The sequence below is a fragment of the Paludisphaera rhizosphaerae genome (assembly GCF_011065895.1).
Taxonomy (GTDB): Bacteria; Planctomycetota; Planctomycetia; order Isosphaerales; family Isosphaeraceae; genus Paludisphaera; species Paludisphaera rhizosphaerae.
In genome coordinates, this window is the sequence record NZ_JAALCR010000019.1 from 1 (window position 1) to 57,533 (window position 57,533).

The 57,533-nt window shown below is 67.0% G+C and carries 47 protein-coding genes and 1 pseudogene (1 of these 48 running past the window's edge); 24 read left to right on the top strand and 24 right to left on the bottom strand.

Annotation, left to right across the window (positions count from 1 at the left end; genetic code table 11):
• Positions 1 to 42: 42 nt before the first annotated feature.
• The 6 genes from G5C50_RS22120 to G5C50_RS22145 form a co-directional block, all read right to left on the bottom strand.
• Positions 43 to 2,889: a hybrid sensor histidine kinase/response regulator gene (locus G5C50_RS22120; protein ID WP_165073050.1), complete on the bottom strand. Its 2,847-nt coding sequence runs from the start codon at positions 2,887 to 2,889 to the stop codon at positions 43 to 45.
• Positions 2,886 to 3,635 (bottom strand): chemotaxis protein CheW, encoded by a 750-nt coding sequence (locus G5C50_RS22125; RefSeq protein WP_165073052.1) that lies wholly within the window; start codon positions 3,633 to 3,635, stop codon positions 2,886 to 2,888. Before G5C50_RS22125 ends, G5C50_RS22120 begins: the two co-directional genes overlap by 4 nt.
• Complete coding sequence (locus G5C50_RS22130; protein ID WP_165073054.1) at positions 3,632 to 4,960, bottom strand: CheR family methyltransferase; 1,329 nt, start codon at positions 4,958 to 4,960, stop codon at positions 3,632 to 3,634. The genes G5C50_RS22125 and G5C50_RS22130 overlap by 4 nt, the downstream gene beginning before the upstream one ends.
• A 467-nt stretch (positions 4,961 to 5,427) precedes the next feature.
• Complete coding sequence (locus G5C50_RS22135) at positions 5,428 to 5,883, bottom strand: chemotaxis protein CheW (protein ID WP_165073056.1); 456 nt, start codon at positions 5,881 to 5,883, stop codon at positions 5,428 to 5,430.
• A 28-nt stretch (positions 5,884 to 5,911) separates the two neighbouring features.
• On the bottom strand, positions 5,912 to 7,963 hold the full coding sequence (locus tag G5C50_RS22140) for a methyl-accepting chemotaxis protein (RefSeq protein ID WP_240907311.1): 2,052 nt from the start codon (positions 7,961 to 7,963) through the stop codon (positions 5,912 to 5,914).
• Between the two features lie 69 nt (positions 7,964 to 8,032).
• Positions 8,033 to 9,397: a transporter substrate-binding protein gene (locus G5C50_RS22145; RefSeq protein WP_165073057.1), complete on the bottom strand. Its 1,365-nt coding sequence runs from the start codon at positions 9,395 to 9,397 to the stop codon at positions 8,033 to 8,035.
• Positions 9,398 to 9,658: 261 nt separating this feature from the next.
• Here G5C50_RS22145 and G5C50_RS22150 point away from each other — a divergent pair, with 261 nt between their 5' ends.
• Together G5C50_RS22150 and G5C50_RS22155 are read left to right on the top strand one after the other, a co-directional pair.
• Positions 9,659 to 9,904, top strand: coding sequence for a hypothetical protein (locus tag G5C50_RS22150; RefSeq protein ID WP_165073059.1), 246 nt, complete (start codon positions 9,659 to 9,661; stop codon positions 9,902 to 9,904).
• On the top strand, positions 9,901 to 10,305 hold the full coding sequence (locus G5C50_RS22155) for a type II toxin-antitoxin system death-on-curing family toxin (protein WP_165073061.1): 405 nt from the start codon (positions 9,901 to 9,903) through the stop codon (positions 10,303 to 10,305). The genes G5C50_RS22150 and G5C50_RS22155 overlap by 4 nt, the downstream gene beginning before the upstream one ends.
• Before the next feature lie 14 nt (positions 10,306 to 10,319).
• On the opposite strand, the gene G5C50_RS22160 is transcribed toward G5C50_RS22155, so the two are convergent.
• Together G5C50_RS22160 and G5C50_RS22165 are read right to left on the bottom strand one after the other, a co-directional pair.
• Complete coding sequence (locus G5C50_RS22160) at positions 10,320 to 11,744, bottom strand: DUF2252 domain-containing protein (RefSeq protein ID WP_165073063.1); 1,425 nt, start codon at positions 11,742 to 11,744, stop codon at positions 10,320 to 10,322.
• 189 nt (positions 11,745 to 11,933) lie between these two features.
• Positions 11,934 to 12,857 (bottom strand): hypothetical protein, encoded by a 924-nt coding sequence (locus G5C50_RS22165; RefSeq protein WP_165073065.1) that lies wholly within the window; start codon positions 12,855 to 12,857, stop codon positions 11,934 to 11,936.
• A 520-nt stretch (positions 12,858 to 13,377) separates the two neighbouring features.
• On the opposite strand from G5C50_RS22165, the gene G5C50_RS22170 reads away from it, so the two are divergent.
• Complete coding sequence (locus G5C50_RS22170) at positions 13,378 to 14,328, top strand: choline/ethanolamine kinase family protein (RefSeq protein ID WP_165073067.1); 951 nt, start codon at positions 13,378 to 13,380, stop codon at positions 14,326 to 14,328.
• A 68-nt stretch (positions 14,329 to 14,396) separates the two neighbouring features.
• On the opposite strand, the gene mscL is transcribed toward G5C50_RS22170, so the two are convergent.
• From mscL to G5C50_RS22190, 4 genes are all read right to left on the bottom strand, one after another.
• A complete protein-coding gene (gene mscL, locus G5C50_RS22175) occupies positions 14,397 to 14,843 on the bottom strand; it encodes a large conductance mechanosensitive channel protein MscL (protein ID WP_165073069.1) in 447 nt (148 codons plus the stop codon).
• A 232-nt stretch (positions 14,844 to 15,075) separates the two neighbouring features.
• Positions 15,076 to 15,750 carry a hypothetical protein gene (locus G5C50_RS22180; RefSeq protein ID WP_165073071.1) on the bottom strand — a complete coding sequence of 225 codons (675 nt, stop codon included), beginning with the start codon at positions 15,748 to 15,750 and terminating at the stop codon, positions 15,076 to 15,078.
• 95 nt (positions 15,751 to 15,845) lie between these two features.
• Entirely contained in the window at positions 15,846 to 16,250 is a 405-nt protein-coding gene (locus G5C50_RS22185; RefSeq protein ID WP_165073073.1) for a hypothetical protein, read from the bottom strand.
• A gap of 237 nt (positions 16,251 to 16,487) precedes the next feature.
• A complete protein-coding gene (locus tag G5C50_RS22190) occupies positions 16,488 to 16,877 on the bottom strand; it encodes a DUF1801 domain-containing protein (protein ID WP_407673581.1) in 390 nt (129 codons plus the stop codon).
• 148 nt (positions 16,878 to 17,025) lie between these two features.
• Here G5C50_RS22190 and G5C50_RS22195 point away from each other — a divergent pair, with 148 nt between their 5' ends.
• Both G5C50_RS22195 and G5C50_RS22200 read left to right on the top strand, forming a co-directional pair.
• Positions 17,026 to 17,277 carry an RNA polymerase sigma factor gene (locus tag G5C50_RS22195; protein WP_165073075.1) on the top strand — a complete coding sequence of 84 codons (252 nt, stop codon included), beginning with the start codon at positions 17,026 to 17,028 and terminating at the stop codon, positions 17,275 to 17,277.
• 248 nt (positions 17,278 to 17,525) lie between these two features.
• Entirely contained in the window at positions 17,526 to 19,406 is a 1,881-nt protein-coding gene (locus G5C50_RS22200; protein ID WP_240907313.1) for an RNA polymerase sigma factor, read from the top strand.
• A 210-nt stretch (positions 19,407 to 19,616) separates the two neighbouring features.
• Here the strand turns inward: G5C50_RS22200 and G5C50_RS22205 are convergent, their stop codons facing one another.
• Positions 19,617 to 20,120 carry a DUF1801 domain-containing protein gene (locus G5C50_RS22205; protein ID WP_240907314.1) on the bottom strand — a complete coding sequence of 168 codons (504 nt, stop codon included), beginning with the start codon at positions 20,118 to 20,120 and terminating at the stop codon, positions 19,617 to 19,619.
• Positions 20,121 to 21,079: 959 nt separating this feature from the next.
• Here G5C50_RS22205 and G5C50_RS22210 point away from each other — a divergent pair.
• Entirely contained in the window at positions 21,080 to 23,365 is a 2,286-nt protein-coding gene (locus G5C50_RS22210) for a DEAD/DEAH box helicase (protein WP_165073079.1), read from the top strand.
• 171 nt (positions 23,366 to 23,536) lie between these two features.
• Positions 23,537 to 24,019: a hypothetical protein gene (locus G5C50_RS22215; protein ID WP_165073081.1), complete on the top strand. Its 483-nt coding sequence runs from the start codon at positions 23,537 to 23,539 to the stop codon at positions 24,017 to 24,019.
• 93 nt (positions 24,020 to 24,112) lie between these two features.
• Here the strand turns inward: G5C50_RS22215 and G5C50_RS22220 are convergent, their stop codons facing one another.
• The gene (locus G5C50_RS22220; RefSeq protein WP_165073083.1) at positions 24,113 to 24,325 is read right to left on the bottom strand and encodes a hypothetical protein; all 213 of its coding nucleotides are present in this window, start codon (positions 24,323 to 24,325) and stop codon (positions 24,113 to 24,115) included.
• Positions 24,326 to 24,484: 159 nt separating this feature from the next.
• On the opposite strand from G5C50_RS22220, the gene G5C50_RS22225 reads away from it, so the two are divergent.
• Together G5C50_RS22225 and G5C50_RS22230 are read left to right on the top strand one after the other, a co-directional pair.
• Entirely contained in the window at positions 24,485 to 25,078 is a 594-nt protein-coding gene (locus G5C50_RS22225) for a class I SAM-dependent methyltransferase (protein WP_165073085.1), read from the top strand.
• Positions 25,079 to 25,296: 218 nt separating this feature from the next.
• Positions 25,297 to 27,144, top strand: a complete 1,848-nt coding sequence (locus tag G5C50_RS22230; RefSeq protein ID WP_165073087.1) for an efflux RND transporter periplasmic adaptor subunit — start codon at positions 25,297 to 25,299, stop codon at positions 27,142 to 27,144.
• A gap of 732 nt (positions 27,145 to 27,876) precedes the next feature.
• Here G5C50_RS22230 and G5C50_RS22235 read toward each other — a convergent pair.
• Together G5C50_RS22235 and G5C50_RS33300 are read right to left on the bottom strand one after the other, a co-directional pair.
• Positions 27,877 to 28,584, bottom strand: a complete 708-nt coding sequence (locus G5C50_RS22235) for a hypothetical protein (protein ID WP_165073089.1) — start codon at positions 28,582 to 28,584, stop codon at positions 27,877 to 27,879.
• Between the two features lie 9 nt (positions 28,585 to 28,593).
• Positions 28,594 to 28,935, bottom strand: a pseudogene (locus G5C50_RS33300) (HNH endonuclease); the annotation flags it as partial.
• 97 nt (positions 28,936 to 29,032) lie between these two features.
• On the opposite strand from G5C50_RS33300, the gene G5C50_RS22240 reads away from it, so the two are divergent.
• The 3 genes from G5C50_RS22240 to cheB all read left to right on the top strand — a co-directional run bounded on the left by G5C50_RS22240 (position 29,033) and on the right by cheB (position 36,278).
• A complete protein-coding gene (locus tag G5C50_RS22240) occupies positions 29,033 to 29,617 on the top strand; it encodes a YdeI/OmpD-associated family protein (protein WP_165073091.1) in 585 nt (194 codons plus the stop codon).
• A gap of 682 nt (positions 29,618 to 30,299) precedes the next feature.
• Entirely contained in the window at positions 30,300 to 34,013 is a 3,714-nt protein-coding gene (locus tag G5C50_RS22245) for a beta strand repeat-containing protein (RefSeq protein ID WP_165073093.1), read from the top strand.
• Positions 34,014 to 35,234: 1,221 nt separating this feature from the next.
• A complete protein-coding gene (gene cheB / locus G5C50_RS22250) occupies positions 35,235 to 36,278 on the top strand; it encodes a chemotaxis-specific protein-glutamate methyltransferase CheB (protein WP_165073095.1) in 1,044 nt (347 codons plus the stop codon).
• A 95-nt stretch (positions 36,279 to 36,373) separates the two neighbouring features.
• Here the strand turns inward: cheB and G5C50_RS22255 are convergent, their stop codons facing one another.
• A complete protein-coding gene (locus tag G5C50_RS22255; RefSeq protein ID WP_165073097.1) occupies positions 36,374 to 37,036 on the bottom strand; it encodes a PEP-CTERM sorting domain-containing protein in 663 nt (220 codons plus the stop codon).
• 591 nt (positions 37,037 to 37,627) lie between these two features.
• Here G5C50_RS22255 and G5C50_RS33110 point away from each other — a divergent pair.
• Together G5C50_RS33110 and G5C50_RS22265 are read left to right on the top strand one after the other, a co-directional pair.
• Positions 37,628 to 38,830 carry a fused response regulator/phosphatase gene (locus G5C50_RS33110; RefSeq protein ID WP_165073099.1) on the top strand — a complete coding sequence of 401 codons (1,203 nt, stop codon included), beginning with the start codon at positions 37,628 to 37,630 and terminating at the stop codon, positions 38,828 to 38,830.
• A 142-nt stretch (positions 38,831 to 38,972) separates the two neighbouring features.
• Complete coding sequence (locus tag G5C50_RS22265; RefSeq protein WP_206107803.1) at positions 38,973 to 39,575, top strand: transposase; 603 nt, start codon at positions 38,973 to 38,975, stop codon at positions 39,573 to 39,575.
• A gap of 15 nt (positions 39,576 to 39,590) precedes the next feature.
• Here the strand turns inward: G5C50_RS22265 and G5C50_RS22270 are convergent, their stop codons facing one another.
• Positions 39,591 to 40,595: an apolipoprotein A1/A4/E family protein gene (locus G5C50_RS22270; RefSeq protein ID WP_165073102.1), complete on the bottom strand. Its 1,005-nt coding sequence runs from the start codon at positions 40,593 to 40,595 to the stop codon at positions 39,591 to 39,593.
• 148 nt (positions 40,596 to 40,743) lie between these two features.
• Positions 40,744 to 41,571 (bottom strand): indole-3-glycerol phosphate synthase TrpC, encoded by an 828-nt coding sequence (gene trpC / locus G5C50_RS22275; RefSeq protein ID WP_165073104.1) that lies wholly within the window; start codon positions 41,569 to 41,571, stop codon positions 40,744 to 40,746.
• 349 nt (positions 41,572 to 41,920) lie between these two features.
• Between trpC and G5C50_RS22280 the strand changes: the two genes are divergently transcribed.
• Together G5C50_RS22280 and G5C50_RS22285 are read left to right on the top strand one after the other, a co-directional pair.
• Complete coding sequence (locus G5C50_RS22280; RefSeq protein WP_165073106.1) at positions 41,921 to 43,264, top strand: protein kinase domain-containing protein; 1,344 nt, start codon at positions 41,921 to 41,923, stop codon at positions 43,262 to 43,264.
• A 225-nt stretch (positions 43,265 to 43,489) separates the two neighbouring features.
• Complete coding sequence (locus tag G5C50_RS22285) at positions 43,490 to 44,416, top strand: response regulator (protein WP_165073108.1); 927 nt, start codon at positions 43,490 to 43,492, stop codon at positions 44,414 to 44,416.
• Between the two features lie 292 nt (positions 44,417 to 44,708).
• On the opposite strand, the gene G5C50_RS22290 is transcribed toward G5C50_RS22285, so the two are convergent.
• Positions 44,709 to 45,221 (bottom strand): hypothetical protein, encoded by a 513-nt coding sequence (locus tag G5C50_RS22290; protein WP_165073110.1) that lies wholly within the window; start codon positions 45,219 to 45,221, stop codon positions 44,709 to 44,711.
• Positions 45,222 to 45,461: 240 nt separating this feature from the next.
• On the opposite strand from G5C50_RS22290, the gene fdhD reads away from it, so the two are divergent.
• From fdhD to G5C50_RS22320, 6 genes are all read left to right on the top strand, one after another.
• The gene (fdhD, locus tag G5C50_RS22295) at positions 45,462 to 46,325 is read left to right on the top strand and encodes a formate dehydrogenase accessory sulfurtransferase FdhD (RefSeq protein ID WP_165073112.1); all 864 of its coding nucleotides are present in this window, start codon (positions 45,462 to 45,464) and stop codon (positions 46,323 to 46,325) included.
• 40 nt (positions 46,326 to 46,365) lie between these two features.
• Positions 46,366 to 48,750: an FdhF/YdeP family oxidoreductase gene (locus G5C50_RS22300; RefSeq protein ID WP_165073114.1), complete on the top strand. Its 2,385-nt coding sequence runs from the start codon at positions 46,366 to 46,368 to the stop codon at positions 48,748 to 48,750.
• 138 nt (positions 48,751 to 48,888) lie between these two features.
• Positions 48,889 to 49,248, top strand: coding sequence for a hypothetical protein (locus G5C50_RS22305; RefSeq protein ID WP_165073116.1), 360 nt, complete (start codon positions 48,889 to 48,891; stop codon positions 49,246 to 49,248).
• 34 nt (positions 49,249 to 49,282) lie between these two features.
• Entirely contained in the window at positions 49,283 to 49,714 is a 432-nt protein-coding gene (locus tag G5C50_RS22310) for a type II TA system antitoxin MqsA family protein (protein WP_255487509.1), read from the top strand.
• A 31-nt stretch (positions 49,715 to 49,745) separates the two neighbouring features.
• Complete coding sequence (locus G5C50_RS22315; protein WP_165073119.1) at positions 49,746 to 50,210, top strand: hypothetical protein; 465 nt, start codon at positions 49,746 to 49,748, stop codon at positions 50,208 to 50,210.
• 142 nt (positions 50,211 to 50,352) lie between these two features.
• Positions 50,353 to 50,562: a hypothetical protein gene (locus G5C50_RS22320; protein ID WP_165073121.1), complete on the top strand. Its 210-nt coding sequence runs from the start codon at positions 50,353 to 50,355 to the stop codon at positions 50,560 to 50,562.
• 52 nt (positions 50,563 to 50,614) lie between these two features.
• On the opposite strand, the gene G5C50_RS33050 is transcribed toward G5C50_RS22320, so the two are convergent.
• Entirely contained in the window at positions 50,615 to 51,976 is a 1,362-nt protein-coding gene (locus G5C50_RS33050) for a PepSY domain-containing protein (RefSeq protein ID WP_165073122.1), read from the bottom strand.
• Between the two features lie 128 nt (positions 51,977 to 52,104).
• Positions 52,105 to 53,445, bottom strand: coding sequence for a DUF1501 domain-containing protein (locus tag G5C50_RS22330; protein WP_165073124.1), 1,341 nt, complete (start codon positions 53,443 to 53,445; stop codon positions 52,105 to 52,107).
• Positions 53,446 to 53,923: 478 nt separating this feature from the next.
• On the opposite strand from G5C50_RS22330, the gene G5C50_RS22335 reads away from it, so the two are divergent.
• Positions 53,924 to 54,949 (top strand): metallophosphoesterase family protein, encoded by a 1,026-nt coding sequence (locus G5C50_RS22335; RefSeq protein ID WP_165073126.1) that lies wholly within the window; start codon positions 53,924 to 53,926, stop codon positions 54,947 to 54,949.
• Between the two features lie 186 nt (positions 54,950 to 55,135).
• Here the strand turns inward: G5C50_RS22335 and mug are convergent, their stop codons facing one another.
• Positions 55,136 to 55,744 carry a G/U mismatch-specific DNA glycosylase gene (mug, locus tag G5C50_RS22340; RefSeq protein ID WP_165073128.1) on the bottom strand — a complete coding sequence of 203 codons (609 nt, stop codon included), beginning with the start codon at positions 55,742 to 55,744 and terminating at the stop codon, positions 55,136 to 55,138.
• A gap of 170 nt (positions 55,745 to 55,914) precedes the next feature.
• Between mug and G5C50_RS22345 the strand changes: the two genes are divergently transcribed.
• The gene (locus G5C50_RS22345) at positions 55,915 to 56,688 is read left to right on the top strand and encodes a class I SAM-dependent methyltransferase (RefSeq protein WP_165073129.1); all 774 of its coding nucleotides are present in this window, start codon (positions 55,915 to 55,917) and stop codon (positions 56,686 to 56,688) included.
• A 38-nt stretch (positions 56,689 to 56,726) separates the two neighbouring features.
• Here G5C50_RS22345 and G5C50_RS22350 read toward each other — a convergent pair whose 3' ends face one another.
• Positions 56,727 to 57,533 carry the 3' portion of a bestrophin-like domain gene (locus tag G5C50_RS22350; protein ID WP_165073131.1) on the bottom strand. Its footprint extends 6 nt past the window's final position, so 807 of the gene's 813 nt are visible here — the last part of the coding sequence; the start codon falls outside the window, past its right edge; the stop codon is at positions 56,727 to 56,729.

Sequence of the window (57,533 nt, forward strand, 5' to 3'; positions counted from 1 at the left end):
CCCCCGCGAGGGGGGAAGGCCGTTGGGGTTCAGATCTCGACATCAACCCCGCGCCTCACCGATGAGATCCACGACCGTGGCCAGGAACGTCTGGTCGTGGAAGCTGCTCTTGGTCAGATAAAAATTCGCGCCGGCGTCGAGGCCGCGGATGCGGTCTTCTTCGCGGTCCTTGTAGCTGACGACGACGACGGGGATCGACCGCAGGCGGGGGTCTTTCTTGATGAGGGAGACCAGCTCGATTCCGTCCATGCGGGGCATGTCGATGTCGCTGACGACGAGGTCGTATCGGCCGGAGCGCACCGCGTTCCAGCCGTCGACGCCGTCGACGGCGACGTCCACCTGATAGCCCTGGTTTTCCAGGAGCTGGCGTTCCAGCTCGCGGACGGTGATCGAGTCGTCCACCACCAGCACGCGGCGGGCTCGCTTCGATTCGCCGTCAGCGGCCGACGCGGCGGAATCGCCCCCCAGTCGACCCACGCGACGGCCCGTGAGCAGGTTGTCGACCGATCGGATCAGGTCCTCGACGTCGATGATCAGGACCGGCCAGCCGTTCTCCAGGACGGAAGAGCTGTTGAGGTTGGGGACGCGTCCCAGCCGGCCGTCCAGCGGCGCGACGCGGAGGTCGCGCTCGCCCAGGAACTTGTCGACGACCACGCCGAAGCGGTGGCTGCGGTCGCTGGCGATCACCACCGGCAGCCTTCCCGCCGGCCTTGGGGTGGATTCCAACTCCAGGATCCGCGAGGCCTCCACCAGCCCCACCGGCTGGCCGTCGACCTTCATGTGCGGCTTCCCCTCCAGGTCGACCAACTCCTCCGGGGCGACGGTCGCAATCCGGTCGATCCGATTCAGCGGGAACGCGAAGGGCTCGCCGGAGATCTCCACCAGCAGCGCCCGGATGATCGACATCGTCAACGGGAGCTGGAGCGTGAATTTGGTCCCCTTCCCCAGCCGCGTCGAGACGCGGACCGTCCCACGAACGGCTTGCACCATCGTCTGCACGACGTCCAGGCCGACACCCCGGCCTGAGATCTCCGTCACCTTGTCCTTGGTGGAGAAGCCCGGCAGGAAGAGGAAGTCCAGCAGCTCCGCCTCGGTCATCCGCGCGGCCATCGGCTGCGTGGTGAGCCCCTTCTCCACGACCTTCTCCCGCAGCCGTTCCACGTCGATGCCGCGGCCGTCGTCTTCCAGGACGATCTGGAGCATGCCGGCCATGTGGCGGGCCTCCAGGCGGATCGAGCCGGTTGGGTCCTTGCCGGCGGCCTGACGCTCGTCGGGGGGCTCGATCCCGTGGTCGAGCGAGTTGCGGATCAGGTGGTTGAGCGGGGCGTCCAGGCCGTCGAGGATGTCGCGGTCCACGCCCACAGCCTCGCCGACGACCTCGAATTTTGCCTGCTTGCCCATCTGGCGGGAGACGTCGCGGACCAGCCGGGGGAATCCGCGGACGCCGTCCGCCAGGGGCCGCATCCGGCTGGCCAGCACCTCGTGATGCAGCCGGCCGGAGATGTCCTCGCCGTTGCGCGCGAACTCCTCGATCGCCTCCAGCGAGCCCGTCAGCCCCTCCTGGCAACGCATGGCCTCGTCGCGGGCCCGCGAGAGCATGGCGCGCTCGACGCCCAGATCGCCGTCCGTCCCGGCGTCGGCGGTGAGACGGTTCTCCAGGGCCTGGAGCGTCTCCAGCAGGCCGGCCTGCCGCCGCTTGAGCGCCAGCAGGTCGTCGAGGAACGGCCGGAACCGCCTCGTCTGCACGAGCGACTCGCCCGCCAGCCCCATCAACCTCGTGAGGCTCTCGGCCGTGACTCGCACGACCCGATCCGCCCCCTCGGCCGACGCGGGGACTGGTGCGGCCGGCTTCGAAGGTCGCGCGGGCTCGCGCTCGACCGGCTTCGCGGGGGCCTTCGCCGCCGGCGCGGGGGCGGCCTCGGCGGGAGCCGGTTCCGGAGGCTTCTCGGCCGCCGGCTGTGGTTCGACGACCGGGGTGGCGGCGGGCGTCTTGCCGGCCTCGATCTCCGCCAGGGCGGCGGTCAGCGCCTCGACCTCGCCGGCCTTCGCCTCCTGCCACGCGGGCAGGTCGGGCTCGCGGACCTGCGAGACTTCGGTGAGGAAGTCGACCCCGCGCAGGAGGGCGTCGACGGCCCCCGTCGGCAGCGTGATCTTCCCCTTCTGCGCGGCGACGAGGACGTCCTCCATCGCGTGGGCGACCTTCACCCCGGCGTCCAGGTTGACGACCCGCGCGGCCCCCTTGATGGAGTGCGCGGCGCGCATGAGGGGCTCGATGGCGCTGGGAGAAGAATCCTGCTCCAGGCCCACCAGGCCCTGCGAGAGCACCGCCAGCCGTTCTTCCGCCTCCATGCGGAAGAGGTCCATCAGCGAGAACCCGCTGAGATCTTCGGGAGGCGGCGCGGGCTTCGCGGCGGGGGGCGGTGGAGGCGGCGGCGTGGGCTCTGGTTCTGGTTCAGCAGCGGGCGGCGGCGCAACCGCCGGGGCCTTGCCGGCCTCGACGTCGGCCAGCTCGGCGCACAGGGCGTCGACGTCGCCGGCGCGTTCGGCCTGCCAGGTTTCGAGGTCCGCGTCCTTCACCTTGGAGACGTCGGTGAGGAAGTCGACCCCGCGCAGGAGGACGTCGACGCCGGCCGACGAGAGCGTGAGCTTCTCCTTCTGGGCGGCGACGAGGACGTCCTCCATCGCGTGCGCGACGCGGACGGCGGCGTCCAGGTTGACGACCCGCGCGGCCCCCTTGATGGAGTGCGCGGCGCGCATGAGGGGCTCGATCGCCGTGGGCGAGGCGTCCTGCTCCAGACCCACCAGGCCTTGCGAGAGCACCGCCAGCCGTTCCTCCGCCTCCATGCGGAAGAGGTCCATCATCGAGAACCCGCTGAGGTCTTCGCTCATTGGCCGATACTCCGGAGCGCGGCGAAGACGCGGGTCTCGTCGAGGAAGCCCACTGTGCGGTCTTCCCAGGGGATGACGGCCTGGCTGAAGCTGACGGTCGGGTTGGCGAGCGTCGAGGGGACGGCCTGGAGCGAGCCTCGGGCGAAGTGCTCGACCCCAAGGACCTCGTCGGCCCCGAAGGCCCAGACCTCGGCCCGCTCTCGGTCGCGCAGGACGATCAGCCGCTCGCGCGACGAGGCGCCGTCGCCGCTGGGTTTCGGCTCGGGGAGGCCGAGCAGACCTTGCATGGAGAAGCAGAGCTGGAGCTGTCCCCGGAGGTTGACCAGTCCGCGGAGCACGGCGTTGGTCCGGTGCGGGACGCGGTGGATGGGCCGGGGGAGTGCGGCCTCGACGACCGTCGAGGTGCGAAAGGCCAGCCACTCGGAGCCCAGGCGGAAGATGAGGGCGCCCACGTCGTCGCGCCGGCCCTGCTCGTCGCGCGAGGCGGCCAGCTCCTTCTCATCGTTGCACTCGCTGTCCTCGCTCAGCCAGCGGGTCCACTCGTCGAGGTACCCGGAGGGCGCTGGACGGTCGAAGAAGGCCCGCGCGGCGGAGGCGAAGACGGGGCAGTTGCGGCAGTGGACGTGGGCCTTCAACTCCGGACAAGTCTGGTCGCCGCCGACGCCGATGGTGTTCCAGCAGTCGTCGAGCCCGGGAGCCCTGAAAATCGGCAGAGCTTCATCGTCGAGGCCGAGAGTGTGGTTCATGCGTCGGGCCTCCGGTCGGGATCCGTCTTGTTATCGGCATGCGCGGCCCGGTTCCTCAAGGCTCGTTCGGCGCGTCGACGGAAACCGGCCGCGGCGGCGGAGTCTCCCCGACGCTCGGCCAGCAGGGCCAGCGCCAGCAGCGCCTCGTCGTGGTTGGGGTCCAGGTAGATCGCCTTGCCGAAGCACGTCTCGGCCTCCGACCGTCTCCCCGCCGCCTGATGAATCCCCCCCATCAAGGCGAAGACGACGGCCGACGGCCCCGCCCGCCGAAGTTCGCGCTCGCAACAGGCCAGGGCCTGGCCGTGCCGGCCTGCGTTGGCGTGCTCGATCGCCTGCTCCGTCAGCGGCCGCGCGTCCTCGGCCGGCGGACAAGGAGCGGGAGGCGGCGGGGGCTTCGGCGCGATTGGGATGGAGGGCTTCGGCCTCGGGGGCGGACTCAGCGACAGCGGCGGAGGTTTCGGCGGCGCGGGGAGGGCCAGCTCGATCGGGGCGTCGAACGACCGAGCGAGCGCCTCGCCGGGTCGACGACGGCGGTAGGCGAACGCGCCCCGCCCGGCGGCGGCGACGAGGCTCCGGGCCTCGGCCGAGGCCCCCAGCGAATCGGCGTGGCCGACGATCAGGACGCCGTCGGGCGCCAGCATCCGCAGCAGGTTCAGCTCGGCCCGGGCGCGGGCCTCGCGGTCCAGGTAGATCAGCAGGTTGCGACAGAAGACGACGTCATACGGAGACCCCTCGTTCGCGATCGCCGGGTCCAGGACGTTCCCCAGGCGGAAGTGGACGCTCGGGCGAAGTCCCGGGACGATCTCGAAGGCCTCGCCGATGCAGCGGAACCAGCGGGCGACTCGTTCCGGCGACACGCCCCGCACGGCGTTCCTCGAATAAATTCCGCGACGCGCGAACTCCAATCGCGCCGCGCTGACGTCGACGGCGTCGATATGCTTTCGCGACGCCGGCAGCCCCGCCTCGTCGAGCGTCGCGGCGATCGAGTACGGTTCCTCGCCCCCCGCGCAGGGGAGGCTCAAGACTCGCATCGGCTCGCGCGAGGGCCGGGACGTCCAGCCGGCGCGCGCCAGGTCGCGGAGGAAATCGAACGGGGCTCCGTCGCGGAAGAACCAGCTTTCCGGGACGACCACCTCGTCGATCAGGGCCTGCAACTCGGCCTCCGACGAGGCGGCCAGCCGTGCGTACTCGTCGACGTTATGCACTCCCGTCGCCTTCATCCGCGTATTCGTCGCGCGCGGCACCACCCCCGAGCCGATCGAGGCTCGGTCCAGCCCCAGCCGCTCGTGCAGGATGGCGTCGAGGACGTGGTGGGGGGAGGACATGGGATGGGCCTAGAGATCTTCTGCCATAAGGAGAGTTGATTGCTCCGTAGATCTGGTGAGGACAGGCCGCGGCATGTCGGAACTCTCACCTTACGGACCATAAATGGAATCGCTGTCGATAAGTTGTTTGGGACAGACGACGAATCGAGTCTCACCGCCGGTCGCCTCGACCCCCCAGGGCTGGGCGGTGTCGATCTCGACAATTTCTCGTCCGTCGGCATCTAACCGATGGCCGACGACTAGGCAGGCGACAGCCCCCCAACAGGGGTAACGACTTCGGGCGTCAAGATCCTCGACCGTGACGACAGGTACCTTCTCCACGAACGACCAATCAACCCCGGCGGCGTCGGTCAAGCAGCACTCAACCCATCCCGGGTTCGACTCGTCTGTGAACCGGCGAATCTCAACTCTAACAGCGACCATGAGACTCCCCCGGAACCTCGGAGTAGATTCCCTTCCTTCGGCCTTCATTGTACCTCGCGGCGGTCGGAAGTCGTCGGGGCGTCGAGGACCTTGTCGACCAAGAGCAACTGGATCATCCCCGAGTTGGTTTCGGCGATGCCCCCCAGGTAGGGGGCGTTGGGGATCGTCGTGGGGATGGGGGCGAGGGCGGCGGGGTCGACGGGGGTCAGGTCGTCGACGTGCTCGGCGACCAGGCCGAGAAGTTCGCGGCGATCGGGGGCTGCGCCGCCGCGGTCGATCAGGATGATCCGCGTGCTGAGGCGGTCGGGGGCGGCCGTGGAGCCGAGCAGCATCCCCAGATCGACGACGGTGACGACCTCGCCGCGGTACTCGAACACCCCCGTCAGATGCGCCGGGGCGTGCGGCAAGGGGCGGGCCCGAACCCGGGGGACGACTTCCACCACCCTCTTTGCGTCGACCGCATAGCGCTGGCCGGCGGCCTGGAACGTCAGGAGCAGCACGCGGGCCTCCAGGGTCGTTCGAATGGGATCAGGCGCCGGTCGTGTGAGCGGGCGGTTCCAGAGCGCCGACGGAGAACCGCGAGACCTCCTCCTTCAGGCCGCCGACGGCCTCGCGGAGATGCGCGGTGGCGCTGTTGAACTCGCGGATCGAGCTGCTCGTCTGGCCGGCGACCTCGCTCAGCCGATGCATGGCCTCGCGGATCTGGTCGGCCCCCTGAGACTGCACCCGCATCCCCTCGGTCACCTGTTCGAACCGTTCGTCGAGGCCCTGGACGCCGGCGATGACCTCGCCGAGCCGGCCGCCGATCTGCTGGACCTCGGTCACCACGGCGCGGACGTGCTCGCTGAATTTGTCCATCTCCATCACGCCGGCCGAGACGCTGTACTGCATCTCCTTGACCATCCGCTCGATGTCGAGCGTGGCCACGGCCGTCTGGTCGGCCAGGCGGCGGATCTCACGGGCGACGACCAGGAAGCCCAGGCCGTACTCGCCGGCCTTCTCGGCCTCGATCGCCGCGTTGATCGACAGCAGGTTCGTCTGGTCGGCGACCTTCGTGATGGTGGTGACCACCATGTTGATGTTGGCGGCGCGCTCGCTGATGACCGACAGCTTGGAGCTGATCGACCCGGTGCTCTCCGCGAGCTGCCGCATGGTGCCGTCCATGCCGGCCAGGCCGTCGCGACTCCCCGCCGCCTGCTGGGCCGTCTGGCGGGCGACCGAGTTGACCTCGGTCATCGTCTTGAGCAGTTCCTGGCTCGTGGCCGAGATCTCGTTGACCGCCGCGGCGGCCTCATTGGTGCTGGCCCCGTACTCGTAGACGGACTGCTCCTGCTGCTTGGAAGTCGCCGCGATCTCCGTGGCCGTCGACAGCAGCGCGATGCTCGATTTCTGGATCTTGCCGATCAGCGATCGCAGGTCGCCGTTCATCTTGCGGATGGCCGTCAGCAGCAGGCCGACCTCGCCGGCGGCTTGCTCCTGGCAAGAGGCCGTCAGGTCGCCGGCCGCGACCCGCTCGGCCAGCGCGGCGGCCCCCCGGATCGGCCGGGTGATCGACCGGGCCATCCGCCAGGCGGCCAGGACGACCAGGGCCGTCGTCGCGGCCATCAGCGCGCCCACCGCCCAGCGCTGGCGGTGAATCATGGCGAAGGCCTCGCCGTGGTCCTGTTTGACGATGAGCCCCCATCGGAAGGCTGGGATGTACGACCAGGAGGCGACGACCGGCTGGTCGCGGTAGTCCATCACCTCGCCGTAGCCGTGGACCCCCCGAACGGCGTACTGGAGCGCCGTGCCGGCCATTCCTCCCATCGGCAGCCGATGACGGAAGGCGGCGTCGGGCATGTGCCGCAGGGGTGAGACGTAGATGATCTCGTTCCCCTTGCGCATGCCGACGATCGCCTCGCCGGTTTCGCCGAGGCCGCTGTAGTCCAGGAAGCCGCGATACATCTCGCGGTTGCCGATGCGGAGGGCGACCATCCCCACCAGCAGACCGTCCTTGAGGACCGGCTGAGCCAGGAACAGCGCGGGGTCGGCCAACCCGGGATAGGCCTGGAAGTCGGCCGTCTCACCTTGCAGGAGCGTCCGCGAGCGGCGGAAGACCTCGGCCAGCTCGGAGTCCCGCAGCGGGCCGGTCAGGAGGTTCTCGCCGAAGTCGAGGTCCTTCTTCCACTCCAGGAGCGGCCGGCCGGCGACGTCGAACAGGTAGAGGTTCTCATATCCGTAGGTGTCGCAGAAGAGCCGCATCGAGGGCTCGGACCGCCGCCGGACTGCCTCGGCCGCGGCCTCGTCGTTCGCCGCGAGCGCCTTCGACATGTCCTGCGCGGCCGTCTGGGTGGCGACGAGTTGGCCCAGGACTGTCAGGTTCCCCTGCCGCTCGCGGATGAAATTGTTCAGGTCCTGGGCCCGCGACGCGGCCACCGTCTGGAGCTGGTTCCGCAGGCCCTTCTCCAGCGATTCGGTCGCCAGCCCGTTGGCGATGTACGTCAGCAGGGCGCAGGGGATCAGCGAGATCGTCAGAAAGCCCAGCATCAGCCGGGGGCCGATCCCCATCCGCGAGAGCTTCGATCGGAGCGAGGTCGTCATGTCAGGCGTTCCAGCGTCTGAGTCAAAGCCGGGCGGATGAGTGGGAGATGGGCGGTCTCGACGGTTCGCCTAACGCGGCGTCTCACGCGGGCCCGCCGCCGCCCTCACGGTCCCTCGAGGACCCCACACAACTGGAGGCGGCGGGGGAGCGGCGGCCTTCGCCGACGGCGAAGGCGCTGTGGTCGATGATTCAGGGAGGCCCGACTTGCCGTCGACCCGCCAGCGACGGAGGGCCGCCTCCCAGATCGACCGGGTGCGGAAGACCGGGAACGGCGTCGGCCGGATCGGCTGCTCCATCGCCCAGACCTGTTCGATCCGGCCGGCCAGGGTGATCTTGCCGACCCGGATCGGCCGCCAGACGTGGATCATGTCGATGTCCATTGCCACCACCCCCGCCCCGGTCTCCAAACTCTGCCGCGAGAGGTGGTCGCGAACCTCGGTCGACTCGATCGACTCCCCCTCGGCCACGGCCTGCGCCCACATTTTCACCGCGAAGTACATCGAGACAGACGGATCGCTGGTCGTCCGATCGCTTCCGAAACGGGCCTTGAACTTGTCGACGAGGCGCCGGGAGGCCTCGTCGCCGGCCGAATGGAAATAAGACCAGACCGCGTACCGACCCGCGGTCTGGTCGTGGGGGAGCCGTTGTAGATCGTCCTCGGAGACGCGGAGGCAGACCATCGGCAGCTTCTCGGCCGTCAGGCCGGCGGCCGTCGCCTGCTGAAAGAGGGCGCGGTTGGCGTCGCCCACGATTGAGCTGACCACTACGTCCGCGCCGGCGCTCTTCATCGCCGCGACCAGCTCCGTTACGCCCTTACCGTCGACCTTCACGAATTCCTCGCCGACCACCGAGCCCCCCAGCGCCTTGAGCTGGTCGCGGACGACGGCGTGGATTGCGTACGAGGAGACGTCCTCGATCCCGGCCAGGAAGAACTTCCGAGCCTTCAGCGAGTCCATGCACCACGAGACGGCCGGGACCGCCTGGTTGTTCGGCAGCGGGCCGAATCCGACCATGTCGCGGGCGTACTCGCAGCCCTCGTACTGGCCGGCGTTGAAGACCAGGATCTCCCTTGACTTCGCGGCGTCTTCCATCTCGCGGCGGCAGGCCGAGGTCAGGCCGCCGAAGAGGGCGCAGACCTTGTCGGCGTCGACCAGCCGGCGAGCCTCGCTGCGGAACGTCTGGGGGTCGGATCGGCCGTCGCCGATCACCCACTTCACCTGCCGGCCGAGCAGCCCGCCCTGGGCGTTGATCTCCTCAAGGGCGAGCACCGCGGCGTCGAGCATCGGCTCCTCGACGACCGCCAGCGGTCCGGACTGCGAATGCAACAGCCCGACCACGATCGGCGCTTCGGCCCGACGGAGCCACTGGGAACCCCCGTGCAGGGCCGCCGCCAGCAAGGCCGCCGCCAGCGCCCCGAGTACCCAACGCAGCATCGCCGCGACCCCCCTGAGCCGATCGCCATCCCAAGACCGTCGCGCAGGCTAAAACCCGCATCGCATTGCACACATTATAACCCACCATCGCAACGCGGGCCGCCCTTGTCCGGCAATCTCTCTCTATTCCCCCGGCGCGACCGGAACCTCCCCAGGTTGACGCGTGTCTGTGAGTCGACCGGAAGGAGGGGTCGACGTATGATGACTGTGGCGGATTTGCCGAGGCCCTCTGGCCCATCCCATGGAAAAAGGAAACGCCCGATGGTCGTAACTCTGCGCCGGGTCGGCGACGAATGGAGCTTCACGGTGGACGACCAGCTCATCAAGAAGCTCGGCTGGTCCGCCGACACGTCGTTCAAGGTAGACCCGACGCCCGACGGCCGGGGCGTGACTCTCTCCCCGGCCAACGATGACGTGGCGGTCGACGACCGCGCGGAACGCATTCGTCGGATTGGAAAGGGGATCGCCGACCGCCATGACAGCGTTCTGAGGAAGCTCGCCGAATGAGCCCGGATTTCCTCAGCGTCGTCGACATCCTCGAACTGCACCGGATCGAGGTTGAGCGACACGGCGGATCGGACGGAGTCCGCGACCCCGGGCTGCTGGCTTCGGCCGTCGCGCAACCATCCGCGGGGTTCGGCGGCGAGTTCCTCCATGAGGATCTCTTCGCGATGGCGGCGGCCTACCTTTTCCACATCGTCAAGAACCACCCCTTCATCGACGGCAACAAGCGGACCGGCTTCGTCGCCGCCCTGGCGTTCCTCGAACTCAACGGCCTGATGCTTCAGGAAGCCCCCAGCGAGATTCTCTACGAAGCCACGATGGCCGTCGCCGAGGGCCGGATGTCGAAGGCCGAGCTGACCGAGGCGCTTCGGGCTCTCCCCTGGGGGCCGACGGCGTCGGGCTGACGTCTGACGGGCCGTTAAACGGGCTCCTCGGCGATTGGGATTCGACCGGCGTCGGCGGCTCGGCGAAGCTCCTGGTAGTCGCGTTCGGTCTGGTCGGCGTAGGCGACGGCGAAATCGGCGACGGCTTCGTCGAAGGCGTCGGAAGACCCGAGATAGCCGCTGATCGCGGCGGGCTCTCCGGAGCGGGCGTGCGCCCTTGCCAGGCACCAGCCGCAGAGTTCGGCGTACTGGCGCATGACGCCGGGGGGGTAAACTTCCACGCGCATCTTGATCTTCATGTCGCGAAGCTGGCGGACGTGGAAATGCCGGCCCGTGATTCCCTCCGACCACCCCAGGAACAGGTCGCTCGCCGACTGCATGAGCTGGCACCCCACCACCACGCGCTGGCCATGGTTGGGATGGACGCTCGGGCCGGCGTACCGTTCCAGGACCGAGGGGCCGGCTTCCTTCACCTGGAGGAACAGCGGATCCGCGTCGCCGGCTGTCAGCAGCAGCACGGCGCAAAGCGTTCCGACGCTCCCCACGCCCACGACCTTGATGGCGACGTCCTGAAGTTGGAATCGATCCAGGAGGACGCGGCGATGCTCCGGCAGGGTCTCTCGGTAGGCGACGAACGCCTTGCCGACCCGCTCCATCACCTCCTCGCGTCCTTCCTCGCGCCAGTGGAAGATCAGCGGCGGGTCGTCGCGGATCGTGGGCGTCAGCGCCTCGGTCAGGGCCAGTTCGGGATGGGCGTGGTCGCGCACGCTCCGCTCGCGCGCCCGATCCAACCGCTTCCGAGCCCGCTTGCGGGCCTCCTCGTCGTGGACCGATTCGATCAACCGCTCGACGTCGATCGCCGCGTACCAGACGTCCAGCTTGCGCATCTCGCTGAACTCGGCCATGCGCTCGCGGTAAGAGCGCACGCAGGCGAGGGCCGAGTCGCGGGCCGTATCCTCGTGGAAGCCGTTCTCGCGGCCGGCCAGGATGAAGCTGGCGGCGAGGCGTTTGACGTCCCATTCCCAGGGGGCGGGCAACGTCTCGTCGAAGTCGTTGATGTCGAAGATCACGCGGCGCTCGGGCGTGGCGAACGCCCCGAAGTTGCCGAGGTGGCAGTCGCCGCAGGCCTGCACGCGCAGGCCGGTCATCGGCGTCCCGGCCAGGTCGGCCGCCATGCCCAGGGCCGACCCCCGATACCACGCGAACGGCGACTTCAACATCCGCGCGTTGCGGATCGGAATGAGATTCGGCAGCCGCCCGACGCTCGACTCTTCCAGCAGACGAACCGGGTCCGCGCGATCGTCCGCCGGCCGCCAGGCCGCATGAGCCCTGCGCGGGCACGACTCGCGCAGGCCCTTCCCCTGCTCCCGGAGCTTTTTTCGAGCGGGATCCCGCCCGAGGGCTTTCGCTTCCAGTGACGGAGCGGTTTTCCTACGCGAACTCTGCGCGGAAATCGCCATGACCTGACCGCGCCTTCCGGACGAGGGACGCCGAACGACTTCACCCCGAGGAATCCGATCGCGAACGACCGACGACGTGCCGTCACTCCAGCATATAACACACGCCCCGCCCTCGCGAGGGGCCGCGCCGGCGTTTGCGAATATCGCCGACCCTTTCATGGCCGTCGATCAAGCGGCCGACGCCGGCCTTCAAGGATCGTTGCTCCGACGCCCGCCTCTCGGTCGGAATTCTCTCATGGACCCTGGATCGAGGCTCAGATGATTCTCGATTTCCACGGCCCTGCAATAGACCGTCCCCAGAATCTCGTCGTCGGTCATCGCCCGCATGTTCTTCATGACCTTGACCCCGGCTTCCAGCAGCGCGGCCGGAATCCTTCCTCGGAGGTTGCCTCCTCTGGGAATGCTGATGCGCAGCCAGGATTCGTCGTTGCGCCGGATCGGTGCCACGTCCAGGGAGGCGACCGCATCGACCGCGAAGCCCCGATTGGTCAGGTAAAACCGAATCAACGCGGCATGCTGGGGCGCCGCTCGGTCGAGGCGGCTCGTCGACCGGTCGTCCGGGCGTGAGAGGTCCGGCGAGAGTTGCTGGAGCGCCTGCTCCCAATCCGCGGGGACGCCGATCGTGGCCTGGTCGATCTCTCCTTCCGCCGCCGAGACCAAGGATGCGGCGACAGGGCGGATTTCTTCCTCCAGAAACCGAAGCGACTCGCGCAACCGCGATACGTCTCGCTCGACCTTGGTGCTCAGCGTCTCCGGGAGCAGGCGAAGGTAGCTGTAAGGCCCGTTGAAGTTCGCATCCGCCGCCATGTTCATTCGCTTGCCCGAGGCGATCTCCGGGCCTAGCGTATCGGTGATCGTTCCGCGATCCCGACTCCCCCCTTTGTTCGAGCGTTTGTAGCCCAGAGGAAAGGCGAGATGGATCATCGGACGGCCGCCCGCCTCCATGTCCTCCTTCACCAGCCGGATTCCGAGGACGTTGGGATCCAGCCCGCGCAGCCATCGCACGATATGATGAAGGAACCCGGCCGCACCGTCATCGGCCCCAGCCGTGCTCGGGTCTTCCGGCTTGATGAATCGACCATACGCATGACGGTTGTCGATCTGGTCGTTCAAGGCATGTCCCTTGTGCAGCATCAAACACCAGCCGTTCACTGGGAATGCTCACGCAAAGGCTGTCGACGACCTCGCTTCTTCCGCCAGGACAGAGGAGGTCCCGAAGGCGTCGTCAACCGCGGGCCGTCGGCAATTTCGGTGCTAACGGCTGGGGATCGTCTTCGATGGATCGGGAATCGTCTGGCCGGGTTTCTGCCTCCGGTCGCCAACTTGATGCATGCAGCGGCGGTTCCCGTCGATACGCGTCGCATCTCGTCCAGGAAGTAATCCGCGGGCGTCTGACACACGCTCGAAGTTTTCCTGAAATCGCCGAGCCGGCAAGGACGTGGCCGCGGAAGGCTCGCCGGCCGCTGGTTGCGAGCCCGAGCGGCGGCTTGAGTCGCTTGTAGGGGTATGGGATCATCGTGACGGCCGTCGGTCGACGGACCTCCCTCGCTTCGCAAGTCTCTCCTCGGTCGCCAGGCGTTCGCCCGTGCCTGGTCAGGTCGAATCAGCCCTGGGCCGTGGATCATCGCCGGAATTGAAGACGACAACGATCTCGATCGACCAGGTCATCGACCGGATCCCCGCCTGGTCGGACCGCTCTCCCGTCGTGACGCCGCTCGTCGGGGGGCTGACGAACCGGGCCTATCGCGTGGACGTGGGGGGCGAGGCGTTCGTCGTGCGCATCCCGGGCGCGGGGACCGAATGGCTGGCGATCGATCGCGGCAATGAGCTTTACAACACCCGAGCCGCCGCCGAGGCGGGGGTCTGTCCGCGAGTCGTCCACCACTTCGACGACGTCAACGTCATGGTCCTGGAATTCATCCCCTCCGAGACGATGACCTCGGAGTCGATGCGACGCCCCGGGATGCCGACCAGGCTCGCCCAGGTCCTCAAGAAGCTGCACGCGGGGCCTCGCTTCTTGCACGATTTCGACATGTTCGCGCTGACCCGGCGCTACCTTCGGATCACGCAGGAGCTGGCGATCCCGATCCCGGACGACTACATCGGCTACCTGCCGGAGGTCGATCGGATCGAGGCGGCCTTCGCCCGGCGGCCCGTCCCGACGGTCCCCTGTCACAACGACCTGCTGGCGGGAAACATCCTGGACGACGGCCGCCGACTCTGGCTGATCGACTTTGAATACAGCGGCAACAACGACCCGACGTTCGAGCTGGGCAACACATGCCAGGAGCTGGAATACGACGAGCCGCGCGTCGAGGAGATGTGCGCTGCGTATTTCGGCGACGCCTACCCGGACAAGCTCGCCCGGATGAGGCTCAACATCCTGCTGTCGGACGTCGGCTGGACGCTCTGGGCCGCGATCCAGTGGAAGGTCTCGACGATCGACTTCGACTTCTGGAGTTGGGTCGACCAGCGCTGGAACCGAGCCCGCGCCGCCCTGAACTCGCCCGAGTACCGCCAGTGGCTTCACGTGCTCGAAAGCACCGAGCCGACGACCCCGCCCGGGTTTGGCTTCGAGGTCTGAAAAGCTCGGCAGTCGTGGGGGAAAGCTTTCGGGGCCAGGATGGTTTCCTGGAGGCGCTCCAGGAGAGGCTAGGGCGTCCCCTGTTGAGGGGCTTTCAGCAGGTCGCGGATCTCGGTGAGGAGTTCCTCCTGACGGCTCAGGACGGGGATGGCTTCGTCCGGTCGCTTGGGGCGGATCAGCCAGCCCAGGAATTTCACGAGGAAGAGGAAGAGGATCGAGGACATCAGCAGGAAGTGGATGATGTCGCCCAGCAGCAAGCCGATATGGACCGTGCTCCCCCGGGCCGTGAACTGCCAGTGGGTGTAAGGCCGCTCGCCCGGGATCAGGATGGCGATCACGGGCATGATCAGGTTCTGGACCAGGGAATCGATGATTTTGTGGAACGCGCTGCCGATCATGACCCCGATCGCCAGGTCGACGACGTTCCCCTTGAAGGCGAACGCCTTGAACTCGTCGAAGAGGGTCCACGCTTTGCCGGCGGCGTGGTCCAGGGTGGACTTGGTGTCGAGCGGCATCGGCGATGAGCTCCCGACTGTGGCGACTCGGTCGTGGACCGTCGCCCGGTGATCCTGCTGTCTTGCTGGATGGGGGCCGGGGCCGCAGCGCCCCGGCTCGCCTCAGTCTACCCGTACGGACTCCGCCTGGAATAGCGCCGGGTTGCCGGGGAGAACAGGGCCGAGATCGACTTTCCCCGGCCTGGTCACGCGGTTCGACCGGTCGGGGATGGACTCGACTTCGGAGGCGGCGTCATCCTCTGCGCCACCAGGGCTTGCGCTTGAGTCGGAAAGGCCGAAGGTCGCGTGCGACCCGAGCGTCGAACTCCGCCGTGGCGATGATCTCAATCATCCGCCGCCGGACCAGCGAGAGCGGATGGTCCGGGAATTTCTCGTCGTACTTCGGATCGTCCGAAGGGATGGAGCGTATGGGCTTGCGGCGAACGAACGTCGTGTAGTCGACTCCCGGGGGGATCAACTCGGGCTCGCCCTCGGGCGTCGGCCAGGCGTCACGGTCCAGCATCATCACCGCGGCCTCGCGGATCCCGGTCGTGCCCCGTTCCACCGCCTCGATGTTGACCTGGAACCAGCAGTCGCGGAACGGCAGCCAGAGGATCGCGACGTAATAGATGCCCAGACTGTTCGGGTCGGGCGACCGGTACTTGAACACGCCGCCCAGCGTCTCGAATCCGGCGACTTCGATGACCTCGACGGCGATCATCGCCCCGCCGTTGGCTTCGCATTGCCGCCGGTAGAACTCGCGAGCCTCGCCCGGCTGGGTCAGGTCGAAAGGCCAGTCGATCGCGTCCGAGCCGTGCTGAACCGTCTGGGCTATCCCGCGAGGGCTCATCCAGGCCGCCCTGATCAGCCCGCCTTCTCGCAGCTCAAAATCGGACGGGTAGAACCGGAGCGATTCGACCGTAAGCATGCCGCCTCTCCCCTCAGTGATTTCGATGCCAGACCTCTACCCCACCCTCGCCGTCCGTTCGCCGACATCGGGAGTCTTGGTCGGATAATCCCGGGTCAGAGTTCGTCGATGCTTTCATCGACGACTTCGTCGATCCCGGCGGCCCGGTCGCGGGCCAATCGGTAGATGCTCTCGTACCTCGGCTTGAAGAGCACGATCTTCTTTTCAAGCTCCTCCGGCGTCTCGACACCAATCAGAAAGGCGTACGGCACCGGCCTGAAATCGACCGGTTCAAGCATGTCCCTCACCGCCTCGAACAGATCATGAGCGATTCGCCGATCGAGAGAGGCGATGAAATCCCTTCTGCACGGATCGCATAAAACTAATAAGTCGATGAGAAGAAGACGGTTGGCCAGTTCGCTGAAATTGATCTTTCTGGATGTGTACAAAGATAGCAGCCAGCGGCACGTTTTCAGGTCATGCTCGCAACGGCCGATAGGATCCGACGTGGGGTTCATCATCCTACCCGCCCCAAGGCCCGGAGTTGGCCAGGCATCCCAAGAGAGGGAGTCTCGGCAGACTCGGGAAGTCTTGGAGGGAGCCAACTGTTTCTTTTCCGCCACATGGTGGGCAACCTGCGACCAGCTTTCTGGGGTCGAATGTGCTGGAGGTCGTCGAATCCGTGGCCACGCCCCTTCGCGGCTCGTCGACGAGGCCGTGACGACCCGGAACATTCGCCTTTGGGGCGGACTTCGGGCTTATCGCTTCTTGCCCCCGACGCCGGGCACGGACGCGACTTGTTTCATCCACGCCGCGATCTGGCGTTCGTCGAGGTCGTCCACGGATTGGAGCTCCACGCCCCGCGTCGACCTGCCCATTCCCACGGGCGTCACCGGTGGTACGGGCTCGAGCGCTGCGCCGTTGATGAACATGAGTTTGACGTGGCCGGCGAAGCCGCCGCAACAGAAACACCAGCCGTCGCCGACCCCATAGTACGACATGCCCCACTTCACGGAGCGCTGCAAGCCGGGCGGCGTCTCGGCCGCCAGGGCGTCGACCCTTTCGGCGATGCCGCGCTGCGGTTGCGGCAGGCTGGCGATGTAGGCGAAAGCGGTGGCCTGTTGCCAGGCACCCAGAGTTGGTTGAATAGGTGGCCCAGGAAATGGGTGACTGGCCACACATGGCTCACTTCGGGGGTTCTCGACCCAATCGCCGGAAAGTTGCAACCGAGGCGGCCGCTCATCACATTACAAATCGTCGGGAGGGGGGAACCACGGCGGCTCACGGAGGATCGGCATGGCGATCGGGAAGAAAACGGCCCTGGCGGGGCTGGGCGCTCTCCAGGAGTTCGGCGCATTCGGCGGCCTGACCGACGGGCAATTGCTGGAGCGGTTCGGCGCGGGATGGGGGGCCGGCGCTTCGACGGCGTTCGAGGTCCTCGTGGCCCGGCACGGGCCGATGGTCCTCCGGGTCTGCTCCTCGTGTCTGGACGACCACCATGAGGTTCAGGACGCCTTCCAGGCCAATACTGTTCGGCACGGGAATTGAGCTTCAGAAGAAGCGATGGAAACCTCCCTTCTCCCCTGGTGGGAGAAGGTGGCCGAAGGCCGGATGAGGGGGCTCCCAACGTCCGCCGACGGTTATGACCCCCCTCATCCGCCCCTATGGGGCACCTTCTCCCACCAGGGGAGAAGGGAGGCAATCGCCTCCGATGGCTTCTATGCAAGTCGTGCCGAACAGTATTGCCCTACGGGGCACCTTCTCCCACCAGGGGAGAAGGGAGGCAATCGCCTCCGATGGCTTATATGCAAGTCGTGCCGAACAGTATTGCCTTCCAGGCCACGTTTCTCGTCTTGTTGAAGAAGGCTCGGCGGCTCTGGGTTCGCGACTCGCTGGGGCCCTGGCTGCATCAGGTCGCCATGCGGACCGCCCTGTGCGCCCGGGCGAACGCCGCGAGACGGAGGAAGCTCGCGCAGGCCGTCGCCGACCGAGCGGACGCCGCGGCGGGCGAGGACCGCCGGATCGGCTTCGAGCTGGAGGCGGTCCTCCACGCCGAGATCGATCGGCTCCCGGAACGCTATCGGGCGCCGATCGTCCTCTGCGACCTGGAAGGGCTCACCTGCGAGGAGGCGGCGCACCGGTTGGGGCGGCCGGTCGGCACGGTCAAGAGCTGGCGCTCGCGAGGCCGCGACCGCCTCCGCTCGCGACTGCTCAAACGGGGCTTCGCACCCGCCGCCTTCCCGCTCCTCGCGATCAACGGCGAAACCGCCCGCGCCGCGATGGCGCTCGCCCGATCTCTCCCCGCCGAGTGGACGTCCGGGAAGGTCTCGGCGTCCGTCCAGGGCCTCGTGCAAGGAGCGCTCAAGTCCATGCTCGTCCTCAAGCTGAACGCCGCCGTCGCCCCAGCCCTTTTGCTGACGTTCGTCACCACCGGCCTCGCCGCCTGGGGCTTCGATCGAGAGGCCGGGCCGAAACGCGACGAGAACCGGAACCAACCGGCGGCCGTCACTCCGACGTCGGCCCCCGTCCCGATCGCTCCTCATGCCGTGGCCGGCGAGGGCCGTCCGGCCGTCGAATGGCCGCTCACCCTGCGGGAGGCCCTCCGGATCGGGCTCGAAAGCTCCGACCGAATCGACTCGGTCGCCGTCGAGGGGTCCGAGACGATCGTCAGGCCCCGTCGCGTCGGCAATCCCCTGGTCTTCAAGGCTGAGTCCGAGGTTCACGTGAGGAGTATCGAGACCCAGTACTGGCATCTTCTGGCCTCTCGTCGGGCGGCCGAAGGCTGGGAACGGGCCTCGGAGCTCGGCCGAGAACTGAAGAATCGCGAGGTCGCCAGGGTCGCCGCCGGCGAGAAGGATCTCGAAGGGCTGGAGCAGACGATCCGCGTCCTGGATCGAGCACGAACCGAGGCCGACGGCGCCCAGCGAGACGCGAAGGCCGCCGAGCAGACGCTCCGCAGCCTCCTCAAGACGTCGGAGACCGACGACAGGCGGATCGTCCCCACCACGCCCCCGAGGACGGAGGAACGGAAGCTGGATTGGGAGGTCGCCCTGCGGGACATGGGCCGCAACCACGCCGGAATCCTGCGGGCCGAGGCCGTGGTCAGGGGGCCGGAGGCACGGCGTCAGGTCGTCCACGAAGCGACGCACGCGCTGAGCCGAATCTGGTTGGAGCTGGATGCCAATTACAAACAACTTCAAACGGCCTCGAAACGCCGCGAGGCCGCGTCCGCCGCCGCACAAGCCCGGCGCGCCGCGTATGAGCAGGGGCAGGTCGCCGGCGCGGCTTACGGCGAGGCGATCATCCAGGCCGCCGAAGCCGCCGCCCTGGAGATGCAGTACCTGGCCACGTTCAACACCGCGATCGCGAATCTTGAAGAGGCCAAGGGGACCCTCCTGGCGTATCAAGGGGTCCGGATCGTGGACGCGAAGCCCGACGCTTCGCAGGGTGTCCCGTCCGTCGCCTCCGCCAACCCTCACACGCCCGAGGCCGGGCCGAATCCCCCGACTGAGATTCGCCCGAGCGTCCACCCCGATGGCCGCGTCGAGCCCGTGGCGATCGCGCCGGAACTCCTCCGGGGCGCGACGTACTCCTTCAACGTTTCCTTCGGCGCCGGCCCGAACCCCTATGAAATCCGGGGCTCGTTCACGGTCACGCCACCGGCCGCAGGCCGCTGAGTCGGCCTCTACGGTTAGGCTCGGGTCAGACAGACCCTGGCCACGCAGACCGAGTTTGGCGAGGCACGTCGACCGACCTTGGCCAGGGCCCGGAGTTGGCCATGGCCCGAATTTGGTCAGACACCCCAAAGGGGGATGGTCTGGCTGGATCCGGGAAGCTTTGGAGGGAGGCAACAGTGCGGACATCCGCCTTCGGGGCGGACTTCGGGCTTATCGCTTCTTGCCCCCGACGCCGGGCACGGACGCGACTTGTTTCATCCACGCCGCGATCTGGCGTTCGTCAAGGTCGTCCACGGATTGGAGCTCCACGCCCCGCGTCGACCTGCCCATTCCCACGGGCGTCACCGGCGGTACGGGCTCGAGCGCTGCGCCGTTGATGAACATGAGTTTGACGTGGCCGGCGAAGCCGCCGCAACAGAAACACCAGCCGTCGCCGACCCCATAGTACGACATGCCCCACTTCACGGAGCGCTGCAAGCCGGGCAGCGTCTCGGCCGCCAGGGCGTCGACCCTTTCGGCGATGCCGCGCTGCGGTTGCGGCAGGCTGGCGATGTAGGCGAAGACCGGCTTGTCGCCGACCGCAGCCTTGGCGGGGCTTGCCCTGCCGGTCATGGCTTCCGGCAGCGTCGTGGCGGCTTCGCCTTGCGCTTTCGTGCGTTCCGCCGTTTTCCGGACTGCGGATTTGGAAGTCTCGTCGGCCTTGCGGGCGGGCATGGTGGGATCCTCGAAACCCCGAACATTTTCGCCGTGCTCCCTACTCGACGGTACGAAGTCATACTTGCCGCCGACGAGGGCGTCAATCTCGTCGACCTTTCGAAGGCAAACCGCTTCAAGACCGCCTGGCCACGAACCGATAAACCTCTTGTGCTTTGCCAGTGCTCTGCGCCAAAACCTTATGCTACTCGGCGGTTCGCCGCCCAGTATTGCACCCGCCGCGAGCGGCAGGCGAGGCACCCACAATCGAAGGCCGGGTAGGTTATGCCTGCCCGGCCTTCGGTGTTTCCTGGGCTCACTGGCCGCCCATCATCTCTTCGAGGCGCAGCACTCATCGGGCCGAGACACCGGCCACCGGCTGTGAGACGGGTCACGCCCGTGGACCAGGCAACCCAGGCGGACGCCGTAAATCCGCCCTTTTTCGCACGACCCCTTCCACCCGCCGTCGTCCCCACAATGGTGTTGAATCGGCGGCGCGGAAGGACGAGACCGAAACCATATTGAAGGTGAGGGTTCTGGTTCGCACCGTTCCTTGGCAGGCCGGATGTGGTGGAGAAGCCGTCGCGGGACTTGCGGAAGTGCGCGAACGAAGCCGCGCGATGAGAAAGGCAAATCCTTGGCTGACAAGGAGTTGTCTTCGGGAAGCCGGTTGGCTCCGTTTGCGAGCGAAGCCGATTTCGGGTTCGCTCGGTTCGGCGGCTCGCGGATTGGCCCGAGTTATTCGCCGCGGGAGGCAGGACGATGATACCCTGGCTGCACCCGTTGCGATGCGGAGGTGGAGACGCTGGGTTTCGGGAAATCGCGTCGGAGGTCACACTGGAGGGGGTCTCGCGTCGGAGGCCGACTCGGAGCTGGGCGTCCTGTCATCGCCTGGTCGTTTTGTGGGATGGGCTTCAACCCGCCCTGTGCGAGAGAATCTCGATCGAGTCCCTGTCCACCTGCCTGGGAGAATGCGGCTGATGACGTTGGAGATTCCGACGCGCGAAGAGTTGTACGTGCGGTATGTGGACCAGTTGCCCTACACGCCCTACCCCGTCCAGGACCTTGCGCTGGCGGCCTGGTTCGAGTCCGAGGAAGGCGTCCTCGTCTGCGCGCCGACGGGTACGGGCAAGACCCTGATCGCCGAGGCGGCCCTCTTCGAGGCGCTCCATACGGGGAAGGTCGCCTACTACACGACGCCCCTGATCGCGCTGACGGAGCAGAAATTCCAGGAGATGCAGGATCGCGCGGTCGAGTGGGGGTTCCGTCGCGAGGACGTGGGGCTGGTCACCGGCAGTCGCAAGGTCAACCCGGACGCCTCGGTGCTCATCGTCGTGGCGGAGATCCTCCTGAACCGGCTGCTCAACCGGGCCGACTTCTCCAACGTGACGGCCTGCGTCATGGACGAGTTCCACAACTTCGCCGAGATCGATCGCGGGATCGTCTGGGAGCTGTCGCTCGGCATGCTCCCCAAGCACGTCCGCCTGCTGCTGCTCTCGGCGACGGTCGGAAATGCGGGCGAGTTCGTCGGCTGGCTGGCGACCCAACACGACCGCAAGATCAGGGTGGTGGAGGGCACAGAGCGTAAAGTGCCGCTGACCTACGAGTGGGTCCCCGACAAGTTCCTCAACGAGCACCTCGTCGTGATGGCGGGGGGCGACGAGGAAGGCCCCCGGACGCCCGCCCTGGTCTTCTGCTTCGACCGCGAGGAGTGCTGGAGCGTCGCCGAGAACGTCATGGGCAAGGACCTCAACCTGTCCGACGAGCAGAAGAAGGAACTCCACGACCGGGTCAACGCGATCGACTTCAGCCAGGGGGCCGGCCCCAAGCTCAAGCGACTGCTCCACCGAGGCGTCGGAGTCCACCACGCCGGGCTGCTGCCGAAGTATCGCCTGGCCGTCGAGGACCTCTTCCAGCGCAAGCTTCTCCCCGTGGTCGTCTGCACCGAGACCCTGGCGGCCGGCATCAACCTTCCGGCGCGTTCGGTGGTGCTCTCGTCGCTGGTGAAGGGCCCCTTCGGCGAGAAGAAGCTGATCTACTCCAGCATCGCCCACCAGATCTTCGGCCGGGCCGGCCGGCCGCAGTTCGACGACCGAGGGTTCGTCTACGCCCTGGCCCACCCCGACGACGTCGACATCGCGCGGTGGAAGGTGAAGTACGACGCCATCCCCGAGGACACTCGCGACCCGGGCCTGCAGAAGGCGAAGAAGGCCCTCAAGAAGAAGAAGCCGAAGCGCCGCGAGACCGAGCAATACTGGGTCGAGGGGCACTTCAACCAGCTCCAGTCCGCCCCGCCGGGCAAGCTCTACAGCAAGGGGCCGCTCCCCTGGCGGCTGCTGGCGTATTTGCTCGAAGTCTCGCCGGAAGTGGAAGGCATCCGCGTCGCGGTCCGCAAGCGGCTGATGGACGACCCGCGGATCGCCGCGGGCGAGAAGGCGCTCGACCGGATGCTGCTGGCGCTACAGGCCGGCGGGTTCGTGACCCTGAGCCCCGAGCCGCCCCCCCCGCCGGAGGACGGCCAGCCCCCGACCCCCTACACGCCGACCCTGGCCCAGCCGACCCCCGCGCTGGGGAAACTGCTGGCCTTCCGGAGCATCCATCCCCTCTACGGCGCCTTCCTGACCGAGATGCTGATCGAGGCCGACGCCGAGGAGCGCATCCAGGCGATGGAGAGCGCTCTGGAGATGCCCGGCCCGGTCCGGAAGCGTCTCCGAGTCCCGCTCAAGATGCTGGAGTCGGGCGCCCTCGCCACCTCGAAGCTCGACGCCGAGCTGATCCAGCGCGGGCTCATGATCGCGAAGGTCGAGAAAGAAGAGGAGGAAGAGGACGACGACGACGCCTGGGAAGAGCGGCCGCCGAGCTTCGCGGACAAGCTCCGGTCGTACTTCGACCACGTCTACCCCGAGGTCACCGACGTCCGCACGCACCCGCTCTGGTGCGCCGGCGAGCTGATCGAGTTCGGCGGCAACTTCAACAAGTTCGTGACGAGCCTCGACCTGACCAAGCAGGAGGGGATCGTCTTCCGCCACGTCCAGCGGATGATCATGCTCTGCGGCGAGTTTGAAAGGGCCCTCGCCCTCGAAGTCGACGCCGACGCCAACCCCGCCAACCTCGCCTGGCGGGCCGAGCTGCACGAACTGGCCACGAAGCTGACCGAGAGCTGCCGGGTCGTCGACCCCACCAGCACCGATCACCTCATCGAGCGGATCGCCGAGCCCGACATGATCGACGCCGAAGCCGCGAAGCTCGCCGGCGGGGCGACCTGACGTTCGGACTCGTTGGGGTCAACAACGACTTACAACTCGGTGTCGCCGAGGTGAAAGCTCGGCGAGCCGGGGCTGCTTGCGAGGGATATCAGGACGCTGACGTCTGCCTCCCCAGGAGCCTTGAGGAACTCATACCTAATTCGGGTATCATCCCTGACCCATCGGGCGCGAATGATCATCTTCCTTCGACGTTTGCTGCTGCTGTTGTCGCTGATGTTCTGGCAGGGCGGATTCACGTTCTACGGGGCGGTCGTCGTTCCCATCGGGAGTTCCCTGCTCGGCTCTGGAACAGAGCAGGGATTCATCACCCGCTCCGTAACGAACTACCTCAACCTGGCAGGTGTGGTGGCCCTGGCGATCTGGGCCTGGGAACTCGCGGCGGTGCGGGGTACTTCCTCCGGCGGCCGGCGGCTTCGCTTCTCGATCTGGACTGGTTGCGCGCTCTGTCAAGTCGCGCTGATCTGGATGCATTGGAAGCTCGATCAATTCCTGGTTCCAGAGGACGCGACGATACTCGATCCGCAGCGATTCCATTCGCTGCACGAGACCTACCTCACGATCAGCGGCGTCCAATGGGGAGGATGTCTCGTTCTCACGGCGCTGACCCTCTGGTCGTGGCGAGTCGAGGATAGCGCCCCTGTTTCTCCGTCCTGAAGACTGGTCCGCTCGGCCGGACGTGAAGGCTCGGCGAAACAACTTATCGGTCAAATTGCTAAGCGTATGCTTGCGCGAGTATGACTTGAGACGTCAGCCCTTCTCCTTTTTCTTCCTTGCGTCGCCTTTGTCGCCCCGCCTGCTCCGCTTGTCCGTCGCCGCTCGTTCTCGAAGCTCCAGGGCAGAGACCTGGAGCGCATCGCAGTTGCGAACGAGAAAGCCCACGATGAGCGCAAGCTCCCTCTGGGTGTAGCCCGCCGCGATCTCGTCCAACCTCGACGAGAAGCCCTCGAACAGCCTGGACATCGCGCCAAGGCGCGAAAGCACGACCCGGACGACGACCCGCCGGCGATCTTCGGATCGTCCTCGCGCTTCACGAAGCCGCAACGCTCCAGCCGGTCGACGGCGGCCGTGATCGCCCCGGTCGTGATCGCGGTCATCCGGGCCAGAAGGCCGGGTTGCGCGGTGGTACGCCCGGAACACGATCAGTACCAGCAGGCGGCTCGTGAGATCGCCCCCACGCTCCAGGGCGGCAGCCAGGTCCTCGAAGTGGCCCCCGGGCCGGGGTACTTCGCCATCGCCCTGGCCGAGTTGGGCTCGTTCCGCATCGTCGGCCTGGACATCAGCCGCTCGTTCGTCGAGATCGCCGCCGCCAATGCGGAGAAGGCGGGCGTCGATGTCGAGTTCCGGCAGGGCGACGCCTCGGCGGCCCCGTTCGAGGATGATTCGTTCGACCTCATCTACTGCCGAGCGGCCTTCAAGAACTTCTCGGATCCGGTCGGCGTGCTCAAGGAGATGCACCGCATGCTGAAGCCGGGCGGGAGGGCGGTCATCTCCGACCTGCGGAAGGACGCCTCCGCCGCCGACATCCAGGCCGCCGTCGAAGGGATGCACCTGGGAGCGATCAACTCCGTGCTGACCCAGTGGATCTTCCGGCATTCTCTGCTCAAGCGAGCCTACCTGCCCGACGACCCCCGACGCATGGCCTCGCAAACTCCCTTCGGCTCTTGCGAAATCGAGCCGGAATCCATCGGCATGAAGGTCTCGTTCCGCAAGTGATCCCCGCCGGGCCGCCCGGGCGTCGGGCGTCCCCGCCGACCGATGCCCCGACACCTCAGGTCAAGCGGTCGATGAGGGTGGGCGTCGCTCGATTCTCGAACATCGTGATGATGTAAGCCGTGGGTCGAAAATCGAGCGGTCGAGCGAGATTCTTGAGCGCGCCGGGGACGCTGCCCCCTCAAATAGGGTGGTGACACGCGGCCGGGAGCGTCGGGAATATGCCGGACAAACAACCTGGGCGAGTCCTCAAGGACATCGAATCGCTGTTCGGCGGGGGGATCGTCGCGGGGAAGGACGACGATCAGCTCCTGGAGCGGTTCGCGTCGCGACGCGACGAGGCGGCTTTCGACGCCATCGTGGCGGCGCACGGCCCGATGGTCCTGGCCGTCTGCCGACGCGTCCTGGCCAACCCCAGCGACGTCGAGGACGCCTTCCAGGCGACGTTCCTGGTCCTGGCCCGCAAGGCTCGCTCGATCCGCGCGGGGACGAGCCTGGGCGGATGGCTTCGCCGGGTGGCGCACCGGGTCGCGGTCGAGGTGAACCGAGACGCGATCCGGCGTCGGGTCCGCGAGGCGACGGCCGCGGCCTTGTCGTCCGCCGATCGCCACGGCCACGTCCCGGACGACTTCCGGCCGGCCCTCCACGAGGAGATCGGCCGCCTCCCTGAGAGGCTCCGCCGGCCCGTCGTCCTCTGCTATCTGGAGGGGATGACGCAGGAGGACGCCGCCGCCGAACTCCGTTGGAGCGGCGCGACGCTGCGACGGCGGCTGGCCGCGGCCCGGGAGCGGCTTCGCTCGCGGCTGGAACGCCGGGGGCTCTCGCCGTCGTCGTCGCCCCTCGCAGCGCCGCTCGCCGACCACGTCACGACGGTCGTACCGCAGGCCTTGGCGAGGGCCACCACCAGGGCCGCTTCCGCTCTCATCCTGGGAAGAACCGCCACCGCCCCCGTCGCGCTGATGCTCAGCCGGCGCGTGCTGAGGATCCTGCTCATGACGCAGCTCAAGGCCATCGCCAAGATCGTCCCGACGAGCGTCGCCGCCGCCTGCTTCGCCACGGGGCTCGTCGCGGCCCTGCACGGCGGGGCCGACGCCCCGGGGATCAAGCGGGCGCAAGCCGCCGCCCGAAACCTCACGGTCGCCGAGGTCCGGTCGAAGGCCGTCACACTCACCCAGTCTTTCGCCTGCCAGATTCATGCCAATCGGCACATCGGTTTCCGCTCCCTGGAGGATGGAGACCTCCGCGAGATTCGGGTCAAGGAGGGACAGAAGGTGAAGCAGGGCGAGCTGATGTTCAAGCTCGACCCGGCCCCCTTCCAGGCTCGCTTGGACACGGCGTCGGCCGACGTCAAGCTGGCGCAGGCGGAGTTGGACAAGGTCAAAAAGCTGTTCGAGAACAAGGCGGCCGCCGAGGCCGAGGTTCGGACTTCCGAGACGAAGCTGGCCGAGGCCGAAGCCAGGGAGAAGTCGGCGAAGGCCGACCTGGAATACACCGATTTGAAGGCGCCGTTCGAGGGCGTCATCGGGCGACTCGATCGCGAGAAGTTAGGCCCCGTTCGTGAGGGCGAGCCCCTCACAACCCTGACCGACAACACCGTGATGTGGGTCTATTTCAATCTGCCTGAAGAACTCTATCGCCAATACATGGCCGACCGGGATCGGAATCGACTGAAACCTTCCTTCGAGCTGATGCCGGCTGGCGAGAAGAAGTTTCCCCAGGCCGGCAAGCTCGGCGCGATCGAGCCCGAGGCCGCCAAGAAGACCGGGCCCATCGCGTTCCGCGTCGATTTCCCGAACCCGGACGGCACCCTGCATCACGGCCAGACCGGCACGATCCTTTACAGCCGGGTGGAGGACGACGCGATCGTCGTGCCCCGGCGAGCGACCCTCGAAGTCTCGGGCAAGCGGTATGTCTACGTCGTGGCCAAGGACGGCGTCGCGCATCGCCGCGAGATCACCGTCCGGGCCGAGGTGGACGACCTGTTCGTCATCAAGGATGGAGTCGCCGTGGGCGAAAGCATCGTCGTGGACGGGGTCAAACAGGTCCATGATGGAGAGAAGGTGAAGTGAGGTCGGCCGATGTCACCGGCTTTGCCGGTGGTGCCGACGCTGAAGCGATCCGTCGACGCGCCATCGTCACAAGATCGAACGACATGGCTCCTCCCCTGCCCCAACTCAAGCTCGATCTCCTGCAGGCGATCGACGACCCGCGATCGAACGCCCCGCGCCTGACCTACGCCGGCTGACCGACCGAGAACGGCCATGAACTGCTGACCCGGTTCATGAAATGGTATAGACGTCTCGTAGACCGCCGGCCTTATCAAGTCGGCCTCGGCGATCCGCTCGACATCGAAGCCGGCGGCGCGGACGTCGCGGATCGCGGACAGGATCGCGGTTACGGCGGACTCGGCTTCGCGGCCGAAGATGACGCTGAGGCGGCATTCGCTGACGCCGGTCGTCCCGTCGTCGCAGCCGGCTTCCGGGAACCTCCCCACCATCTCGTCCGTCAGGTCCTCCTTGTCCCAGGCGCTGCGAAGGACCAGCGTGAATTCGTAGGTGTTCATGAGATTCCACCTGCCGGGCCGAGGTCCTGCTCCCTTCCGGTGTGCGTGCAGCGGTCGACGTGCTTGCAGATTTCCCGAGCGTGCCTGAACGAGTCGCGCGGTGTGGAATAGATCGCAACCCGACAACCGTCGCGTTCCTCGTGGGAGTAGTCTGGTAGGGTGGACACCGCCCACCAACCACGAGTCGTTATTCGACCGTATATTCAACCACCGAGGTCTTAATGCCGAGGAACCGCTTTCAAGCGGGTAGGGACACGCCGGTACTCGCCTTGAATTCGTCGTTGTCGATGACCTCGCCACTCTCGTTGGTCATCTCCGCCGTGAACACGAACTCCTTTTCAAGCCCCGTGTCACGCATGTTTATGTGGATCCAGTTGGGGAAGGACCATCCGGCCTGCTCGGTGAGGTCTGGAACCGGGAGGATGACCTCCTTGCCGATCCTGGTAAGCTCGCCCGGGACTGGTGGCATAGGAAACACGAAGGACAAGTGCGGCAGCACGAGTTCTACAACGAACCTCGGACAGGGGATTCCTGACCGCCTCTGATGCCAAAGGCGGATGGTGGGGTGTCTGGCGGCTGTAAAACTTGTGGCGATGTTCCCCATGGCGAAGCCGCCGATAATTCCTTCCATGGTCGCTTGTTTCTCGATCAGCCAACGACGGACATGGCCGTATCGAAATAGCTCTCCTGGAGGAAGGATCGAGAAGCCAATCTTCACCAGTGCTCGATAAACCTCAAGCCACTTGAAGGGCTCTGCGCGGAGATGATACGAATGCTTCCCGAGTTCTTCATCCCTTTGAACGTTCCCCGAGCCAGCCTTATCGAGGATGACGAAGCAGCCTTTGCCCCGATTGAACCAGATCTGGGTGGCCTTGTCTTTCGACTTGAACTTAGGCGACCCTTGCTTACCCCTAATCCCGAGGAAGGATCGCATCGGGAGCGTCATTCGGGCAAGATGGTCCTCGAAACTGGCGCTAAAGGCCTGGTTGCACTTGTCGCACTCGTCGAAGGAGAGCAGGTATCGACTGCCCAGGCATTCCGGTATGGCATGTGACCTGTGTGAGAATTTGACGTCTGGCCGCGAGCGAAGGCAGTACCGGCAAACGCGTCCGGACGAAGGTATAGGTCGTGAATTCGTCCGTTTCGACAGGTCGATGCTCAGGACCGCCCTGTAGTTCAGCTTGAGGATCAAGCTATGGTGGGCTTGCTGAATGTCTTCTGGCGTCACGATGAGACGTCGCGACCGATGCGCGCGAGCCTGGGCTTCAAATTGAACCTGCTCGTGAGTCGGAATCACGGGTGTCTCCTCATCGGCTTGGGGTTCTCCTTCATTTTACACCAAGACGGGGTCTAGGAGACGTAGGTTCACTGCATTGGAATCGCCGGAGGCCGCCATGGACCCTATCTTCTTCGAGACCCCCGCCGCCTTCCGGGCATGGCTCGCGGAGCACCACGCCACGGCTGACTTCCTCTGGGTCGGCTTTCACAGGAAGGGCTCCCAAAGGGACGGCATCACCTGGCCCGAGTCCGTGGACGAGGCGTTGTGCTTCGGCTGGATCGACGGCGTCCGCAAGACCATCGACGCCCAGAGCTACATGATCCGTTTCACGCGACGGAAATCGGGCAGCGTCTGGAGCAACGTAAACGTGAGCCGGGTCCAGGCCCTGGATGAACTCGGGAGGATGCGGCCCGAAGGGCTCGCCGCATTCCAGGCCCGTAAGGAAGCCCGGTCGGGCATCTACTCTCACGAGCAGAAGGACGTCGACCTGCCCGAGCCCTACCAGGGGCTCCTGCGGGAGAATGCGGCGGCCTTCGGATTCCTCGAGCGCCAGGCGCCCTCGTACCGGAAGGCCGCCCTCTGGTGGGTGGCCGGCGCCAAGAAGGAAGAGACCAGGCGCAGGCGGTTCGACTCGCTGATCGAGCATTCAGCCTGGGGCGAAAAACTGCCGCACCTCCTGTGGAAGAAGGCCTCGGACTGAAGTGAGAGTTTGTTGGTACGGAGCGACCGACGAGGTCCATCAAAGGCCGGTCCCGCGCCGGTGGGAGAGACGGGCAAGTCAGTGTCAGGTCGAACGCCACGAAGGTGAGACGCAGACACCTTGAGAATCGTGCCCTGCGAGCGATTCTCCCGAAGGCGACCCTTCTGCTCTCGAAGCTGTTTTTCCGGAAAACCCGGGGATTAACACAGCCAAGCGATTCCCCGCCTCAGAGGCGGTCTTGTCGCAACGACTGAATACCAAAGATTTGTGGCTTGGCTTCGTGGCTTTCAGGAGCGACCTCTTACCCCTTCATCCTCGGCCCCGTCATCGCCGCCTCAACCGGCCGGTCGTGGGAGTTTCCCGAGATTTCCGCTGGGGGCGATCGGGTGGCAGGACGCCCCGATCGGCGGTCAGGAGTCCGCACGGCATTTGCCCGCGACTCGCACGGGCCATGGACCGTCTGACCCGCCGTCCGTGACCTCGCCGATCGGGCGGATCCGCGATCGCGAGGCCCGACCGTGGACGCTCGCTCGATCATTCGGCGGGAAGTTCACGTCTCCGCCGGGTGTGTCCTATGTTGGCTAGAGTCGGCCGCGGAACCGCGCCTGCCGAGAACCGCCGCGACTTTCACCCCAGATCTCCGCGCGTACCGACGCGCTTCTCCGAACGAGGATCGACCCTGATGTGGCGCATCGGCACGTTCGTCGACCAGTGGTTGCTGTCCGGCCGATCGATCCGGCTCGTCTCGAAGCGTAGGCCGCCGAGGCGCGCGCCGATCGGCAAGCGGCCCGAGCTGGAGGCGGTCGAAGCGCGAATCCTCCTTAGCGCGGCGGATGTCGCGATGATCCGGGCGACGCCGTTCGAAGTCCATCGACTCGCGAAGTCTTCGGTCCAGATCACCGAGGTCCACGGCGTCATGATCGGAAACCGTCGGGCCGTGCTGATGGCGACGCTCACATCGAACGGCGGACCTCTGGTCGGTCAGACGGTCGCTTTCCGGCTCGGTGATCGCATCGTCGGCCGGGCGAAGACCGACTCCCACGGTGTGGCGACGCTGACGAACGTCCAGTTCGGTCGCCTGAAGTTCAACAATTCTCTCGCCAATACGGTCGTCGCCGTCTTCAGGGGGAACGCCAACCTGAGGCCGGCCGTCCGACGCGGGGCGCTGACGATCGGTCAGGCGACCTCGACCCTGGCCGACGTGACGGGGACCGGCGTCTACGGGGGGACGGCGACGTTCTCGACCACCCTCAGCTCCAACGGCGCGGCGGTCTCCGGCAAGGTGGTCAGCTTCGTGCTCGACGGGAGGACCGTCGGCGCAGCCACGACCGACGCGAAGGGCGTGGCGACCCTTTCCGGCGTCGGCCTTGCCGGCCTGGACGCCGGGACCTACGGCATCACGGCCAGGTTCGCCGGTGACGCTGATTCCCCCCAGGCGATCGCCTCCGGCTCGCTGACGATCGCCAAGGCCGCCGCATCGATCACCCTGGGCGGCCTGTCGCGGACATACCAGGGGGCCGGCGAGGTCACGGCCACGACCTTACCGGCCGGGCTGCCGATCTCCCTCTCCTACACCGACGCCAGCGGCAACGCGGTCGCCCGGCCGGTGGGGGTGGGCGCCTATACCGTCACGGCGACGATCACCGACAAGAACTACAGCGGCACGGCCGTCGGCACATTGGTCGTCTCGCCCGCGGTGCTGAGCGTCTCCGGCGTCGTCGCCATGAACAAGACGTATGACGGAACGACCGCGGCGACGATCGACGCCGGGCATGCCGTGCTCGCGGGCCTGGCCGCGGGCGACTCGGTCGCGATCGACGCGTCGCACGTCGTGGCTAGCTTCGACGGCGCGGGCGTCGGCGTGAATCGGCCCGTCGCGATCACCGGCCTGATGCTGACCGGCCCTGACGCGAGCAACTACGTCCTCTCGAATGCGGCGACCACCGCCCTCGCCTCCATCACGCCGAAGGCCCTGACCGTCTCGGGGATCACGGCGAATGGCAAGGTCTACGACGGCACGACCGCCGCGGCTATCGACGCGAGCGGCGCGAGCCTCACCGGCGTGGTCGCGGGCGATTCCGTGGCCCTTGCCGGCCATGACGCCGTCGGATTCTTCTCCTCGAAGTCGGCGGGCGTGAACAAGACGGTGGTGATCGCCGGCCTCTCCCTCTCGGGCTCCGACGCGAGCAATTACACCATCGGCACGCCCACGGCGACCGCGACGATCGCGCCGAAGGCGCTGGCCGTCGCCGGGATCACGGCCCAGGACAAGGTCTACGACGGCGCGACCGCCGCAACGCTCGACACAACCGGCGCGAGCCTCACCGGCGTGATCGCGGGCGACTCGGTGGGGATCGACGACTCCGCCTCGATCGGAAGCTTCGCTGACAAGAACGTCGGCGGGGCCAAGACGGTGGTGATCGACGGCCTGGTCCTTACCGGGGCCGACGCCGGCAACTACGTCCCGGTCTCCACGTCGGCGACCAGCGCGAGCATCACGCCGAAGGCCCTGACCGTCTCGGGGATCACGGCGTCTGACAAGGTGTATGACGGCACGACGGCCGCCATGTTCGACGCCTCGGCCGCCTCGCTCAACGGCATGGTCGCGGGCGACGTCGTGACGATTGACGCCTCGGGCGTCTCCGCCGCGTTCGCCGACAAGAACGTCGGCAACGGCAAGGCGGTCACGGTCGCCGGCCTGGCCCTCAACGGAGTCGCCGCGAGCAACTACACCATCACGGCCCCCTCCATCACCGCCAGCATCACGCCCAGGGCGCTCGGCGTCACCGGCGTCACGGCGTACTCGAAGGTCTATAACGGCACCACGAACGCGACCTACTTCACGAATATGCCGCATGTGACCGGCGCAGTCGGCGGGGACAGCGTGACCCTCACGGGCCTGGGGGCCGCCTCGTTCGCCGATAAGAACGTCGGCAACGGCAAGGCGATCACGTTCGCCACCCCGAGCATCGGCGGGTTGGACGCGGGCAACTACACGTTCCATCCGACGATCACGGGCAACATCACGCCGGCCGAGATCACCGTCTCGGGGATCACTGCGAGTAACAAGGTCTACGACGGCACGACCGACGCTGACCTGGACCTCGGCGGCGTGTCCTACACCGGCGTCGTCGTCGGCGACGATGTGACGATCGACGATTCTTCGGCCGTCGGCCGATTCGACGACAAGAACGTCGGCGCCGGCAAGGCCGTCTCCATCGACGGGCTGACCAAGGTCGGGGCCGACGCCGGCAACTACATCTTCCAGTTCTCGCCAGGGGTCACGGCCGACGTCACGCCGAAGACCGTACACGCCAACGGTTTCACCGCGACGAATCGGGCCTACAACGGCGCCGTCGGCGTCGCGGTCGGGGCCGGGACGATCTCCCTCGACGCGAGCGACGTCGTCGTGGGCGACCAGGTCTCCTTCGATGCCTCGACGGCGGGCTCCGGCGTCGGCGTGATGGCCGACGCGAACGCCGGCGCCGGCAAGACCGTGACGATCACCGGCCTTGGACTGACCGGGGCCGACGCCGGCAACTACACGATCGTCGCGAGCACGACCGTCGACATCGCCAGGGCGACGCTCACGCTCTCGGGCGTGACGGCGAGCAAGGTTTACGACGGCACGACCGCCGCGACGCTCGACACGGACGGCGCATCGCTCTCGGGCGTGATCGGCTCGGATGATGTGATGCTGGACGCCTCGACGGCGACCGGCTCGTTCGCCGACAAGAACGTCGGCGCCGGCAAGGCGCTCACGGTCGCCGGCTTCAATCTGTCTGGCGCCGACGCGGCAAACTATACGCTCGCCGTCTCGCCGCTCATGGGAAGCATCGAATCGAGGGTGCTGCACATCGACGGCTTCACCGCGACCGACCGGACTTACGACGGAACGAGCGCCGTCAGCGTGGAGGCCGATGGGATCGGCTTCGAAATGGGTGACCTCGTTGTCGGCGACGACGTCTCCCTCGACGCCTCGTCGCTCAGCTCCATCGTCGGCGCGATGGCCAACAAGAACGCAGGCAGTAACAAGACGGTAACGATCACCGGCCTGGCAATCACCGGCGCGGACGCGGGCAACTATACCATCGTGGCAACGACCCTCGTGAACATTTCCAAGGCGACCCTCACGGTCACGGGGATCCCGAACCTCACCAAGAACTACGACGGCAACCAGTATTTCGTCTCGATCAACACGTCTGGCGCGTCGCTCAATGGGATCATCGGCGGCGACAGCGTCATGCTCAATACGTCGGGAGTGTTCGGCGTCTCCACCTCGGCGAACGTCGGCACCTGGAACGTGTTTATCAACGGTTTGGCGCTCGGCGGCATGGATGCGGGAAATTACAACTTCGGCACCGTCATCGTGAGCGGCACAATCGTCGGCCCGTGAGCCCGAGCCTCGATCGCGACGGCCCGGACGTGAGGATTCGCGGGCGGGCCGTCGCTGCAACGCCGGCGCGAGACCGTGGAGGAGCTTGTCGAGCCCCCGAGCGTCGCCTAGGTGACGATCCCTCACGCCGGCCGACCGGTGGGCGAACCGGCCCGCCGGCCGTACGAGTATCTTCGCGATGGCACGGCCGAGGTCCTGGCTTTGTTCCGTCCGGCCGACGGGTCGGTCCGGATTGAGGGTGCGTGGACGCGAGCGGTACCGCCTCGGCGGCTCCGGGGCCTATGCCCGCGGGCCTCCGCGCAGGGGCGGAAGCCGAAGTTTTGGCCACGCCCGAGCCAAGTGACCCACGAACGCCGCCAAATGAATAGTCGACAGCCTGGACGTCTCGGCGGCGATCCGCCTTCGGCCCTCCCCGATCCTTGGACGGATGATCGGCTCCATCGCTGTCACCTCGGTTCTCCGCTCCTCTGGACTACCGCCTCCTGGCAAAACCAAGTGCGGCTGTCCCGGGCGTTGGCCAGGGCTCAAACCGTGCCGAAGTAAGAAACCTGGGGAGCTGAGGGCTGATGGTTCTGATTCGAGTGGATGCGCGAGGGTGATCGGCGACGTTTCTCCGCCAGAAATCGGCGGTCGGAGGCCATCCTATGAATTAGAGAGGCCGAAGGTCTCTTGCGTGGCGATCGTCTGGAGGGCGGTCGACCAGCCGAAGGTGATCGAGAAAGGCGACGGAAAATGGCCGAACGAAGCCAATGCCGAGGGCCTGTGTTTCGATTCAAGTGTTCTGTGGTAATGAGTTTGCGTTGTTGTTGCGGTGCCTCTCTGGCTCGCGAGCGAACCCAATCAGAGCTGTCAGGTCGCGCAGCGGGGCGCGAGGGAAAGAGCATTTGGGGACGCGGGGGCGTCCCGGCGAAGGGTCGGCGGCTCGACCAGGAGCACGTGGTAGGAAGCCTGGCGAAAGTGGGCGAACGAAGCCACCGTCGCGAGCTGGATAGCGCGCGTAAGGCACGTTCAGGACGATGGTTGCGATTTTCGGAGAGCGATCGTGCGGGGGGCGAGCGAACCCAAACAGAGCCAAACGCGGGAGCGGTCTCGCCGGTCAGCGGGGTGGATGTGGCGGTGGATATCGGCGGTTTTCCCGCGTATCCGGGGATAGACGGGTCGCGTAGAATGAGGTACGTCTTCGAAGGCGAGGCACGCTCATGTCGTCCGGGGCCTCCATTCATGCGGATAGGGATCGTCAACGATTCGGTGATGGCGCGCGAGGCGCTTCGACGCGTCGTGACGTCGGCCGAGGGGCTGCAGGTGGCCTGGACGGCCCGCGACGGCGCTGAGGGGGTGGACATGGTTCGGGCCGACATGCCCGACCTCGTCCTGATGGACCTCTTCATGCCCAAGATGGACGGCGTCGACTCCACCCGGCGGATCATGAAGGAGACCCCCTGTCCCATCCTGGTGGTCACCGCCACGGTCAGTGGGCAGATCGACAAGGTCTATCAGGCCATGGGCTTCGGCGCGCTCGACGCCGTCGACACGCCCGTCCTGGGCGCCTGTGGCAACTGCTCGGGCGGGGCCGACCTTCTCAAGAAGATCCACACGATCGGCAAGCTGGTCGGCAAGTATCAGCCGAAGTGCCCGGCCTGGACGCCCCCGCTCGCACCGCCGCCGGGACAGGGGCTTGAGCCGCTCGTCGTGATTGGGGCCTCGACCGGGGGCCCGTTCGCGGTGGCGGAGGTCCTCAAGGGGCTCCCCCGCGACTGGTCGGTCGCCACGGTGATCGTCCAGCACGTCGACGCCTTCTTCGTCGCCGGCCTGGCGGACTGGCTTCGCGACCACTCCGGGCGCCGCGTTCAGCTCGTCGCCGACGGCCACAGGCCGGCCCCGGGCGACTTCCTGCTGGCCGCCACGGGGGACCACCTCGTGATGGACCCGGACGGTCGGCTTCGCTACTCGGCGGAGCCGAAGTCCGCCTGTTATCGGCCCTCGGTCGACGTCTTCTTCCAGAGCGTCGCCCGGAACCGCCCCGGCCCCGGCGCAGCGGCCCTGTTGACCGGGATGGGTCGCGACGGCGCCGAGGGGCTGCTCGCCCTGAAGCGTCGGGGGTGGCGGACCGTCGCCCAGGACGAGGCCTCGTCGGTCGTCTGGGGGATGCCCCGCGCGGCCTTTGAGATCGGCGCCGCTGAGATCGTCGCCCCGCTCGACGAGGTGGCGGACGCTCTCGTTCAGGGGCTCGCCGCCGCTCGCGCGGGGGTCTCCGTCGCCAAGTGATCGGGCCTTCGAAGCGACTCGGCCCTCGCCGGCCCCGGGCCTTTCGACCCGGAGCCTGCGAAGGCCTGTGAGGGTTTACGACGATGCCGACCCGATCAGCGGACTCGGCGGCGGAGGCGACGGCCGGCCGCCAGGCCGACCACGCCCAGTCCCAGCATGGCGATCGAGGCCGGCTCGGGGACCGCGTTGTAGGAGCCGACCAGGCCGTCGACGATCAGGCCGGTGGAGGTGTAGTTGAAGTTGCTCGTCTCAAAGGTCAGCGTGTTGGCGCCGAGCTGGAAGTACGCCGAACTCGTGATCGCAAACGATGCGAACGTGCCGAACTGCAGCAGGCCCGTGCTCAGACCCAGGGAATGACCGTTCAAAAGGACGTCCGTGATCCGATCGTCCGACGCATACTTGCCGGAGATCGAGACCGTGGAGAGGTCCGCGTTCGCCCCAATCGTGAAGGTCGTCGTGTAGTCGTAGGACGACGCGCTGCCGATCGTGGAGTACGCCGGGGAGATCCACTGGGCGGTCGACGTGTTGGGCACCCACGCCGGCGACCAGCTCGGCACGTAGATCGTGTACGGTCCGCCTCCCGCCGAGACCGTGTAATGGGGGTCGTCCGCAAAGGTCGGCAGCAGGTTGTGGGAGGCGTTCACGCCCGTGTTGAACAGGTCGGCGATCGCGATGCTCCCCGCCGCGAGGGATTCCGAGGGGGCCGTCGCCAGAGCGAGGCCGAGGGCCAGGGTCGGGATGGTCTTGGACAGCTTCATCGATGCTCACCTCTTCTGTCAGGGTCGTCCGGCTCATCCCCTGAGAGGGCGTCTCGGGCGGGCCGCCGACACGAGCCGGCGGCCGAAGGGGTTTGTGCTGCGGGCTTCGCCGTTAGGCCGCCCGACGCGCCATCCAACTGCCCGCCGCGTGGGCCCGACGCGGAGGGCTCGACTCCTAAAAACGGCTTAACATTTCAGGACGCCTCTGTTCCGACAGGTCGTCCTTTCGCCGTCGTCCGGATTATTTAGGAGGGCCTAGGTGGTGGGAAGGTCGACCGGACGATCGTTGAGCCGAATCAACGGGGAGGGACCTGCGCGTCGGTTGGCCGCCTCAATGAGGTTGGAGGGCGTGGGCCGTTGGGAACGTCGGCTCTTCACGCGTCGATTCGAGGCGTCGTCGCGAGGTTCCTGGGCGACGGACGCTGGGGCTGAGTTTCGCCGCCGGCGGTTGCGGAACCTGCGCACGGCTCTGTACAGTGGGGTTCGCCCGGCGGCGTTCGGCCGGGTCCGCGTCGCGCGGCCGGAAAACGATCGGTCTGATCAGGTCGCAGGAAACCAGAGCGGCCCCCGCGCGGGGGTTCGGAAGGGTTTATGAGCACCGACGCCCATTTCACCGAGCACAAGATCACCGTCCTCCTGATCGACGATCAGGCGATGATCGGCGAGGCCGTGCGGCGGATGCTCGCCGGCGAGTCCGACATCGAGTTCCACGCCTGCCGAGACGCCACCATCGCGCTCGACGAGGCGCTCCGGATCAAGCCCACGGTCATCCTTCAGGACCTGGTCATGCCCGACGTCGACGGCCTGACCCTGGTCAAGAACTTCCGCGCCCGGGAAGAGACCCACGACGTGCCGATGATCGTGCTCTCCACCAAGGAGGAGCCGGCCGTCAAGGCGGAGGCCTTCGCCCTGGGCGCCAACGACTACGTCGTCAAGCTCCCCGACCGCCTGGAGCTGATCGCCCGGATCCGCTACCACTCGCGGGGGTACATCGCCCTTCTTCAGAGGAACGAAGCTTACAAGGCCCTGGAAGAGAGCCAGAAGCGGCTCGCCGCCGAGGTCCGCCAGGCCGAGCGCTACGTCTACTCGCTCTTGCCCGACAAGCTGAAGAAGGGGGAGATCCTGACCGACTGGCGGTTCGTCCCCTCGGCCGAGTTGGGGGGGGACTCGTTCGGCTATCACTGGCTGGACGACGACCACTTCGCCTTCTACCTGCTGGACGTCAGCGGCCACGGCGTCGGCGCGGCGTTGCTCTCGGTCTCGGCGATGAACGCGCTGCGGTCGCAGGCCCTGCCGAACGCCGACTTCCGCAACCCCAGCCAGGTCCTCTTCGCGCTCAACAACGCCTTCCAGATGGACCAGCAGAACGGGCTCTACTTCACGATCTGGTACGGCGTCTTCCACAAGCCGACGCGGACCGTCCACTACGCGGGGGGCGGCCACCCGCCGGCCATCCTCATCGACGGCCCCTCGCGCGACGACGTCAAGCTGACGATGCTGGAGTCGAGCGGCCCGATGATCGGCGCGATGACCGACATGGAGTACGCCTCGGCCGAGGCGACCCTGGGCGCCTTCGCCAAGATCTACCTCTTCAGCGACGGCGCCTACGAGATCGAGAAGGCCGACGGCGTCCTCTGGCCCTTCTCCGAGTTCATCGCCTTCATGGGCAAAGGCCCCTTCGACGACCCGGCCGCCCCCAAGATGGACGCCCTCGTCGCCCACGACCGCGACCTCATGGGCCAGGACGACTTCGCCGACGACCTGTCGATGGTCGAGCTGACGTTTCTACCGTGAGACTCGCCGGCCGGGTTCGGTTCGTCGAGGGCGTGCCATGACGTATGATCCGGCCAGGCATCACCGACGGTCGATCCGCCTGAAGGAGGCCGACTACGCGGCGAGCGGTTCGTACTTCGTAACGATCTGCGTCCAGGATCAGGTGGACCTGTTCGGCGAGGTGGTCGACGGAGAAATGCGGCTCAACGCCGCAGGGGCCATGGTTGCGGAAACGTGGCGGGCGCTAGCCCAGAGGTTCCCGCGGGTGGCGCCCGATACATTCATCGTGATGCCGAACCATTTCCACGGGATCTTGTTCCTGGGCGGCGGCGATCCGGATTCCGACGGCGATTCGGCATCGGTAGGGGCACCCCTTGTGGGTGCCCGAATTCCGGATGCGCCAACCACGCCGGGATCGAAATCCGACGCCGATCGGGCGCCCACAAGGGGCGCCCCTACAGCCGCCCGAATTCCGGACGTCCCAACGTCGAAAAGAATCGCGGTGGGGGACGTGGTGGGGGCTTTCAAATCCTTGACGACGCTCGAATACACGCGCGGCGTCAAGGCTTTGGGCTGGGCTCGTTTCCGCGGCTCGCTTTGGCAACGGAACTATTTCGAGCACATCATCCGTGACGAGGAACCCCTGGCGGCGATTCGCGGCTACATCCTCGACAATCCGCGCCGCTGGACCTCCGACCGGGAAAACCACGACACATCGCGGGAGGAACCGAAGGCCCCGGCGTGGGTCGCCGGGGTCTCGGGCTGATCGCGGGTGAGCGGATCAGTCGTCGTCCTTGTCCTTCTTCTTTTCGGACTTCAGGTCCCCCAGCGATTCGAGGAGCCTGTCCAGCTTGGCCTCGAGGGCGTCGAGGCGTCGGTCGGCGTCGGTGGTGGGGGCGGCTTTCGTCTCAGGCTCGGGGGTGGGAGCAGGAGCGGGCTGGGCTTCGGGGGCCGGGGTCGGCCGGGGGCCGGGGCCTCGCATCATGCCGGGGCCTCGCATGCCCGGGCCGCCGGGACCGGGGCCAGGGCCGATGCGGTCGCGGAGGGGCATCGGGCGGCGGGGGCCGCGATCGCGGCTGTCGCGCTCGGACTGCTGGAGGTTGCGCTGGGCTTCGCGGAGCTGCTCCTGAAGCTCGCGGACGTGCTGGCGGGCCTTGGAGACGTCGGGGTCGTCGGCTTCGGGCTTGGTCTCTTCGGCTTCGGGCTTGAGCTTCTCGTTCAGCTCTTCCTTGGCCTTGTCGAGACCCTCGCGGAGGCGTTCGCGTTCGACGTCGTAGCGCTTGCGGAAGGCGTCGCGGGCTTCGCGGCGGGACTTGTCGAGACCTTCGCGCAGCTCTTCCTGGGCCTCGCGGAAGGCGTCGCGGGCCTCACGGTCGATCGGACCGCCTTCCTGGAAGGCGCGGTGCAGCTCGTCGCGGGCCTGTTCGAGGGCCGCCTTGAGGTCGTCGGACGAGACGTCTTCCTGTTCCAGGGCCTGGCCGACGGCCTTGGCGGCCTGGCCCAGCGCCTTGCGGATCTGGTCGGCGACCGGCTCAGCGCGACGGCCCAGGCGATCAGCGAGGTCCTGGAGGTCCTTCGCCAACTCGTCGGCGGCCTTTTCGGCGTCCTTCTCATCGACGTTGGGGGCCGGAGGGGGATCGGAGGGAGCCGGGGGCTCGGGACGCTCGCGAGGAGGGGCCTCTTGAGCGACCGCGGCGGCGATGGCCGGGCCCAGCAGAACAGCCAGGCCGAGCAGGCCGGCTCCGCTGGCCGTCATCATTGCCGCGAACGTCGAACGGGCGTACATGGTCGTCTTCTCCTGGGTGTCCAACCGTTGGGGAGCGGGGCCGACCGCTTCGGGGCGCGGAGACCCCTTCATCCGTTGTAGTGCATTCGCCAGGGCGTTTCCCTTATTATCGTCGGATTCCGCGGCGAGGGCGCGCACGACCCGTCGTTCAGGAGGCCGTTTCCGGGGCCAGGCCCATCAGCCGCTCGACGGCCAGCCCGACGTCGGGCGAGCGCATCAGCGATTCGCCGACGAGAATGGCGTGCACGCCGGCCTTCTCCAACTGGGCGACCTGGGCGTGCGAGTGGATGCCGCTCTCGCTGACGAGGAGCACGTCGTCGGGGATCTGGTCGCGGACCCGCATGGTTCGCTCCAGGTCGGTGGTGAAGGTGTGGAGGTCGCGGTTGTTGACCCCGATCAGATCCGCGCCGGCGGCCAGCACGCGGGGAAGGTTGGCCGGGTCGTGGAACTCCACCAATGCGGCCATGCCCAGCCCTCGGGCCCGCTCCAGAAGCGCGGCCATCGTGGCGTCGTCGAGGATCTCGGCGATCAAGAGGATCGCGTCGGCCCCAGCGACGCGGGCCTCGACCACCTGGTACTCGTCGATCAGGAAGTCCTTGCGCAAGAGCGGGATGGCCGTCGCGGCGCGGATCCGGGCCAGGTAGGACAGGTGGCCCTGGAAATAGGGGACGTCCGTCAACACGCTCATGCAGGCGGCGCCGTGGTCCTGGTAGGCGCGGGCGATCGCCACCGGCTCGAAGTCCTCGCGGATCACCTTCACCGACGGACTGGCCTTCTTGACCTCGGCGATCAGCGAGATCGCCCCCCGACCGTCGAGCGCGGCGCGGAAGTCGCGGACCGGAGGGGCCTCGGCGGCCTGGGCCTCAAGCTCCTCCAACGGCATGCGAAGGCGGTCGCGCGCCACCTCCCGGCGCTTCGATTGGACGATTTCGGTGAGGATGCTCGGGGGCTTCGGTCCGTTTGGATTTTCAGACATCGATCGCGTTCCGATTCGAGAATCCGTCGTTGCGATGAAAAGCGACCGCGTCGAAATGGGCAAGACGCGGGCGTGAGGGGAAGCCTGACGGTCCTGCGGAGGATTCTACAAGAAAGTTCGACTTGACGTCTTGCACAGTCGGAGAAGGCCCCGCTAAAGTCGGCTGAATCATCAGAAGACGCGAGATCAGGGCGCTTTCCTTTCCTCAAAAGTCGTCGGCTCAGTGACGGCAGGCCAGCTTAGTCGATCGCGAGGGTTCCAGCAAACAGGGATGTGATCGGGACGTCGGGCCGGGGGGCCGCCATCGCGCGGAGAGGCCTCGGGCCGAGGGCGAGATAAGGAGATCAAGATGACCACCATCGCGCATTGCCCCAACCCCTCCTGCGGACGTATCAACCACCTGGGGGACGACTCCCTGGGTCGGATCTTCCGATGCCCGCGGTGTCGGACCAAGCTCCGTCCGGTCGAGCCCTGCGTCGGCTCGGGGTCGGACTCAGGATGGACGGCGGCCGCGTCGCCCCGGTTCGGTTCCGCCAGGTCGGCGGCGAAGGGGTTTGGGGTTGGCTCCGGCTCCGGCGGGGTGGCCGTGCTGGCTCCTCCCAACTCGGCCCGATCGGCTGCGGCGATGACGGATAGCGGCGAGTTCCGCGCCGCCGCGTTCGGTCCCGGCGACTGGGACGAGCCGTGGGACCATCTGGTTGAGGAAGCCTCGGGCTTCGGATTCGCCTGGAACGAAAGTTCATACACCGTCCCCGCTTTGGGTCCGGCGGACGCCTCGCGCACAGGGGTTCTGGCGGCGATTCGCCCGGAACGGATTCCCGGCGTCGAGGGGGGCGAGCGCGGGCTGGGGCGGTTCCGAATCATGGGCCTGCTGGGCGAGGGCCGCCACGCCACGGTCTACCGCGCGTTCGACCCGACCCTGGAACGACAGGTCGCCCTCAAGCTGCTGCGTGACGAGGCCCCGCGGTCGTCGCGGGCTCAGGAGCGGTTCCTGGGAGAGGCCCGCGCCCTGGCCCGGCTGAAGCATCCCGGCATCGTCTCGATCTTCGAGGCCGGCCGCGACGGCGACCGGCTCTACCTGGCTCTCGACCTGATCGAGGGCCGCAGCCTGGACGTGGTGCTCGCCGAGGGTCGGCCGGCCCCCCGTCGCGCCGCGGAGATCGTGGCCGACCTGGCCGAGGCCCTGGCGTACGCCCACGGTCTGGGGATCGTTCATCGCGACGTCAAGCCGGCGAACGTCCGGATCGACGCCCGGGGCGGCGTCCACCTGATGGACTTCGGCATCGCCTACCGCCCGGATTCGCCCGACCCGGCCGCGGCCGACGCCCTCGACGTGATCATCGGCACGCCGGCGTACCTCGCCCCCGAACAGGTGGGCGAAGGCCGAGGCGAGGTCCTCCCGGCCAGCGACCAGTACAGCCTGGGCGCCTTGCTGTTCGAGCTGCTTTGCGGCCGGCCGCCGTTCGAGGGCGGTCCCGCGGCGGTCATGGCCCAGGCCGCCGCCGCCGTCGAGCCCCCCTGCCCCTCGACCGTGGACCCGCGCGTGCCGCGTCCCCTGGCCGAGGTTTGCCGCAGGGCGACCGCCCGTCGGCCCGAACACCGATACGCCTCGTGCCAGGACTTCGCCGACGACCTTCGCCGCTGGCTCCGCGGCGAACGCCCTCAAGGCCGTCGCCGCGCCTGGTTTTCCTGAAATCGTCGTTGCATGACGGGCGTTGCGACGGCCGTTCGGCCGGTTCGCAGCCCCCGGGAGTTGCGCGGTCGGGCTCCGATCTGGGAGTCCGGCGGCGGACCTGGATACAATCCGTAAGGAAAAAGTTGCCGGACCAGCCTCCATCGTCGATGTTTCTGGCAAGGAGGATGCATCGCTATGCTGACCGTAAAGGGTCGGCCGGTATCCATGGATCAGGATGCGAAGTTGCCCCGACTCCTGATCGTTGACGATTCTGATTTCGAACGCGGTTTCATCGCCCGCTTGCTCGCCGGATTCGAGGGCCTGACCGTTGAATTCGCCTCCAGCGGCGCCGAAGCGCTGGAGGTCGTTCAAGCCGACGCCCCGGATCTGATTTTGACCGATCTGGTTATGCCCGGGGTCGATGGTCTGGAGTTGGTCCGTCGGATTCGAGGGCCCCATCCCGGTCTGCCCATCATTCTGATGACCGCTTTTGGGGGCGAGGACGAAGCCGTTGCCGCTCTTCGCGCCGGAGCCGCGGACTATCTGACCAAGTCCCGTCTGGAGAAAGACCTCGTGCCCACGTTGCGTCGCGCCCTGGACGCATTCCGCGTCGATCGCCGTCGCCAGGGCTTGAACCGTCGCCTTCGGTCGCGAACGTCCGAGTACGAGCTGGGCTGCGAACCCGACCTCGTCTGGACCCTCGGCCACGTCCTGGTCGAGGAGGTCGCCGCCCTCGGCTTGCTCGAACATCCCGAGCGCATTCGGCTGCACGTCGCCTTGCAAGAAGCTCTGGCCAACGCGCTCTACCACGGCAACCTGGAGTTGGACTCCGAACTCCGGCAGGAGGACGAGACCGTCTTTTACCTGCTGGGAGAGACCCGGCGGGTGCAGGAGCCCTATCGATCGCGCCGGCTTCGCGTAAAGGCGGCGCTCGACCATCATTCCGCCGTCTTCGTCATCGCCGACGACGGGCCCGGCTTCGACCACGGCCGCCTGACTCGCCCCGTCGCGGACGAGGACCTCGCCCGCATCGGCGGCCGGGGTCTGCTGCTGATGCGGACGTTCATGGACGAGGTGAAATACAACGCCCGGGGGAACGTCGTCACCCTGGTCAAACGGCTGGGGCCTCGGCCGGCGCATGACGAGGCGAGCCGTACCGGCGGATCCTAGAGCGCCGACCGCTTGAATTGCACACGGCGGAGGAGAAAGGGGACTGGCTCCCGGCGCGAACGCCTCGGCCCTTGGTATCGACCTGGCGGCCGGGTGCCTGTCCCCTTTCTCCGGGCATCCCCGAGGCCGCTTCGGAGTCAAGGGGGACAGGCACCTCCGCTGCGCTGCGGAGCCAGTCCCCCTTGACTCCTCCGCTCCGTGTGCAACCCGATCGTTCGTTGCTCTAGATAGGTGATAGGTCCCCTCTCCCGACGGGAGAAGGGACCTGAGGGTTGCCGGCTCCCGGGGTCGGTCAGGCCGGCAACGAATCGTCGGCCTGAGGTTCGATCTCGGCGGCGGCGACGGTGAGTTCGGCCGGGGCGTCGGCTTCGATGAAGTCGTTGAAGGGCTCTTCGATGGCTTCGTGGAGCTTCTGCTTGGTCGGGTCGCCCATGGCTTCGGGCCAGATGTAGAAGCCGCCCTTCCACGACGGGGGGATCTCCCAGGTGCCCCAGATCCCCTTGCCTTCGTTATAACCCTGGTAGGCGACGTCGTGCTTGCCGATGAACCGTTTGGTCCACCAGCACTTGCCGTCCTCGACCTGATACTTGCCTCGGATGATGAAGTCGCCGATCATGTCGCGGCCTTCGCCGGTGATGACGCCGCGTTTGAAGGTCAGGCGCAGCTCCATCCCGTGCTTGCCGGGGGGGAGTTCAGCCTGGAGGAAATAGCCGACCCAGGGCCCGGAAGGGAACCGCGAGTCGGTCTCCAGTTCGAGGTCGTTTTCGTCCGGCGTCGGCTTCCGGGTGCGGGGGTCGCTGCTCATGATCGGGGCATCCTCGTTGCGTGCAAGGCAAGGCCGGGCGAATCGTGCTCGGGGCGTAGCGCCCACCTCCGTCCGTGCAAGGTTCGGGCCGTAAGGGGGCGTCGCGGGGGAGTCGGCCGGGGGACGGTTGCCCCGACGTCGTCCGCGTCCCTATCATTTTAGTCGGTCGTACACCCGCGATAAGGTGCGATCCCGACGGATCGCGCGGGATTTCCACGGCCTCGGTTTGGCGGGCCGGCGATGCACGAGCCGACGGGCGTCCACCTCCCCGACGTCAACGTCCCTCACCCCGCGCGGGCGGTGGCGAGGGTTAGCGTGCGCGTGCGGGGGACTTCGGGCGCAGACGACCACTACGACTGGGTGGCCGTCGAGGAGCCGCTGGAGATCCGAGTCGCCGGCCCCGACCAGGAGCCGGTGAGCGTCGCCGTGACGATGCGGACGCCCGGCAGCGACGTTGAACTCGCCGTCGGCTTCCTCTACACCGAGGGGCTCATCGACCGGGACGACCGGATCTCAACCTCCGACGCACCCGCGCCGTGGCACTCGCAGGTCGTCTCGATCGCACTGGCGCGGCCGTTCGACGGCTCGGCCCTGAAGCGGAACTTCTTCGCCTCGTCCAGTTGCGGCGTCTGCGGCAAGGCGACGCTCGACCAGGCGTTCATTCGTTGCGGCGCCGTCGCGCCGGGGCCGGTCGTGCGGGCCTCGACGCTCGCCGGTCTGCCCGACGCCCTTCGCCCCGCCCAGCGCGGGTTCGACCGGACCGGGGGCCTGCACGCCGCCGGCCTGTTCGACGCCGACGGCCGCCTGCTGGCCGTCCGCGAGGATGTGGGACGGCACAACGCCGTCGACAAGATCGTCGGCCGGGCGTTTCTCGACGGCGGGCTGCCGCTGTCGGACCGGATTCTGCTGGCCTCTGGTCGCGCGGGGTTCGAGATCCTGCAAAAGGCGGCCGTCGCCGGCGTGCCGATCGTCTGCGCCGTGTCGGCTCCGTCGAGCCTGGCGGTGGAGACGGCCGACCGACTGGGGATCACCCTGGTCGGCTTCCTCCGCGGCGACCGATTCAATATTTATACAAACCCCGGGCGCATCGACGTCGGGGCCTGAGCCGAGCGAGCCTCTCCAATTTCGACGACGGGAGACGATCATGGCCGAACACGAAGCGACGTCGCCGGAAGCGACTGAGGCTGTCAACGAGGACGCATCCTCGACTTCGGAGCCTGCGTCCCCCTCCTCCTCTTCGCCCTTGCCCGTCGAACTGGCGACGGTGGACGTTCAGCCTTACCACCACGCGGCGGCGGGGTTCGGCGCGATCGTCAACTCGATGAAGAAGGCGCTCCCGCAGATGGGGCCGCTGCGGTCGGCCGACATGTTCCTGAAGATCAACCAGGTGAAGGGCTTCGACTGCCCAAGCTGCGCCTGGACGGAGTCGGGGTCGGACCGTCGCGAGACGTTCGAGTTCTGCGAGAACGGCGTCAAGGCGGTCTCGGCTGAGGCGACGGTCTGGCGGGTCCGCCCGGCCTTCTTCCGGAAGTGGTCGGTGCCGCAGCTTCGGGAGCACGACGACCACTGGCTGGAGAACCAGGGCCGCTTGACGCAGCCGATGCACCTCGCCTCAGGGGCCGACCATTACGAGCCGATCTCGTGGGAGGACGCCTTCGCTCTGATCGGTCGCGAACTGAAGGGGCTGGGGTCGCCGAACGAGGCGGTCTTCTACACTTCGGGCCGCACCAGCAACGAGGCCGCGTTCCTGTACCAGTTGTTCGCCCGCCTGTTCGGCACCAACAACCTGCCGGACTGCTCGAACATGTGCCACGAGTCGACGAGCTTTGGGCTCCAGGAGCAGCTTGGGGTCGGCAAGGGGATGGTGACGCTCGACGATTTCGAGCTGGCCGACGCCATGTTCCTCTTCGGTCACAATCCGGGGACGAACCACCCTCGGATGCTGACGACCCTCGCCAACGCCGCCGAACGCGGCTGCAAGATCGTGGCCGTCAACCCCCTGCGCGAGCGTGGGCTGGAGCGGTTCGCGCACCCGCAGCACCCCATCGACATGCTCAAGGGAGGCCGGTCGATCGCCTCGATGTACATCCCGGTGCGGATCGGCGGCGACCTCGCGCTGTTGAAGGGGATCATGAAGGAGATTGTCGACGCCGAGCGTCGGAATCCCGGCCAGGTGCTCGACCTGCCGTTCATCCGCGACCACACGTCGGGCTTCGACGAGTTCGCCGCCGACCTGGACGCGACCTCGTGGGACGCGATCGTCGCATCCTCGGGCGTCGGCCGCGAGATGATCCGCGCGGCGGCCGACGTGTACGCGAAGGCCGACCGCGTGATCGCCTGCTGGGGGATGGGGATCACCCAGCATCGCTGGGGCGTGGCGAACGTCCAGGCGATCGGCGACCTGCTTCTGCTCCGGGGCAACATCGGCCGCCCGGGTGCGGGGGCCTGTCCGGTCCGGGGGCACAGCAACGTACAGGGCGATCGGACGATGGGGATCTTTGAGCGTCCCTCGGCCGGGTTCCTGGACCGGCTTGGCAAGGTCTTCGGCTTCGAGCCTCCGCGCGAGCACGGTTACAGCGTGGTCGAGGCGATCAAGGCGATGCACGAGGGGAAGGTCGGCGTCTTCTTCGCGATGGGGGGGAACTTCGCGGTCGCGTCGCCCGACACCGCCTACACGGCCGAGGCCCTCTCGCGATGCCGGCTGACGGTCTCCGTGGCCACCAAGCTGAATCGAGGCCATCTGACGGTCGGCCGCGAGGCCCTGATCCTCCCCTGTCTCGGCCGCACCGAGCTGGACGTGCAGGCGTCCGGCACTCAGTTCGTCACGGTGGAGGATTCGATGTCGGTGATCCACGCCTCGCACGGGAGCCTGAAGCCGGGCTCGCCGATGCTCCGGAGCGAGCCGTGGATCGTCACTCGCCTGGCCATGGCGGCGCTAGGGGCGTCGTCGCCCGTCGACTGGGAATCGCTGGCCGACGACTACGACCGGATCCGCGACCTGATCGAAAAGACGGTCCCCGGCTTCCACGAGTATAACGAGCGCGTCCGTCATCCCGGCGGCTTCACGCTGGTCAACCCGGCGGCGGAGCGACGGTTCGTCACGGCGACGGGCAAGGCCCGGTTCATGGCCCATCCAATCCCGGCCGACCCCTGCGGCCCCGGCCGCCTGCTGCTGGCGACGATCCGCAGCCACGACCAGTTCAACACCACGATCTACGGCTACGACGACCGCTATCGAGGCGTCTACAACACGCGCCGAATCGTCTTCATGAACGCCCGCGACGTCGACCGCCTGGGCCTGGTCGACCGCCAGGTCGTCGACATCCTCGGCGAACACAAGGGCGAGACCCGCGTCTGCCCCCGGTTCATCGTCGTCGCCCACGACGTCCCCGAAGGCTCCTGCGCCGCCTACTACCCCGAGACCAACCCCCTCGTCCCCCTCGACGACGTCGACGCCCGCAGCCTGACCCCCTCGTCCAAGTCGGTCGTCGTCCGCATCGTGGCGACACGGCATGGGAAGAGCGTTTGAGCGAGGCTTTTATGTTCTGTAAGTCGTTTTCATTCATCGATTTGCCGCTGGTTTATTGGGCGTGTTGACTTACAGCAAGTTCGTGCCTATCCTAATTGATGTGACGAGTTTCGAACCGTCGAGGAAGGCCCTGTCTGTATGCTGAGCCCTGAAGAGCATGCTCTCGTCTGCAAGTCAATATGTGCAGGCATCAGCAACTGCTTCTTTTGGGATGAAGGGGCGGCCCTTCGAGTCAGGAACGATCCCGACCTCAAGGGGCTGACTCCGAGATTTATCCGGGAAGCGGTCCGCGATTATGTTCGCGAAACCGGCGATCACGTCGTCGTCGAGGTCGTTGAGACTCGCGAACGTTGGCGGGACGATTTCAAATTTTACTACAAAGTTATATTGCCCGTGGATGAGTTCCTGTACGGGATCTTCGTTGAGATGAGGCTGACGGATAACGATCCGGACGTACCAATGGTGCTGATCGTCAACGCCCATCCCCAGCGCAAATGAGGGCTAGTTTATGTCTTCCGCGCTTCGACGATGTATGAACTGCCGCGAACGCCAGATGCGTCGTACGACGATTGATCGTTACGAGACGACTGTTGATCACGACGGCCGGAGTTACTCGTTGACATTGAAGGATTTCGAGGTCCTTCAGTGTGCGAACTGCGGCGCGATCGCCCTCGACGACTCGGCCGATGATCGGATCAGCGCGGCGCTTCGCGAGGCGGCCGGCCTCCTTCAACCAGCCGAGATCGTCGAGAACCGTAAGCGCCTTGGGCTCACCCAGAAGCAACTGGCCTATCATCTTCGGATCGCCGAATCGACGCTTTCCCGCTGGGAAACGGGGGGCCAAATCCAGCAGCGCGCGATGGACGCCTTGCTGAGGGTCTTCTTTGAGAGCCCCCACGCGCGTTCGATCCTGGGAGCGTCGGAACGATCCGAGCCACTTCAAGTCGCCGTCGCCGACGATTGATCGGCTTCCCGTTGTTCAACGAGTTCGGCGCATGCTGCCCCCACCAGGCCTATTGAGCGTGAACTATCTCGCCTTCGCCCGCCAGGTCCGTGAACTCCACCGCCTGGAAGTCGCCGGCCTGGGCGATTCCGCAGAGGCCGACGCCGTTCGCGAGGCTTCCGACGCCCCCTGGTACGCACTCACCAAGGACGAGAAGGATCGGGCGGGCTGCCTTTCGGGCGACCTGTATTCCATCTCCGACCCCGTCCCTGACAGGAGGGCGGTCGGCCCGCTGTTCGAGGCGCGTCTGACCGTCGTCAACGAAGCCTGCGGACGTGGCGACTGGGACGGTGTGCTGGCCCTCTTGAGGGATTGGGAATCAGACTTCCCTCCGCACATGCTGGCTCATCTGCGCGGAACAGCCTGGCAGGGTCTGGGCGATGTGGAGTCGGCTGCCCTGTTCTTCGAACACGCGCGGCGTCTGCGAGAAGCGGCCGGCGATGATCGATCCGCATGAAAGCTCGATCCGAGACGGTCGCTTCGATCCCGTTCATGGCATCGATTCTGCATTTGGAGATTAGCGCCCTTTCATTGGGCGGGCGGGCCGATCAGGAGGCCCGTCCTTCTCTCCACCTCTCCAACAAAGGAGTGCGGAAATCATGGCGGAATCGACCAAGCATTCGGGCGTCGAGGCTCATCAGCTGGCGGCGGCGCATCACCATGCGGCGGCGCATCATCATGAGCAGGCGGCGCATCACCATGCCCACGGCGAGCACGAGCACGCCAAGAAGCATGCGACGACGGCCCACGAGCACAGCGAGCATAGCCACAAGCATTCGAAGACCGCGCACGGTCATTCTCATAAATGATTGAAGGGAGGCCGGCGGCGACTTTGGTCGCCGCCGGCTTTGCCTTCGCGGCTTATCGTCCCCCGTTGACGAAGTAGCCGTGCATTCCCACGCCGATCCAGACGGCGGCGGCGGTGCTCAGCGACAGGGCGATCGCCCCGATGCGGCGGGTCCGCTTGATCTGCCACCACATGATGATGCCCGAGAGGCCCCAGAAGACCATCAGGAAGGCCATGCAGTCCACGATCAACGCCCAGATCCAGCGCTGGCCGAACTCCGACGGATAGCCGTGGATCGTGTGCAGCCGGAGCAGGAACCGGCGGGTGGTCAACTCGGCCTGCGAGGCGGGATCGTCGATCGACCGGCCGGCGACGGCGCCGGTCTCCTGGCTCCAGTTCGCCAGCCAGGGACGCCCTTCGGCCTCCATCTGGAACGACAGCGGGGCGACGCGAAGGTCGGCCACCGTGGCCCCAGTCAGGCCGACGCGAGCCAGCACCGTCGGCAGCGCTTCGCGGATCTCCTCCAGCGGCAGGCCGTCGATCGACAGGCCAGTGGTTGCGAAGGGAGCCGGCGGCCCCTCGGCACCCCGTCCTCCAGGACCGCCTTCGCCGCGCCCGCGGCCTCCGAAGCCGCCCTCGCCGCCTCGGCCTCCTTCACCGCGTCCCCGGCCTTCAGCTCCCCCCTCGCCACGTCCGCGTCCCGTGCCGCCCTCGCCGCCGCGTCCTTCGGCTCCCGCTTCGCCGCGGCCGCGGCCCATGCCGCCCTCGCCGCGACCTTCGAAGCCACCCTCGCCGCCGCGTCCCCCTCCGCGACGGGCTCCCTTCGCTTCAGGGCCGCCCATGCCGCCTTCGACGGCCGCGCCGGCGGGGGTCAGTCGGATCATGCCGCCGTTGCCGTCGCCGTCGATGGAGACCGTGTAGAACTTGCCGTCGGCTCCTTTGACGCTCGCGCTCACGCCGCCGCGCTCGAACCGCGCGGCCTCGGGCTTGAGCAGCCGGTACGACGCCCCCTCCTTCTTCGCGTTCAGGGCGGCCACCACCTTCGAGGCGAGTTCAACCGGCGCGGGGAGCTTCTCCAGCGCCGTCCCCTTCATCTGGTCACGGCCGAACTGGATCATCGTCTGATCCGAAAAGGCCCCCGGGTGGTTGAACAGGAAGGCCGTCACCCCGTAAAGCAGCACCCAGGGATACAGCAGCAGCCCCGCATACAGGTGCGACCTCCGCACCACCATCAACGCGTCCCGCCCCCAGGCTCGCGACTTCGCCTCGGGAGCCGCCGCCTCCGCCTGCGCCGCTCGCTCGGCCGCCGCCCGAGCCATCGCCAGCGCCGGACTGACCTTCCTCGGCGACTCTTCTTCCCCGACGCCCTCGACCTCGATCACCTCGCTCGCCTCGTCGACGCTCGGCTCCGCAACCTCGCGGTACGCTTGATCCATGGGGGTCGTCTCAGAATGTTTTCATGGTGGTGTTGAGACTCAGTCTCAGTTGAGGTCTCGACTATATCCGAGCGTGAGGTCCCCGGTCAATCGTTTGGGATGGGGGAATCGGCGGTCGCTCGGGCCTTTCAGATCAGCTCGGCGATCGGCTCGTTCTCGGGGGGGAGGATGTTGACGGGGCGGTTGCCCTTGTCGTGGAGGACGGCGTGGGGGTCGAGGCCGAGGTTGTGGTAGACGGTGGCCAGGACGTCGCGGAAGTGGACGGGGCGAGCGGCGGCGTGGGCTCCGATCTTGTCGGTCGAGCCGATCACCTGGCCGACCTTCATGCCGCCGCCGGCGAGGATCGCCGAGTTCACGGGGGCCCAGTGGTCGCGGCCGGCCTGGGCGTTGATCTTCGGCGTCCGGCCGAACTCGCCCCAGACGACTAGCGTGCAATCGCGGTCGAGGCCCCGCGCGTGGAGGTCCTGCACCAGGGCGGAGACTCCCTGATCGAAGAGCGGCATCACGTTGCGCAGGTGGTTGAAGTTGTTGCCGTGGGTGTCCCAGAAGCCGTATGAGAGGGTCACGCAGCGTGCGCCGGCCTCGACGAGTCGCCGGGCGATGAGGAACTGGTCGTTCCACATGGGGCCGCCGTCGCCCAGGTGCTTGGGCGAGCCGATGCCGTAGCGGGCGCGGAGGGTCGGGTCCTCGCGCTCGACGTCGAGGGCCTTCGCCAGGGCGTCGGACGTGAGCACGTCGAACGCCTGCTTGTAGCACGAGCCCATTCCTTCGACGGCCGAGCCGTCGACGGAGTTGCGAAAGGCGTCGAACCGGCCGAGGAGGTCGCGACGGCCGGCGAAGCGGTCGGGGGCCATGTCGGCGGGAGGTTTCAGGAGGGCCAGATCGTCCCCCTCCATCTTCGCCCCCTTGTGCGACGTGCCGGCCATCCCCGGGCCGGGCGTGTTATAAGGGCGGTGCTGCATCACCGGGGCCAGGTCGACGAACGGCGGGACCACGGGGTTCACCGGCCCCTGGATCTTCGAAACGATCGACCCGAAGTGCGGCCTCCCCTCGCGCTGGGAGATCCCCATGGGGAAGCCGGTCATGCTCTGGAAGCTGGAGTGCTCGTCCACCTGGCCGACCAGCGACCGGATGATCGCGACCTTGTCCATGATCGCGGCCGTGCGGGGCATCAACTCGCTGAGGAAGACGCCGGGGAGGCTCGTCGCGATGGGCTTGAACTCGCCCCGGACGCCTTCGGGGGCGTCGGGCTTGGGGTCGACGGTGTCCTGATGGGCCAGCCCGCCCGTCAGGTAGATCATGATGACCGACTTGCGAGCGTCGAGCGCGGAATCGCCGCGAGCCCCCGCCGCGAACATCTGCGGCAGCGAGAGCCCCCCCATCGCCAGCCCGCCAACCTGGATGAACGAGCGCCGCGACATCCCGTCGCAATACCGCCCTTTCCCGCCCGGTCCCCAGAGAGTCAACATCGACCTCGCCTCCCTCTGTCCGACGATTGTTTAACAACAGTCTAGCGGCCGAACGTCCCCGGAGCAAGCCGGCGCGGTTTGTAAACGACGCCCGTCGGCGCTTTCGGATTCGAGAACAATTCCGGTCCGGAACACGCCCGAGAGCCTGAGATCGATTCGATCCCATTCAGACGTCCCGAATTGAGTCCTCTGGACGGCCGCAGTCGACGGCGTCGAATTCGGTTTTTTCTTGACCGGTGTCGGCGGCGAGAGTGAAATTCCGTTAATCGTTTGATGTTAGTGGTTTTTGGACGTTTTTGGTTCCAGGTCGTTTAACTGATCTCTGTTTGGGGGTTGGATTATGAGCAACCAACGTCGTTTCGGAAATTCTCGTCCGCCCGGAGATCGTCCGCATCCGATTCGACAGGCCCACGCAGGCGGCAACGAACGCTTTTTCAAGCTGCCTGCACCCACGGGGGCCCCGCCCTACCGGATGGACTTGGCCGACGCCATCGGCACGACGAAGACGGACGCCATCACGAGGTCCGGGCGTCTCGTCTTCCACATGGTCGGGGATACGGGCGGCGTCAAGGATCCGGTCCCGCAGACGATCGTGGCGAGCAAGCTGGAGGCTCAGCTTCAGGGGGACGCCGCGTCGCAGACGCCGACCTTCTTCTATCATCTGGGGGACGTGGTCTACTTCAACGGCGAGGCCGGCCAGTATTTCTCCCAGTTCTATCACCCTTACGAATTCTACGACGCGCCGATTCTCGCCATCCCGGGCAACCACGACGGTTTCGCGCTCGATGAGACGCGGGAGCCCTCGCTCGCTGCGTTCATGAGGAACTTTTGCAGCCCATCGCCGGTGATCACGCCTGATAACCAGGACACCGTCCGCCATGCGATGACCCAGCCGAACTGCTATTTCACCCTTGAGGCTCCATTTCTGACGCTGATCGGCCTCTACAGCAACGTGCCGGAAGGCGGCGAGATCCACAAAGATCAGATCGATTGGTTCGTCGACGAGTTGAAGGCCGCCCCCACCGACAAGGCGCTCATCGTGGCCGTGCATCATCCGGTCTTTTCGTTCGACGCGTTCCACAGCGGCAGCGAGAAGATGCGCCAGATCCTCGACGACGCCTTCGCCGCCTCGGGCAGGCATGCCGACGCTGTCTTTACGGGCCACGTCCACAACTATCAGCGGTTCACCAGGCGGGTGGCCGGGCGTGACGTCCCGTACATCGTGGCTGGCGCGGGCGGTTACCACAACCTTCACAGGATGCAGAAAGCCTCCGACGGCGGATCGCTGCAAGTACCGCTCGTCGTACCCGAGGAGCATCTCACGCTCGAGGATTATTTCGACGACCGCTTTGGTTTCCTCAAGGTGATGGTCGACGCCCAGAACCTCTCCGCGGAATACTACACGGTTCCGCGCCCGCAAGAGGCGTGGAGCCATCCCGAAGATCGCTACGATTCGTTCACCCTGGATTGGAAGAACGGTCGTCTCGTCCCTCGGCATCCCTGAGGTCGACGCTGGCTGTCGCCGGTTTGCTCGTCGCCGACTGCTGGCGCCGTTCGCGACGATCCGGCAGACGGCTTGAGCGCACCCGGGGGGAACAAGGCGTCGAGGGACAGCCGGTGGGGCCGTCATCGAGGCCTTGATCCGCGCGCGTCCGGGAGGGGTGCGTCAACCACGAGTCCGGCTGGATCGTCACTCGCGCGGTACGGGCCCTGGCTCGTCCGGGGATTCGACCGCGCGCTTGAGTCGGCCGAAGGCATGAGCCAGGTCCGGGAGTTGATAGTGGGCGTTGAGCCCGCTGGGGTTGGGCAGCACCCAGAGCCGTGCGCCGGCGAGTGCGTCCGGCTGTCGCCCGAGGGTTGCATGTCGGCGACCGAACGCCGATCGATAGGCCGTCACCCCCAGCACCGCGACGAAGGCCGGATGGTATCGCCGGATCTTCGCCTCCAGAATCTCGCCCCCTGCGACGAGTTCCTCGGTGGTTAGCTCGTCGGCCGCGGCGGTCGCCCGGGCCACGAGGTTCGTGATCCCCAGGCCGAGGCCGAGCAACTGGCGCTGTTCGGAGGGATGCAGGAGCCGGTCGGTGAAGCCGGCCGCGTGCAGGGTCGGCCAGAAGCGGTTGCCCGGACGGGCGAAGTGGTGGCCGACCGCCGCGGAGTAAAGGCTGGGATTGATCCCGCAGAACAGGATGTCCAGGTCCGGCGCGATCAGGTCGGGCAACGTCTTGCCGTACGCCGCCGCGACTTCCTCTCGCGTCGGCCGTCCGTCCCTCGGTTTCGACCCGTCTGACCTCGCGGGCATCTCCGATTCCCCAATCAGAAAGGCGATGGGCGTCAATCCAGGGAGGAAGCCGCGCCCGCGGGCGACGCTTCCCCTGACGTCCTCGTCGGCGCGAGCGTCGGCCGGGAGTAAGATCGATCATGACGACGCGATCGATCGTTGGGGAGGGTTGGCCAGGAAGGAGCACGCCGATGTCGAAGGAAGACCCGATCCATCGCGCGGCCGCCGAGGGCTTCGCCCAGGGGGCGGAGGCTTACATGCGAGGGCGGCCGGATTACCCGGCGGAGGTCGTCGGCTGGCTCCGGGATCGGCTGAGGCTCGGTCCGGAGGCGACCGTCGTGGAGCTGGGGGCGGGGACGGGGAAATTCACCCCGCGCCTGCTGGAGACGGGCGCGAAGGTGGTCGCCGTCGAGCCGGTCGCGCCCATGCTCGCGAAGTTGACCGCCGCGTGGCCGCAAGTTGAGGCTCGCAGCGGGTCGGCGACCTCGATCCCGCTCGGCGACGAATCGGCCGACGCCGTCGTCTGCGCCCAGTCGTTCCACTGGTTCGCGACGCCGGAGGCGCTGGCGGAGATTCGCCGCGTCCTCAAGCCGGGGGGACGGCTCGGGCTGGTCTGGAACGTCAAGGACTCCCGCGTCGACTGGGTGGCGAAACTCGATCGGATCGTCGAACGCCACGAGGGAGGCGCACCTCAGTATCGGACCGGCGCGTGGCGCAGGGCCTTCCCGGCGCGGGGATTCGGCCCCCTGCATGAGGACCGCTTCCCCCACGGCCATACCGGGCCTCCCGAGGTCGTCGTCCTGGATCGCGTGCGGTCGACCAGCTACATCGCCGCCCTCCCCTCCAAGGAGCGGGCGAAGGTCGAAGACGAGGTGCGAGCCTTGATCGCGGAAGAGTTCCCCAACGCGGAACGGGTGGCCGTCCCCTACGAAACGAACGCCTTCTGGACCGAGAAAGGGGAGTGAGCCGCGTCAAGGCGGTCGAAGGGTCGACGGTCCGACCGCTACGGGTTTGCGCCCTCGCCGATCGGCCTGGACGACATCACGTCGGAGACGAGCCGGAAGGGATCCGCCGAGAGGGCTTGCGGCCCGCGCAGGGGACGGTCGAGCACGACGATCAGGCCGATCACCGTGGCGATGAAGAAGGCGAGGATCCCCCCGAGCAAAAGGACGTTCATGAATCGAAGGTCGAACAGGTAGATGAACAGGATGTTGATCGCGGCGCCGATGATCACCACGTACCACAGCACGCCCGGCAGCCCGATCGTCACGCTGTAGAGCCGCGTGCGGCGGAAGCTCCTGGCGACCTCCAGAAGGTCCAGGACCTTCTCGTGCAGGATCGTCTCACGCTCGTTCGTCGGCGTGAAGGTGCGGAGCCGCTTCAAGAGCTTGCGAAGAGCGTTGGATCCGGCCGTGGGGATGCGGCCCGCCTGCTGTTCGGGCCAGTCCTCTTCGATGGTGACCCGGAGGTACTCCTGAAGGTCGCTCTTGATGTTGGAGGCGAGCTCGACCGGATAGACGTCCTCGAATTCATCGAGGAGCCCCGCCCATGTGAGGGCCTCGCCGGCGACGCTGTCGCCGACGTCGGAACGGTTCTGATAGGCGGCCACGGCGAGAAGTCCGAGAAGCAACCCGTAGAAGACGCCGAAGCACGAAAGCGCCGCACTGACGAGCCCGTTCCACTCCGGCTGCTTGAGAGCGAGGAGCCGCAGGAGCGGCCGGATCAGAATCGCTCCCAGCCAGGTTCCCCCAACGAACACCACCATCATCAGGAGCATGATCGTCCCGACGTGATGGTCGAACAGCCAGTC

Bases quoted from the DNA above. Each gene is read 5' to 3' on its own strand.
- G5C50_RS22345 (WP_165073129.1), top strand. From the start codon at position 55,915: ATGTCGAAGGAAGACCCGATCCATCGCGCGGCCGCCGAGGGCTTCGCC.
- fdhD (WP_165073112.1), top strand. From the start codon at position 45,462: ATGCACGAGCCGACGGGCGTCCACCTCCCCGACGTCAACGTCCCTCAC.
- mug (WP_165073128.1), bottom strand. From the start codon at position 55,744: ATGCCCGCGAGGTCAGACGGGTCGAAACCGAGGGACGGACGGCCGACG.
- G5C50_RS22205 (WP_240907314.1), bottom strand. From the start codon at position 20,120: ATGCCCGCCCGCAAGGCCGACGAGACTTCCAAATCCGCAGTCCGGAAA.
- G5C50_RS22255 (WP_165073097.1), bottom strand. From the start codon at position 37,036: ATGAAGCTGTCCAAGACCATCCCGACCCTGGCCCTCGGCCTCGCTCTG.
- G5C50_RS22210 (WP_165073079.1), top strand. From the start codon at position 21,080: ATGACGTTGGAGATTCCGACGCGCGAAGAGTTGTACGTGCGGTATGTG.
- G5C50_RS22215 (WP_165073081.1), top strand. From the start codon at position 23,537: ATGATCATCTTCCTTCGACGTTTGCTGCTGCTGTTGTCGCTGATGTTC.
- G5C50_RS22230 (WP_165073087.1), top strand. From the start codon at position 25,297: ATGCCGGACAAACAACCTGGGCGAGTCCTCAAGGACATCGAATCGCTG.
- G5C50_RS22150 (WP_165073059.1), top strand. From the start codon at position 9,659: ATGGTCGTAACTCTGCGCCGGGTCGGCGACGAATGGAGCTTCACGGTG.
- mscL (WP_165073069.1), bottom strand. From the start codon at position 14,843: ATGCCGCTCGACACCAAGTCCACCCTGGACCACGCCGCCGGCAAAGCG.
- G5C50_RS22300 (WP_165073114.1), top strand. From the start codon at position 46,366: ATGGCCGAACACGAAGCGACGTCGCCGGAAGCGACTGAGGCTGTCAAC.
- G5C50_RS22305 (WP_165073116.1), top strand. From the start codon at position 48,889: ATGCTGAGCCCTGAAGAGCATGCTCTCGTCTGCAAGTCAATATGTGCA.
- G5C50_RS22120 (WP_165073050.1), bottom strand. From the start codon at position 2,889: ATGAGCGAAGACCTCAGCGGGTTCTCGATGATGGACCTCTTCCGCATG.
- G5C50_RS22310 (WP_255487509.1), top strand. From the start codon at position 49,283: ATGAACTGCCGCGAACGCCAGATGCGTCGTACGACGATTGATCGTTAC.
- G5C50_RS22185 (WP_165073073.1), bottom strand. From the start codon at position 16,250: ATGATGAACCCCACGTCGGATCCTATCGGCCGTTGCGAGCATGACCTG.
- G5C50_RS22160 (WP_165073063.1), bottom strand. From the start codon at position 11,744: ATGGCGATTTCCGCGCAGAGTTCGCGTAGGAAAACCGCTCCGTCACTG.
- G5C50_RS22320 (WP_165073121.1), top strand. From the start codon at position 50,353: ATGGCGGAATCGACCAAGCATTCGGGCGTCGAGGCTCATCAGCTGGCG.
- G5C50_RS22235 (WP_165073089.1), bottom strand. From the start codon at position 28,584: ATGACGCTCCCGATGCGATCCTTCCTCGGGATTAGGGGTAAGCAAGGG.
- G5C50_RS22200 (WP_240907313.1), top strand. From the start codon at position 17,526: ATGGCTTATATGCAAGTCGTGCCGAACAGTATTGCCTTCCAGGCCACG.
- G5C50_RS33110 (WP_165073099.1), top strand. From the start codon at position 37,628: ATGAGCACCGACGCCCATTTCACCGAGCACAAGATCACCGTCCTCCTG.
- cheB (WP_165073095.1), top strand. From the start codon at position 35,235: ATGCGGATAGGGATCGTCAACGATTCGGTGATGGCGCGCGAGGCGCTT.
- G5C50_RS22290 (WP_165073110.1), bottom strand. From the start codon at position 45,221: ATGAGCAGCGACCCCCGCACCCGGAAGCCGACGCCGGACGAAAACGAC.
- G5C50_RS22125 (WP_165073052.1), bottom strand. From the start codon at position 3,635: ATGAACCACACTCTCGGCCTCGACGATGAAGCTCTGCCGATTTTCAGG.
- G5C50_RS22220 (WP_165073083.1), bottom strand. From the start codon at position 24,325: ATGTCCAGGCTGTTCGAGGGCTTCTCGTCGAGGTTGGACGAGATCGCG.
- G5C50_RS22145 (WP_165073057.1), bottom strand. From the start codon at position 9,397: ATGCTGCGTTGGGTACTCGGGGCGCTGGCGGCGGCCTTGCTGGCGGCG.
- trpC (WP_165073104.1), bottom strand. From the start codon at position 41,571: ATGTCTGAAAATCCAAACGGACCGAAGCCCCCGAGCATCCTCACCGAA.
- G5C50_RS22280 (WP_165073106.1), top strand. From the start codon at position 41,921: ATGACCACCATCGCGCATTGCCCCAACCCCTCCTGCGGACGTATCAAC.
- G5C50_RS22180 (WP_165073071.1), bottom strand. From the start codon at position 15,750: ATGCTTACGGTCGAATCGCTCCGGTTCTACCCGTCCGATTTTGAGCTG.
- G5C50_RS22270 (WP_165073102.1), bottom strand. From the start codon at position 40,595: ATGTACGCCCGTTCGACGTTCGCGGCAATGATGACGGCCAGCGGAGCC.
- G5C50_RS22155 (WP_165073061.1), top strand. From the start codon at position 9,901: ATGAGCCCGGATTTCCTCAGCGTCGTCGACATCCTCGAACTGCACCGG.
- G5C50_RS22130 (WP_165073054.1), bottom strand. From the start codon at position 4,960: ATGTCCTCCCCCCACCACGTCCTCGACGCCATCCTGCACGAGCGGCTG.
- G5C50_RS22330 (WP_165073124.1), bottom strand. From the start codon at position 53,445: ATGTTGACTCTCTGGGGACCGGGCGGGAAAGGGCGGTATTGCGACGGG.
- G5C50_RS22245 (WP_165073093.1), top strand. From the start codon at position 30,300: ATGTGGCGCATCGGCACGTTCGTCGACCAGTGGTTGCTGTCCGGCCGA.
- G5C50_RS33050 (WP_165073122.1), bottom strand. From the start codon at position 51,976: ATGGATCAAGCGTACCGCGAGGTTGCGGAGCCGAGCGTCGACGAGGCG.
- G5C50_RS22195 (WP_165073075.1), top strand. From the start codon at position 17,026: ATGGCGATCGGGAAGAAAACGGCCCTGGCGGGGCTGGGCGCTCTCCAG.
- G5C50_RS22315 (WP_165073119.1), top strand. From the start codon at position 49,746: ATGCTGCCCCCACCAGGCCTATTGAGCGTGAACTATCTCGCCTTCGCC.
- G5C50_RS22240 (WP_165073091.1), top strand. From the start codon at position 29,033: ATGGACCCTATCTTCTTCGAGACCCCCGCCGCCTTCCGGGCATGGCTC.
- G5C50_RS22140 (WP_240907311.1), bottom strand. From the start codon at position 7,963: ATGACGACCTCGCTCCGATCGAAGCTCTCGCGGATGGGGATCGGCCCC.